Origin of the sequence: Bradyrhizobium sp. WSM2793, from assembly GCF_000379585.1 — a bacterium.
Taxonomy (GTDB): domain Bacteria; phylum Pseudomonadota; class Alphaproteobacteria; order Rhizobiales; family Xanthobacteraceae; genus Bradyrhizobium.
On the sequence record NZ_KB902775.1, the window covers coordinates 55,510 to 110,714 of the forward strand.

57 protein-coding genes (1 of these 57 running past the window's edge) are annotated in these 55,205 nt (G+C 64.9%); 33 read left to right on the forward strand and 24 right to left on the reverse strand.

The features are described from left to right. The first annotated feature begins 49 nt into the window (after positions 1-49). A complete protein-coding gene (locus tag A3AS_RS0110355; protein ID WP_018317524.1) occupies positions 50-1,090 on the forward strand; it encodes a LysR family transcriptional regulator in 1,041 nt (346 codons plus the stop codon). A gap of 9 nt (positions 1,091-1,099) precedes the next feature. Here the strand turns inward: A3AS_RS0110355 and A3AS_RS0110360 are convergent, their stop codons facing one another. After that, positions 1,100-2,242 (reverse strand): autotransporter outer membrane beta-barrel domain-containing protein, encoded by a 1,143-nt coding sequence (locus tag A3AS_RS0110360; RefSeq protein WP_026201863.1) that lies wholly within the window; start codon positions 2,240-2,242, stop codon positions 1,100-1,102. A gap of 379 nt (positions 2,243-2,621) precedes the next feature. Here A3AS_RS0110360 and A3AS_RS0110365 point away from each other — a divergent pair, with 379 nt between their 5' ends. The 4 genes from A3AS_RS0110365 to A3AS_RS49975 are packed head-to-tail and all read left to right on the forward strand — an operon-like array spanning position 2,622 to position 4,033. Beyond that, positions 2,622-2,828 carry a cold-shock protein gene (locus A3AS_RS0110365; protein ID WP_007591938.1) on the forward strand — a complete coding sequence of 69 codons (207 nt, stop codon included), beginning with the start codon at positions 2,622-2,624 and terminating at the stop codon, positions 2,826-2,828. 28 nt (positions 2,829-2,856) lie between these two features. Next, complete coding sequence (locus A3AS_RS0110370; protein ID WP_018317526.1) at positions 2,857-3,267, forward strand: hypothetical protein; 411 nt, start codon at positions 2,857-2,859, stop codon at positions 3,265-3,267. After that, a complete protein-coding gene (locus A3AS_RS0110375; RefSeq protein ID WP_018317527.1) occupies positions 3,264-3,680 on the forward strand; it encodes a type II toxin-antitoxin system VapC family toxin in 417 nt (138 codons plus the stop codon). Before A3AS_RS0110370 ends, A3AS_RS0110375 begins: the two co-directional genes overlap by 4 nt. Beyond that, positions 3,677-4,033, forward strand: coding sequence for a DUF6678 family protein (locus A3AS_RS49975; RefSeq protein WP_371260666.1), 357 nt, complete (start codon positions 3,677-3,679; stop codon positions 4,031-4,033). The genes A3AS_RS0110375 and A3AS_RS49975 overlap by 4 nt, the downstream gene beginning before the upstream one ends. An 11-nt stretch (positions 4,034-4,044) precedes the next feature. On the opposite strand, the gene purN is transcribed toward A3AS_RS49975, so the two are convergent. Together purN and purM are read right to left on the reverse strand one after the other, a co-directional pair. After that, complete coding sequence (gene purN / locus A3AS_RS0110385; RefSeq protein ID WP_026201865.1) at positions 4,045-4,698, reverse strand: phosphoribosylglycinamide formyltransferase; 654 nt, start codon at positions 4,696-4,698, stop codon at positions 4,045-4,047. A 14-nt stretch (positions 4,699-4,712) separates the two neighbouring features. Next, positions 4,713-5,786, reverse strand: coding sequence for a phosphoribosylformylglycinamidine cyclo-ligase (purM, locus tag A3AS_RS0110390; RefSeq protein WP_018317530.1), 1,074 nt, complete (start codon positions 5,784-5,786; stop codon positions 4,713-4,715). A 157-nt stretch (positions 5,787-5,943) separates the two neighbouring features. On the opposite strand from purM, the gene A3AS_RS0110395 reads away from it, so the two are divergent. From A3AS_RS0110395 to ppx, 4 genes are all read left to right on the forward strand, one after another. Further along, entirely contained in the window at positions 5,944-6,486 is a 543-nt protein-coding gene (locus A3AS_RS0110395; protein ID WP_026201866.1) for a CDP-alcohol phosphatidyltransferase family protein, read from the forward strand. 92 nt (positions 6,487-6,578) lie between these two features. Then, positions 6,579-7,256: a DnaA ATPase domain-containing protein gene (locus tag A3AS_RS0110400; protein WP_018317532.1), complete on the forward strand. Its 678-nt coding sequence runs from the start codon at positions 6,579-6,581 to the stop codon at positions 7,254-7,256. Positions 7,257-7,413: 157 nt separating this feature from the next. Then, on the forward strand, positions 7,414-9,606 hold the full coding sequence (locus A3AS_RS0110410; RefSeq protein WP_018317534.1) for an RNA degradosome polyphosphate kinase: 2,193 nt from the start codon (positions 7,414-7,416) through the stop codon (positions 9,604-9,606). Positions 9,607-9,621: 15 nt separating this feature from the next. Next, entirely contained in the window at positions 9,622-11,124 is a 1,503-nt protein-coding gene (ppx, locus tag A3AS_RS0110415) for an exopolyphosphatase (RefSeq protein WP_026201867.1), read from the forward strand. 112 nt (positions 11,125-11,236) lie between these two features. On the opposite strand, the gene A3AS_RS43380 is transcribed toward ppx, so the two are convergent. Then, positions 11,237-11,710, reverse strand: a complete 474-nt coding sequence (locus A3AS_RS43380) for a hypothetical protein (RefSeq protein WP_157644252.1) — start codon at positions 11,708-11,710, stop codon at positions 11,237-11,239. Positions 11,711-11,931: 221 nt separating this feature from the next. Here A3AS_RS43380 and A3AS_RS0110425 point away from each other — a divergent pair, with 221 nt between their 5' ends. From A3AS_RS0110425 to A3AS_RS0110435, 3 genes are read left to right on the forward strand one after another with little or no spacing between them, the layout of a single operon-like run. Then, entirely contained in the window at positions 11,932-13,065 is a 1,134-nt protein-coding gene (locus tag A3AS_RS0110425; protein ID WP_049814845.1) for an efflux RND transporter periplasmic adaptor subunit, read from the forward strand. Next, positions 13,066-16,140, forward strand: coding sequence for an efflux RND transporter permease subunit (locus tag A3AS_RS0110430; RefSeq protein WP_018317538.1), 3,075 nt, complete (start codon positions 13,066-13,068; stop codon positions 16,138-16,140). It begins immediately after the preceding gene. After that, positions 16,137-16,448, forward strand: a complete 312-nt coding sequence (locus A3AS_RS0110435; RefSeq protein ID WP_018317539.1) for a DUF3240 family protein — start codon at positions 16,137-16,139, stop codon at positions 16,446-16,448. The genes A3AS_RS0110430 and A3AS_RS0110435 overlap by 4 nt, the downstream gene beginning before the upstream one ends. A gap of 6 nt (positions 16,449-16,454) precedes the next feature. On the opposite strand, the gene A3AS_RS0110440 is transcribed toward A3AS_RS0110435, so the two are convergent. Continuing rightward, complete coding sequence (locus A3AS_RS0110440) at positions 16,455-17,315, reverse strand: TerC family protein (RefSeq protein ID WP_018317540.1); 861 nt, start codon at positions 17,313-17,315, stop codon at positions 16,455-16,457. Between the two features lie 41 nt (positions 17,316-17,356). Then, on the reverse strand, positions 17,357-17,779 hold the full coding sequence (gene ndk / locus A3AS_RS0110445; protein ID WP_018317541.1) for a nucleoside-diphosphate kinase: 423 nt from the start codon (positions 17,777-17,779) through the stop codon (positions 17,357-17,359). Between the two features lie 313 nt (positions 17,780-18,092). Here ndk and A3AS_RS0110450 point away from each other — a divergent pair, with 313 nt between their 5' ends. The 3 genes from A3AS_RS0110450 (at position 18,093) to A3AS_RS0110460 (ending at position 20,659) form a co-directional block, all read left to right on the forward strand. Then, positions 18,093-18,350 (forward strand): hypothetical protein, encoded by a 258-nt coding sequence (locus tag A3AS_RS0110450; protein ID WP_018317542.1) that lies wholly within the window; start codon positions 18,093-18,095, stop codon positions 18,348-18,350. Between the two features lie 220 nt (positions 18,351-18,570). Further along, complete coding sequence (locus A3AS_RS48250) at positions 18,571-18,744, forward strand: hypothetical protein (RefSeq protein WP_018317543.1); 174 nt, start codon at positions 18,571-18,573, stop codon at positions 18,742-18,744. Between the two features lie 52 nt (positions 18,745-18,796). Further along, positions 18,797-20,659: an ABC-F family ATP-binding cassette domain-containing protein gene (locus A3AS_RS0110460; RefSeq protein ID WP_018317544.1), complete on the forward strand. Its 1,863-nt coding sequence runs from the start codon at positions 18,797-18,799 to the stop codon at positions 20,657-20,659. A gap of 95 nt (positions 20,660-20,754) precedes the next feature. Here A3AS_RS0110460 and A3AS_RS0110465 read toward each other — a convergent pair whose 3' ends face one another. Both A3AS_RS0110465 and A3AS_RS0110470 read right to left on the reverse strand, forming a co-directional pair. Then, the gene (locus A3AS_RS0110465; protein WP_018317545.1) at positions 20,755-21,723 is read right to left on the reverse strand and encodes a tripartite tricarboxylate transporter substrate-binding protein; all 969 of its coding nucleotides are present in this window, start codon (positions 21,721-21,723) and stop codon (positions 20,755-20,757) included. Between the two features lie 160 nt (positions 21,724-21,883). After that, positions 21,884-22,354 (reverse strand): MarR family winged helix-turn-helix transcriptional regulator, encoded by a 471-nt coding sequence (locus tag A3AS_RS0110470; protein WP_018317546.1) that lies wholly within the window; start codon positions 22,352-22,354, stop codon positions 21,884-21,886. A gap of 98 nt (positions 22,355-22,452) precedes the next feature. On the opposite strand from A3AS_RS0110470, the gene A3AS_RS0110475 reads away from it, so the two are divergent. Both A3AS_RS0110475 and A3AS_RS0110480 read left to right on the forward strand, forming a co-directional pair. Further along, complete coding sequence (locus A3AS_RS0110475; protein WP_026201869.1) at positions 22,453-22,821, forward strand: antibiotic biosynthesis monooxygenase; 369 nt, start codon at positions 22,453-22,455, stop codon at positions 22,819-22,821. Between the two features lie 25 nt (positions 22,822-22,846). Continuing rightward, positions 22,847-23,311 (forward strand): hypothetical protein, encoded by a 465-nt coding sequence (locus A3AS_RS0110480; protein WP_018317548.1) that lies wholly within the window; start codon positions 22,847-22,849, stop codon positions 23,309-23,311. A 56-nt stretch (positions 23,312-23,367) separates the two neighbouring features. On the opposite strand, the gene A3AS_RS0110485 is transcribed toward A3AS_RS0110480, so the two are convergent. From A3AS_RS0110485 to A3AS_RS0110495, 3 genes are all read right to left on the reverse strand, one after another. Then, positions 23,368-23,853, reverse strand: coding sequence for a hypothetical protein (locus A3AS_RS0110485; RefSeq protein WP_018317549.1), 486 nt, complete (start codon positions 23,851-23,853; stop codon positions 23,368-23,370). A 166-nt stretch (positions 23,854-24,019) separates the two neighbouring features. Continuing rightward, positions 24,020-24,472: a DNA polymerase III subunit chi gene (locus A3AS_RS0110490; protein ID WP_018317550.1), complete on the reverse strand. Its 453-nt coding sequence runs from the start codon at positions 24,470-24,472 to the stop codon at positions 24,020-24,022. Between the two features lie 6 nt (positions 24,473-24,478). Further along, a complete protein-coding gene (locus A3AS_RS0110495; protein ID WP_018317551.1) occupies positions 24,479-25,978 on the reverse strand; it encodes a leucyl aminopeptidase in 1,500 nt (499 codons plus the stop codon). Positions 25,979-26,317: 339 nt separating this feature from the next. Between A3AS_RS0110495 and lptF the strand changes: the two genes are divergently transcribed. The 9 genes from lptF to A3AS_RS0110540 all read left to right on the forward strand — a co-directional run bounded on the left by lptF (position 26,318) and on the right by A3AS_RS0110540 (position 36,465). Further along, positions 26,318-27,487 (forward strand): LPS export ABC transporter permease LptF, encoded by a 1,170-nt coding sequence (gene lptF, locus A3AS_RS0110500; protein ID WP_018317552.1) that lies wholly within the window; start codon positions 26,318-26,320, stop codon positions 27,485-27,487. Then, positions 27,484-28,581 carry an LPS export ABC transporter permease LptG gene (gene lptG, locus A3AS_RS0110505; protein ID WP_018317553.1) on the forward strand — a complete coding sequence of 366 codons (1,098 nt, stop codon included), beginning with the start codon at positions 27,484-27,486 and terminating at the stop codon, positions 28,579-28,581. The genes lptF and lptG overlap by 4 nt, the downstream gene beginning before the upstream one ends. Beyond that, the gene (locus A3AS_RS0110510; RefSeq protein WP_026201870.1) at positions 28,581-31,070 is read left to right on the forward strand and encodes an LPS-assembly protein LptD; all 2,490 of its coding nucleotides are present in this window, start codon (positions 28,581-28,583) and stop codon (positions 31,068-31,070) included. Before lptG ends, A3AS_RS0110510 begins: the two co-directional genes overlap by 1 nt. A 69-nt stretch (positions 31,071-31,139) precedes the next feature. Then, positions 31,140-32,075: a SurA N-terminal domain-containing protein gene (locus A3AS_RS0110515; protein WP_018317555.1), complete on the forward strand. Its 936-nt coding sequence runs from the start codon at positions 31,140-31,142 to the stop codon at positions 32,073-32,075. After that, positions 32,075-33,115, forward strand: coding sequence for a 4-hydroxythreonine-4-phosphate dehydrogenase PdxA (gene pdxA, locus A3AS_RS0110520; RefSeq protein WP_018317556.1), 1,041 nt, complete (start codon positions 32,075-32,077; stop codon positions 33,113-33,115). Before A3AS_RS0110515 ends, pdxA begins: the two co-directional genes overlap by 1 nt. Continuing rightward, positions 33,112-33,969, forward strand: a complete 858-nt coding sequence (gene rsmA / locus A3AS_RS0110525) for a 16S rRNA (adenine(1518)-N(6)/adenine(1519)-N(6))-dimethyltransferase RsmA (RefSeq protein WP_018317557.1) — start codon at positions 33,112-33,114, stop codon at positions 33,967-33,969. The genes pdxA and rsmA overlap by 4 nt, the downstream gene beginning before the upstream one ends. Before the next feature lie 72 nt (positions 33,970-34,041). Beyond that, positions 34,042-35,100 carry an alcohol dehydrogenase gene (locus tag A3AS_RS0110530; RefSeq protein WP_018317558.1) on the forward strand — a complete coding sequence of 353 codons (1,059 nt, stop codon included), beginning with the start codon at positions 34,042-34,044 and terminating at the stop codon, positions 35,098-35,100. 69 nt (positions 35,101-35,169) lie between these two features. After that, positions 35,170-35,406 carry a hypothetical protein gene (locus tag A3AS_RS0110535; RefSeq protein ID WP_018317559.1) on the forward strand — a complete coding sequence of 79 codons (237 nt, stop codon included), beginning with the start codon at positions 35,170-35,172 and terminating at the stop codon, positions 35,404-35,406. Between the two features lie 339 nt (positions 35,407-35,745). Further along, positions 35,746-36,465 (forward strand): Crp/Fnr family transcriptional regulator, encoded by a 720-nt coding sequence (locus A3AS_RS0110540; protein ID WP_018317560.1) that lies wholly within the window; start codon positions 35,746-35,748, stop codon positions 36,463-36,465. Between the two features lie 114 nt (positions 36,466-36,579). On the opposite strand, the gene A3AS_RS0110545 is transcribed toward A3AS_RS0110540, so the two are convergent. After that, a complete protein-coding gene (locus A3AS_RS0110545) occupies positions 36,580-37,317 on the reverse strand; it encodes a Crp/Fnr family transcriptional regulator (protein ID WP_018317561.1) in 738 nt (245 codons plus the stop codon). Positions 37,318-37,476: 159 nt separating this feature from the next. On the opposite strand from A3AS_RS0110545, the gene A3AS_RS0110550 reads away from it, so the two are divergent. Next, positions 37,477-37,710 (forward strand): hypothetical protein, encoded by a 234-nt coding sequence (locus A3AS_RS0110550; protein ID WP_018317562.1) that lies wholly within the window; start codon positions 37,477-37,479, stop codon positions 37,708-37,710. Positions 37,711-37,727: 17 nt separating this feature from the next. After that, positions 37,728-38,429, forward strand: coding sequence for a Crp/Fnr family transcriptional regulator (locus A3AS_RS43385; protein WP_018317563.1), 702 nt, complete (start codon positions 37,728-37,730; stop codon positions 38,427-38,429). A 50-nt stretch (positions 38,430-38,479) separates the two neighbouring features. Here the strand turns inward: A3AS_RS43385 and A3AS_RS0110570 are convergent, their stop codons facing one another. Next, positions 38,480-39,094, reverse strand: coding sequence for a cupin (locus A3AS_RS0110570; protein ID WP_018317564.1), 615 nt, complete (start codon positions 39,092-39,094; stop codon positions 38,480-38,482). A 122-nt stretch (positions 39,095-39,216) separates the two neighbouring features. Then, the gene (locus A3AS_RS0110575; RefSeq protein WP_245283183.1) at positions 39,217-40,839 is read right to left on the reverse strand and encodes a hypothetical protein; all 1,623 of its coding nucleotides are present in this window, start codon (positions 40,837-40,839) and stop codon (positions 39,217-39,219) included. A 1,334-nt stretch (positions 40,840-42,173) separates the two neighbouring features. Here A3AS_RS0110575 and A3AS_RS0110580 point away from each other — a divergent pair. After that, positions 42,174-43,406: a hypothetical protein gene (locus A3AS_RS0110580; protein ID WP_018317566.1), complete on the forward strand. Its 1,233-nt coding sequence runs from the start codon at positions 42,174-42,176 to the stop codon at positions 43,404-43,406. Here the strand turns inward: A3AS_RS0110580 and gmk are convergent. From gmk to A3AS_RS0110625, 9 genes are all read right to left on the reverse strand, one after another. Further along, complete coding sequence (gene gmk / locus A3AS_RS0110585) at positions 43,339-43,998, reverse strand: guanylate kinase (RefSeq protein ID WP_018317567.1); 660 nt, start codon at positions 43,996-43,998, stop codon at positions 43,339-43,341. The two genes, A3AS_RS0110580 and gmk, sit on opposite strands and share 68 nt — an antisense overlap. Before the next feature lie 3 nt (positions 43,999-44,001). Further along, positions 44,002-44,889 carry a YicC/YloC family endoribonuclease gene (locus tag A3AS_RS0110590; RefSeq protein WP_018317568.1) on the reverse strand — a complete coding sequence of 296 codons (888 nt, stop codon included), beginning with the start codon at positions 44,887-44,889 and terminating at the stop codon, positions 44,002-44,004. A 114-nt stretch (positions 44,890-45,003) separates the two neighbouring features. Then, positions 45,004-46,278, reverse strand: a complete 1,275-nt coding sequence (gene mltG, locus A3AS_RS0110595) for an endolytic transglycosylase MltG (RefSeq protein ID WP_018317569.1) — start codon at positions 46,276-46,278, stop codon at positions 45,004-45,006. Between the two features lie 125 nt (positions 46,279-46,403). Beyond that, positions 46,404-47,669 (reverse strand): beta-ketoacyl-ACP synthase II, encoded by a 1,266-nt coding sequence (fabF, locus tag A3AS_RS0110600; RefSeq protein WP_018317570.1) that lies wholly within the window; start codon positions 47,667-47,669, stop codon positions 46,404-46,406. Positions 47,670-47,777: 108 nt separating this feature from the next. Beyond that, positions 47,778-48,017, reverse strand: a complete 240-nt coding sequence (locus A3AS_RS0110605; protein ID WP_008130699.1) for an acyl carrier protein — start codon at positions 48,015-48,017, stop codon at positions 47,778-47,780. A gap of 313 nt (positions 48,018-48,330) precedes the next feature. Beyond that, complete coding sequence (gene fabG, locus A3AS_RS0110610) at positions 48,331-49,068, reverse strand: 3-oxoacyl-[acyl-carrier-protein] reductase (protein WP_026201873.1); 738 nt, start codon at positions 49,066-49,068, stop codon at positions 48,331-48,333. 100 nt (positions 49,069-49,168) lie between these two features. Beyond that, complete coding sequence (fabD, locus tag A3AS_RS0110615; protein WP_026201874.1) at positions 49,169-50,128, reverse strand: ACP S-malonyltransferase; 960 nt, start codon at positions 50,126-50,128, stop codon at positions 49,169-49,171. A gap of 173 nt (positions 50,129-50,301) precedes the next feature. Further along, entirely contained in the window at positions 50,302-51,327 is a 1,026-nt protein-coding gene (locus tag A3AS_RS0110620) for a fatty acid desaturase family protein (protein WP_018317573.1), read from the reverse strand. Between the two features lie 3 nt (positions 51,328-51,330). After that, positions 51,331-52,035, reverse strand: a complete 705-nt coding sequence (locus A3AS_RS0110625; protein WP_026201875.1) for a TetR/AcrR family transcriptional regulator C-terminal domain-containing protein — start codon at positions 52,033-52,035, stop codon at positions 51,331-51,333. A gap of 335 nt (positions 52,036-52,370) precedes the next feature. On the opposite strand from A3AS_RS0110625, the gene rpsF reads away from it, so the two are divergent. From rpsF to rplI, 4 genes are all read left to right on the forward strand, one after another. Next, positions 52,371-52,874, forward strand: a complete 504-nt coding sequence (rpsF, locus tag A3AS_RS0110630; protein WP_026201876.1) for a 30S ribosomal protein S6 — start codon at positions 52,371-52,373, stop codon at positions 52,872-52,874. 5 nt (positions 52,875-52,879) lie between these two features. Continuing rightward, entirely contained in the window at positions 52,880-53,119 is a 240-nt protein-coding gene (gene rpsR, locus A3AS_RS0110635; protein ID WP_007592020.1) for a 30S ribosomal protein S18, read from the forward strand. Positions 53,120-53,250: 131 nt separating this feature from the next. Beyond that, a complete protein-coding gene (locus tag A3AS_RS0110640) occupies positions 53,251-54,237 on the forward strand; it encodes a hypothetical protein (protein WP_018317576.1) in 987 nt (328 codons plus the stop codon). Positions 54,238-54,287: 50 nt separating this feature from the next. Next, on the forward strand, positions 54,288-54,887 hold the full coding sequence (rplI, locus tag A3AS_RS0110645) for a 50S ribosomal protein L9 (protein WP_018317577.1): 600 nt from the start codon (positions 54,288-54,290) through the stop codon (positions 54,885-54,887). A gap of 117 nt (positions 54,888-55,004) precedes the next feature. Here the strand turns inward: rplI and A3AS_RS0110650 are convergent, their stop codons facing one another. Then, on the reverse strand, positions 55,005-55,205 hold the final stretch of the coding sequence (locus A3AS_RS0110650; protein WP_018317578.1) for a PaaI family thioesterase. The gene runs 267 nt beyond the window's last position; 201 of the gene's 468 nt are visible here — the last part of the coding sequence; its start codon lies off the right edge, out of view; the stop codon is at positions 55,005-55,007.

Genomic DNA, 55,205 nt, shown 5'->3' on the forward strand with positions numbered 1-55,205 from the left:
CTTTCGTGCCCCGCTACGCCGACGAGCTTAGCGGCTGGGGATCAGGAGTATGCAGCAGTTATTGCACCGGGGTGCTGCGATGACGCAGCACCGTGAAGAAGTCCTGGGCGCGTCCTGGGACGATTTGAAACTGTTTTTAGCGTGCGCAAAGTATAAAAGTTTTCGCAATGCCGCCGAAGAGCTCGGGCTCACCTCGACCACGCTGATGCGCCGCGTCGACCGGCTCGAAGAGAGCATCGGCTGCAAGCTGTTCCTGCGCGACCAGAGCGGGCTCACGCTCAGCGATGAAGGCATCGCAATGATCGCCGACGTTGCGCATATGGAGCGTCATGCCTTCAACGTCTTCCGGCGCGCCGCGCGGTCGTCGAACGACACATCAGGCACAGTGCGCGTCGCGGTGACGGAAGGCCCGGGCAATTTCTGGATCCTGCCGCGACTGATCGACTTCCAGAAGACCTACCGCAGGATCACCGTCGATCTGCGCTGCGCGATGGAGCAGGCCGACGTCGCACGGCTTGAATCGGACATCGCGATCCAGCTCGAACCACCGACCAATCCGGATCTGATCGTCGCCAAGCTCGGGCGTCTGCACATCTATCCCTTCGTCTCCAAGGAATACGAAAACCTCTACGGCGTGCCGGCGACCCTGGCCGACCTGAAGAACCACCGCATCATCAAGCAGAGCGCGCCGCAGGTCGACGACGGCGCCTACGCGCGCGTGCTCGGACTGAAGTCGCTCGAGGGCATCGTTGGGATCAAGACGAATTCCTCGGTCGGCGTGCTCTATGCAGTCGAGCGCGGCGCCGGCATCGGCTTCCTGCCGACGGTCTCGACCGCGCTCGGCGCGCCGCTGATCGCCGTCGATCTCGGCGTCAGCCACCACGCCGATCTCTGGCTCACCTATCACCGGGAATTCCGCACCTCCGAGCGCCACAAGATCGTGGTCGACTGGCTGAAGAAGATCTTCGATCCCAAGACCTATCCTTGCTTCCGCGACGAGTTCATCCATCCGAACGCGCTGGTGCCGATGATGACGGCGGCGCGCGAGGGTTTTGGATTGACGGGATATGTCGCGGCGACGCCGACCTAAGAGGCTGCGCTACCAGCGATATTCGAAGCCGACCGTGCCCTGGTGCGAGGTCAGCTCGTTGCGGAACTTGCCGTCGTAATTGACGTAAAGCCGCGCCACGCTGGTCAAGCTGAGCGAAGCCGAGGCACCGGCATCCACGCCGTAACGGCTCTCGCCGATGCCGGGAACGACGATGTTCTGAGCGCCGAGGCTGACCTGGACTGAGCCCAGATCCTGGTGGAAATTGTCGACGAACTTGCCGTAGCCGGACAGGTCCAGGATCTTCTGGTCGATGATGAAGTAGCGGCCGATCTCGGCCCCGATCATGATGCGTGCGCGTGAGAGCGCCGTCGAGCCGACGTTGAGCGGATCGAGGCCGCCGACCTCCTGGAACGCCGCACTGGTGGCGCGCACATATTCCAGTGCGCCTTTGGGCACGATGCGCATCTGGTCCTTGGTCCAGTAATAGCTGATCTCGGTCAGCGCGCCGTCGACCGCGGCGCGATAGCCCGCGGTCGCAAGGCCAAGGCCGGTGTCGCGGCTGGAACGGACCTTGCCGAAACCGTGCACCACGGCAAAGGCCCAGGTCCATGGCCCCTTGTCGACCGAGCCGTTGAAGCCGATTTGCGTCAGGTCGAGCGTGGCCGATTGCAGCGCCAGCGGCACGTCGATGTCGGTATGGCTCTGGTCGACGGAAAAGCCGAGATTGACGCCCGGGGCCACGCGCGCGCCGAAGCCGGCGACGCCGCCAACCGTCTTGCGCCGGTCGCCGACGAAGTCGCCTTGCGCATCGGTCCGGACCGAGAGGCCGTAGCCCTCGAACCAGGTGCGGTAGCGCGGATCTTCAGTGCTGGCGGACGCACCGCCGCCGCCGGGATTGGTGCGGAATGTCCGGTTGAAACCGTTCGACGCCTGGTTGCCGAGCCGCTCCAGGAAGTTCGAGCCGAGATCGAGCGCAGCGTTGCCGGCCGACGGGGACGGGATCGGGGTGGGTGACGGCGTGGGCGTCGGTGTCGGGGTCGGCGTAGGCGTCGGGCTTTGCGCGAAGACCGGCGACGTGGCCGACATCATCACGACGATCGCAAACGCCGCCGCGATCGCTGCCGCGACCCTGCGGACGCGGTCCAGCCCGATCGTCTGCCGTGTCCCGGACGGCTGCGATGTGCAGCACATGACGACAAATCCCGAAGCAAATGGCGGCGCGCAAAAATGCAACACGCGCGGCGCACGCATGTCGCGATTTGTGCCGAACTGCCACGGAGGGTCAACCGCTTAGCCCGCGGTCACCGAGGCTATTGCCCTCGATTGTGGTTCCGCGGCCACAGGTCGGAAATTGCAGAACGGCACAATCCGTCTGCCCTTGAAATTTAACCGCAGCTTGCTAACGGGCGATTTTCATGTTGCAATGTTGGACACAATCGGAATTGGCCGCTCTGCTGTGCGTTTCGCGACATTGAGATTCAAGACTCGAACAGACTCCCGGAAGCCCGTTTGTGGCGTGGCACGCGAAAAGCGGCCGCGTCTTTTTTATATCTAGTGGAGGAGACTGAGGATGCCGCAAAAGGGCACCGTCAAATGGTTCAACCCGACCAAGGGCTATGGGTTCATCAAGCCGAACGGCAGCGACAAGGACGTGTTCGTCCACATCTCCGCCGTCGAGCGTGCCGGACTTTCGACCCTCAACGAGAACCAGGTGGTCGAATACGACCTCGTGGAGAACCGCGGCAAGGCATCCGCGGAGAACCTCAAGGTCTCCTGAATTCTCTCAAGGCTACACGCGAGAGACCATGACGTTGCCCCCGGCTCTGCCGGGGGATTTTGTTTTGGGCTCCCTGCTTATCCATTCGACCTTCCGACAATTTCCGGTTATATTACCGGAAATTGCGGAGCATGACGTGGCAACAAAGTCCCAGCGAAAGGCAACCCGGACCCATCGGCGCCGCGCTGCGGCGCGGGGTCTGGTTAGGGTCGAAGTCCAAGCTGCTAAGAAAGACGCGGGCCTCATCCGTGCATTGGCCGAAACCCTGCGCGACGAACCGGAGCGAGCCGCAGCACTTCGATCAACGCTTGCTAGCGCCCTCCAAAATCCCGGCGTCAAGACAGCCTTCGACGTCTTCGGCTCCGAGCTTCCCGATGAAGCATTCGACGGTGTCTTCGATCGGCCAAGGCGCGACGGCTGGCGAGAGCTCGACTTGTGAGGTTTCTGGTCGATACCAACGTCATCTCCGAAATACGCAAGCGCGAGCGCGCCGACCCAAATGTCATTCGTTGGGTTAATCAGACGCCAGCGGGGGAGATCGGTACCAGTGTCTTAGTTCTGGCCGAAATTCGCCGGGGCATCGAGCTGAAAAGGCGAAATGATCCTCTCCAGGCGAAATCCCTCGACCGATGGTTCTCTCAGATGAGAACCCGACTCGCTGATCGGGTTCTACCCATCGATGAGACCATCGCCGAGACTTGGGCCCTCCTTGGAATTCCCAATCCACTGCCGCTTATTGACAGCCTGCTCGCCGCCACTGCCAAGGTCCACGGTCTGACACTGGTGACGCGCAACATTGCCGACATTGAATCGACCGGCGTAGCGACGCTCGATCCGTTCGCCGCGCCGTGAGCGATAGACCGAAGATCCAACCGTCGGAATATTACGCGGTCGCTAATGACACCAAATGGCGCGAACTGTGGGAGGCCGTGCTCGATCTTCCCCCGCCCTGTCGACCTCGATTCCGCTGCCGAAACCTGGAAACCGGAAACCTGAGCCATTGGGATGGTGAATGGTTCTATCACTGGATGAGCGCAGGATGGAATTGGATGGAATGGGCTGAACTGTCCGTCGAAACGACGCCTCAGCGCGAGCGTGTCCGCGCGATCCTGAAACGGATCCGGTTTGTCGGAGAGAAGACCACTGCGGGTTTTCGCATCTACGGATATGTCCGCAATGGCGAGGCGGCAGACTATATCGAGTAAGCCGGATCGACTCAGCTCACCACCGGCGCAACCAGAAAATTCTCCGACGCGGAACTTCCGTCCGTCTTGCACACATCGCCCTCGATCCGGACCTTGCCGGTCGCGAGCAGCCGCAGCGCTTCGGGATAGATGCGGTGCTCGACTTCGAGGATGCGCTCCGACAGCGTATCCCCCGTGTCGTGATCGCTGACGGGAACCGCGCCCTGCATCACGATCGGGCCGGCATCGGTCTCGGGGATGACGAAGTGCACCGTCGCGCCTGATAGCTTGACGCCGGCGCGCAGCGCCTGGCCGTGCGGATCGAGGCCGGGGAAGGACGGCAGCAGCGACGGATGGATGTTGAGCATCCGCCCGTACCAGGCCCTGGTGAACTCGGCCGTGAACAGGCGCATGAAGCCGCCGAGGCAAATCAGCTCGATCCCATGCTGGTCGAGCGCCGCCTGCATCACCTTTTCGAAGCCGGCGCGGTCCTTGCCGAACGGCTTGCTCTCGATCACCAGCGTGTTCACGCCGGCCGCCTTGGCCCGCTCGAGCCCGAGCGCATCGGCCTTGTTCGAAATGACGAGCGAGATCTCCGCCGGGAAATCCGCAGCAGTGGCGGCCCTGATCAGCGCGGACATGTTGGAGCCGCGGCCGGAGATCAGGATGGCGACGCGACGCTTCATCGCAGCGCCAGTCATCACGGCGCCATGTCGAGATGGCCGTTATAGACGACGCGGTGCTCGCCCTCGGCCGGAATCACGGTGCCGAGCTGCGCCACGGTCTCGCCGGCGTCGGTGAAGACCTGCACGACCTCGTCGACCTTGTCGGGCTCGACGATCGCGATCATGCCGATGCCGCAGTTGAAGGTGCGCAGCATCTCCAGCTCGGCGATGCCGGCCTGCGCCGCCAGCCATTTGAACACCGGCAGCACCGGCAGGCGGGCCAGATCGATGCCGACGCCGAGGTTGCTCGGCAGCACGCGCGGAATGTTGTCGGTGAAGCCGCCGCCGGTGATGTGGGCAAGGCCCTTCACCGCGCCGGTCTCGCGGATCGCGCGCAGGCAGGATTTGACGTAGAGCTTCGTCGGCGTCAGCAGCGCGCCGCCAAGGGTCATGACCGGAGCGAACGGCGCCGGCGCCTCGAAGCCGAGGCCCGATTGTTCCACGATCTTGCGCACCAGCGAGAAGCCGTTCGAATGCACCCCCGATGAGGCGAGGCCAATGACGGCGTCGCCGGCCGCGATGTCCTTGCGCGGCAGCAACGTCCCCCGCTCCGCGGCACCGACGGCAAAGCCGCCGAGGTCGTAATCGCCGTCCTTGTACAAGCCGGGCATCTCGGCGGTCTCGCCGCCGATCAGGGCGCAGCCGGATTCGCGGCAGCCCTCCGCGACGCCCGCGACGATCGAGGCCGTCGCCTCCGGATCGAGCTTGCCGCAAGCGAAATAATCCAGGAAGAACAGCGGCTCGGCGCCCTGCACCACGAGGTCGTTGACGCTCATGGCGACGAGGTCGATGCCGATCCCGCCATGCAGGCCGGTCTCGATCGCGATCTTGACCTTGGTGCCGACGCCGTCGGTCGCGGCCACGAGGACCGGATCTTTGAAACCGGCCGCCTTGAGGTCGAACAGGCCGCCGAAACCGCCGATCTCGGCGTCGGCGCCCGGCCGTGCGGTGGCGCGCACCATCGGCTTGATCAGGTCGACCAGGCGGTTGCCCGCATCGATATCGACGCCTGAATCGGCGTAAGTGAGGCCGTTTTTGCGGTCGGTCATGCCCGATTTCCAGTGGGTTCGCGGCTGGTTACGTCGAATTCCGGGGACGCGCAATGGCTCGCATGGCGCACCGCCGTATACTATGTAGAGATATCAACCGGTTCAGCCTCCCGAGAGGCCGGATTCGAGGTCAGACCGGGTGCCGGGAAGCGCTTTCGTGAGTATTCCGAACATCATTACCCTGGGCCGCATCATGCTGGTCCCGATCATCGTCTGGGCCATCGTGTCGAGCCAAATGGAGGTCGCGTTCGCCGTCTTCCTGATCGCCGGTATCAGCGACGCCGTGGACGGCTTCCTGGCCAAGCGCTTCAACATGACGAGCGAGCTCGGCGCCCTGCTCGACCCGCTCGCGGACAAGGCGCTGCTGGTCTCGATCTACATGGCGCTCGGCATCTGGGGCGCAATTCCGCGCTGGATCGTGATCCTGGTGGTCTCGCGCGACATCATGATCGTCGCCGCCGTGATCGTGTCCTGGCTGTTCGACCGGCCGGTCGAGATGAAGCCGTCGAAAGTGTCCAAGCTCAACACGGTTGCACAAGTGGCGTTCGCGGCGCTCGTGCTGGCGGCGCTTGCCTTCGGCTTCAAGCCGGCCCCTTATGATATCATCCTGATGGGCTTCGTCACGGTCTTCACGCTCTCCTCCGTGTCGCTCTATCTGGTCGAGTGGCTGCGGCACATGAGTACGATCGAGGCCAAATGAGAGGGGATGCGGCCCCGTAAAAGGCCAACTCCCGCTCGATACGTCCGACCTCTTCAAATGACGCCGGCGCGCCGGCATGGAGCAAAGCAAGCGTGCCAGGCCGCGTTCACCCCCGACAATTGGCGTTTTCACTTCCGCATGCGGAGAGCCTCAGCCGGGACAATTTCCTTGAGGGACCGGCCAATGCAGCCGGCCTCGGCCTGATCGACAGCTGGCCGGAATGGCCGAACCGGATCATGTGGCTGGCCGGCCCGGAAGGAAGCGGCAAGAGCCATCTCGGCGCGATCTGGGCCGAGGAGGCCGGCGCCCGCTCCACCACGGCCAATGCGCTGACCGCTGCGGGCGTTCCGGGCACGCTCGCCACAGGTGCGCTGGTGGTCGAGGATCTCAAGGCCAGGGAATTTGACGAACGCGCCCTCTTCCACCTGATGAACCTCGCCCGCGAGGATGGCGCCTACATTCTGTTCACCGGACGCGAGGTGCCGGCCTCGCTGGAGATAGAGCTTCGCGACCTGCGCTCGCGTCTGCGCGCCGTTCCGGTGGTCGCGCTGCTGCCGCCCGACGACCAGCTCTTCCGCGGCCTGATCGTCAAATTCTGCGCCGACCGCCAGCTCACCGTGGACGAGAGCGTAGTCGGCTACCTCGCCACGCGCCTGGAGCGGTCCTCGGCCGCCGCCCGCCAAGCCGTGGAATTGCTCGACAGCGAAGCCCTGCGACTTGGCCGCCCGGTCACCCGGGCGCTGGCCGCCGAGCTACTGCGGGACGCTTGATCGGTCGCGCGGCCGCGCCCAAGGCCTACGCGAGCCCGCTTGACGCGGCGAAGCGGCGGAACATCAATGTCATCGAAACGTCATCGCTCTAACACATGCTCCGGCCGGTTTTGCGCATAAGTCGCAAATTGGGGCGAACTGGATGGACCGACTTCTGATGGACTCTGCGCAAGCTGTTGAAACTAAAGAAAAAGCCCCAGAGACCGAAAGCCTGCCGGCGATCGCATCGAGTCCCGAGCGATTCATCAACCGCGAGCTTTCCTGGCTGCATTTCAACCGCCGCGTCCTGGAGGAATCGGTCAATCCCAGCCATCCCATGCTGGAGCGGGTGCGATTCCTGTCGATTTCCGCAAATAACCTCGACGAGTTCTTCATGGTTCGCGTCGCCGGAATCAAGGCGCAGGTGCGCGAGGGCATTGCCGAACGCAGCCCCGACGGCCTGACGCCATCCGAGCAGCTCGCCCTGATCAACCGCACCGTCTCCGAACTCGCCTCCGACCAGCAGGCGATCTGGCGCGATTTGCGCGGCACTCTGGCCGATGTCGGCATCGTCCTGGTCGACGGCAAGGACGTCACCAAGGCGGAACGGACCTGGATCGAGGACTATTTCCTCAGCAACGTGTTCCCGCTGCTGACGCCGCTGGCGATCGACCCGGCCCACCCCTTCCCGTTCATCCCGAGCCTCGGCTTCACCATCGCGCTCCAGCTCACGCGCGCCGCCGACGGCAAGCAGATGAACGCGTTGATCCGCATGCCCGGCAAGATCGACCGCTTCATCCGCCTGCCGGCCGACGGCAAGGTGGTCCGGCTGATCTCGCTGGAGCAGGCGACCGCCCTGTTCATCAACCGCCTGTTCCCCGGCTACAATCTGCACGGCCAGGGCGCCTTCCGCATCATCCGCGACTCCGAGCTCGAAATCGAGGAAGAGGCCGAAGACCTCGTCCGCCTGTTCGAGACCGCGCTGAAGCGCCGCCGCCGCGGGTCGGTGATCCGGCTCGAGATCGATGCCAAGATGCCGGAGGAGCTGCGCAGCTTCGTGCAGCACGCGCTGTCGGCCGCCGACGACGAGGTGTTCCTGGTCGACGGCGTGCAGGCGATGAACGAGCTCTCGCAGCTCACGCGCCTCGACCGGCCCGACCTCGAATTCACCCCTTACGTGCCGCGCCATCCCGAGCGCGTGCGCGAGCATGGCGGCGACATCTTCGCCGCGATCCGGCAGAAGGACCTCGTGGTCCATCACCCCTACGAATCCTTCGACGTGGTGGTGCAGTTCCTGCAGCAGGCGACGCGCGACCCCGATGTCGTCGCGATCAAGCAGACGCTCTACCGCACCTCCAACAACTCGCCGATCGTGCGCGCGCTGGCGGAAGCCGCCGAGGCCGGCAAATCCGTCACCGCGCTGATCGAGCTGAAGGCGCGCTTCGACGAGGAAGCCAACATCCGCTGGGCGCGCGATCTCGAACGCGCCGGCGTGCAGGTCGTCTACGGCTTCCTCGAACTGAAGACGCACGCAAAACTCTCGATGGTGGTGCGTCGCGAGGGCGGCAGCCTCACGACTTACGTCCATACCGGCACCGGCAATTATCATCCGGTCACCGCGCGCATCTACACCGACCTCTCCTACTTCACCTCCGATCCGACCATCGGCCGCGATGCCGCGCGCGTGTTCAATTTCATCACCGGCTACGCCGCGCCGAGCGATCTGGAAAAAATGGCGGTGTCGCCGCTGACCTTGCGCAAGCGCATCATCGAGCACATCCAGGGCGAGACCGCGCATGCGCGCCACGGCCGCCACGGCGCGGTCTGGATGAAGATGAATGCGCTGGTCGACCCCGACATCATCGACGCGCTCTACGAGGCCTCCCAGGCCGGCGTGCAGGTCGAGCTCGTGGTGCGCGGTATCTGTTGCCTGCGCCCCGGCATTCCCGGCCTGTCCGAGAACATCCGCGTCAAATCGATCATCGGACGCTTCCTGGAACACGGCCGAATCTACTGCTTCGGCATGGGCCAGGGTCTGCCGAGTGCCAAAGCGGCTGTGTATATCTCCTCCGCCGACATGATGCCGCGCAACCTCGACCGCCGCGTCGAGGTGCTGTGTCCGCTGCAGAATCCCACGGTGCATCAGCAGGTTCTCGAACAGATCATGGTCGCGAATCTCAAGGACAATGAGCAGAGCTGGCAATTGTTGCCGGACGGGTCCTCAACGCGTATGAAGACCGCGAAGGGCGAAGAGCCTTTCAACGTCCACAACTACTTCATGACAAATCCGAGTCTGTCTGGCCGTGGAAAGTCGCTCAAGGAATCCTCGCCGCGTCGTCTTACGCGCCGGAACGAACGCCATCAATCCTGATCGGGGATGTTCGGCGTGAAGCGGCCGCGCAAGCGCGGCTCGAGCGTCGCGGTCATCGATATCGGTTCCAACTCGGTCCGTCTCGTCGTCTACGAGGGGCTGACGCGGAGCCTCATTCCGATCTTCAACGAGAAGACGCTGTGCGGCCTCGGACGCGAGGTGCAGAGCACCGGCCTGCTCGCGCCCGACGCCGTCGACAAGGCGTTGACCTCGTTGAGGCGCTTTCGCGCGTTGTGCCGCGTGATGCAGGTCGGGCGCGTGTTCGCGATCGCGACCGCGGCCTGCCGCGACGCCTCCAACGGCCCCGACTTCATCGCGAAGGCCGAGCGCATTTGCGCGGTGAAGATCGAGATCCTATCGGGTCCGCGCGAGGCGCGGCTGTCGGCGCTCGGCGTAATCTCGGGCATCCATCATCCCGACGGCATCGTCGGCGATCTCGGCGGCGGCTCGCTCGAACTGATCGACGTGCGCAGGAACAGCGTGCGTAGCGGCGTGACGCTGCCGCTCGGCGGGCTCGCGCTCCAGGACCTCGCGCACAAATCGCTCAAGCGCGCCGACCGCATCGTGCGCGAGGCGATCGACGAGGTGCCACAGCTCACCGCGGGCCGCGGCCGCACTTTCTATGCGGTCGGCGGCACCTGGCGTGCGCTGGCGCGCATCCACATCATCCAGAGCGGCTATCCGCTCCAGGTGATGCACGGCTATTCCCTGACCGCGGCTGAAGCGCTCGACTTTTCGCGCCGTCTGCGTCGGCTTGCGGCAGCGGACATGCTCGCCGACATCGAGATCGTCGCCGATGCGCGGCGACCGCTCCTCACCTATGCGGCGTTGGTGCTCGAGCACATCATCCGGGTGGCAAAGCCGAAGACGATCGTGTTCTCGACCTTCGGCGTGCGCGAGGGCCTGCTGCACGAGAAGCTGTCGGAGCCGGAACGCAACAAGGACGGCCTGATCTGCGCCGCGGAAGAGCTGAACCAGCTGCTGTCGCGCTCGGCCAAGCACGCCCACGAGCTGATCGCCTGGACCGACCGCCTCGCGCGCGTGGTGAAGCTGCGCGAGACCGAGGAGGACCGCCGCTTGCGCCACACCGCGTGCCTGCTGTCCGATATCGGCTGGCGCGTGCATCCCGATCACCGCGGCGAGCAGACGCTGAGCCTTGTCGTCAACGGCAATTTCGGCGCGATCACCCACACCGAGCGCGCCTTCGTCGGCCTGTCGGTGTTCTATCGCTATGCGGGCCTGAGCGAGGAAAACCAGCCGCCGGTTACCATGCAGGAGCTGCTGACGCCGGCGCAGCTCGAGCGCGCGCGCCTCTTGGGCGCTGCGTTCCGCGTCGCGCATCTGATCTCGGCGGCGCGCCCTGGCGTGCTGCCGGCCACGCATTTCCGCAGCCAGGGCCGCAAGCTGATGCTGGTGTTCGAGCATCGCCTCGGCGACCTCGTCGCCGACCGCGTCGGCAGCCGCTTCCGCGCACTCGCCCGCCTGGTCAGCCGCGCCGGCTCGATCGTGCGGCGCTAACGCATGATCCGGAAAAGTGCGTAGCGGTTCTCCGAAAAGATCATGCTCTAACAATAAACTAAAGCGCAACGAGACAGGTGCAAGCGACAGGCATCTGCAGCGACATCTACTTCTACTTCGCGACGAATCGGCTGCCATTCCAGCGCAGCTTCCGGCTGGTTCCGTTGCGGTCGAGGAGCTCGACGAAGGCCTGGTTGTTGACGGATGATAGTCGGATGTCATAGGTGCGCACCGTGAGCACGCGGCGGTATCGGCCGGCCGTCGCGACATACACTTCGTGAAGGCATCCCGCGGAATTGCAAAGAACGGCTCTGCTGCGGCATTGAAAATCGTCGAAGTGAAGGGCCACGAACTCGGCGCGTGGCACGGTCAGATAGAGCGCAAAATGTTGGGCGGCCGCTATCGAGCCCCCGCACGTAGCGTTCCATTTCTGCACGTCTGCGCGGATTTCGTCCGGGAGCATGTCAATGTGCGCGGGGCTCCAAGGATCCTGCGCCGTTCCACTGTGGGAAAGCGCGGGCTGCACGAGAGCAAGCGCCGCAATAACACTGCCCAGCAGTGTGCACAAGAGTCTGCTCAATTTCACGACTTTGCTCCTGCGTAGTTCAGAACAGCCTTGGCTGTTGCGCCCCGCGATAAGCAAACCACCCGGAGCCCACCTCGGCCCACAGCCGGATCGATGCCATCTCCGGCGCGCCTCGTGCAAAAATATCCTGCGCAGGCCAAGCGCGCTTGATGCACATCAACCCACCACCGTCGCGCCGGCGTTAGCGAGATACAAATGCTGCGCTCCGGACGACTTCCGCCATGCAACTGCCCTATGGGATTTTCCGTCTGAGCCCCGCTCGGAGCGCGACTGCCCGTGCTCTCCTAGCGCTTGTATTGAGTCTTTGGCCCTCCGCGCCGAATGCACAGGACGAGGTGAAGCTCAGCGATGCGCAGGCGCGCAATCTCGGCGTCCGCGTCACCCATCCTGTCGCGAGCGGGACCGATCTGACGCTGCCCTATCCCGTCCAGATCGTCATCCCGACGCAGCAATTGTGGGTCGTCAGCGCGCCGGTGGCCGGCATGGTCGCCAATCTCCTGGTCGGGCGCGGTGACCGCGCCATGGCCGGCCAGCCGCTGGTCACACTGGAGAGTCCGAGCTTCGTCTCCCAGCAACGCGACTATCTGCACGCGATCGCGCAGGAGCACCTCGCCAGCCAGCAGCTCAATCGCAACGTGGATCTGTTCGAAGGCAAGGCCGTGCCGCAACGCGTGCTCGAAGCCAGCCAGGCCGAAGCGCGCCAGGCCGCCCTCGTCGTCGCCGAACGGCGTCAGATGCTGCATCTGAGCGGGATGTCCGACGATGCAATCTCCCGGCTGGCCCAGCAAGCGGCGATCAGCGGGACGCTCACGGTCAATGCCCCGCAAGCCGCGTCCGTGGTCGAGCTCGCGGTGTCACCAGGGCAGCGGCTCGAACAATCCGCACCGCTTGTCAAGTTGGCGCGGCTCTCGCCGCTATGGGCGGAAATCGCGGTCCCTGCCGCCAATATTCGAGCGATCCGTACCGGCGCGAAAGTCGAGATCGAGGGCTATTCCACCCCGGGCAAGGTCGTGTTGGTCTCAGAGACCATCGATCCTGCCACCCAGACCATTCTGGTTCGCGCGGAAGTCCCCAACGACGGCGAGCTGCATCCCGGCCAGACCACCGCGGCCCGCATCGGATTTCTCTCGACCGGCGAAAGCGCCTGGGAGATCCCTTACAGTGGGCTGGTCCGGCGGGGCGAGCAAACGTCGGTCTTCGTCGCCTTTGACGGCGGCTTCCGGCTGGTGCCGGTCAAGCTGCTTGCGGAAGATCAGGACCATGTGGTCGTAGCGGGCGCCGTCTCGGATCGGGATGAGATCGCGATCGGCGGCATTTCGGCGCTTCGCGGCATCCTCTCCGGACTGGGGCAGTAAATGCTCCGGCGCCTGGTTGCGTTTGCACTGTCGCAGCGACTGTTCGTCATGCTCGGCGTGCTGCTGGTGATCGGCGCCGGCGCTGTCCTCCTGCCCGGCTTACCGATGGATGCCTTTCCTGACGTTTCGCCGGTTCAGGTCAAGGTCATCATGAAGGCGGCGGGCCTCACTCCCGAAGAGGTCGAGCAGCGCATCACCGTTCCCGTCGAGCTCGAACTGCTCGGATTGCCGAACAAGAAGGTGCTTCGTTCGACCACGAAATACGCGCTGGCAGACATCACCGTCGATTTCGAGGACGGCACCGACATCTACTGGGCGCGCAACCAGGTCTCGGAGCGGCTGTCGAACATCTCGCGCGATTTCCCCGACGGGGTGAGCGACGGTCTGGCGCCGATCACGAGCCCTCTCGGCGAGATGTTCATGTTCACGATCGACAGTCCCGAGCTGTCGCTCGCGGAACGCCGCACCCTGCTTGATTGGGTGATCCGCCCGGCCTTGCGGACCGTCCCCGGCGTTGCGGACGTCAATGCGCTCGGCGGCTATGTCCGCGCCTTCGAGATCGTGCCGCGCAACGATGCGCTGGCCGCGCGCGGCATCACCTACGATGTGTTTCGCCGGGCCATCGAAGCCAACAGCCGCAACGACGGCGCCGGGCGGGTGAACCAAGGCGAGGACAGCGCCCTGGTCCGGATCGAAGGCAGCATCCGCTCGAGCGAGGACATCAAGGCGATCGTCGTCGACACCCGCGAGGGCGTGCCGATCCTGGTCAACGACGTCGCGAGCGTCAAAGTCGGGACGCTGACCCGCTATGGCGCCGTCACGGCGGACGGCCGCGGCGAAACCGTCGAGGGACTGGTCCTCGGCTTGCGCGGCGCCAACGCGGGTCAGCTCATCCGTGACGTGCGTGCTCGGCTCGCGGAACTGCAACCCTCGCTGCCGAAGAGCGTGTCGATCAACGTGTTCTATGACCGCAGCCGCCTGGTCAACCGCGCCGTCGGCACCGTGGTGCGGGCCCTCGGCGAGGCCACCGCCCTCGTCATCGTCCTTCTGCTGCTCTTCCTCGGCAACTGGCGGGCCTCGCTGGTGATCGCTCTCAGCCTGCCGCTTGCCATCGTCATCGCCTTGATCGTCATGCGCGTGGTGGGAATGTCGGCCAACCTGATGAGCCTCGGCGGACTTGCGATCGCGATCGGCATGCTGATCGACGCGCTGGTGGTCGTGGTCGAGAACATCGTCGGGAACCTCGGCAAGCACGAGCCGGGCAAGGCCACTCCGCTGATCCACCTGATCTACCGGTCGGTCTGCGAAGTTCTGGAACCGGTCGCCTCGGGCGTGCTCATCATCATCATCGTGTTCGTCCCCCTGCTGACGCTGCAGGGGTTGGAGGGGAAGCTGTTCATCCCCGTCGCGCTGGCCATCATTTTCGCGCTGGGCGGGTCGCTGCTTCTGGCGCTCACAGTGATCCCGGTCGCGACCTCCTTCGTGCTCAAATCTGCATCGCATCGCGATCCCGTGCTGGTACGCGCGGCCCAACGGGTCTACGCGCCGGCATTGACCTGGGCGCTCAACAACGAGCGCAAGGTGATGACTGTGGCACTGATCGGCCTCGTCGCGGCGGGCTTCGCCTATACCAAGCTCGGCAAGACCTTCATGCCGACCATGGACGAAGGCGACGTCATCGTCAGCGTGGAGACGCTTCCGTCCGTCAACCTCGACGAGTCGCTAGCGATGAATGCAAGGCTGCAGACCGCGCTTCTGGCCGTGCCTGATATTGCCGGCATCGTCGCGCGAACCGGGTCCGACGAGCTCGGCCTCGACCCCATGGGCCCCAACCAGACCGACACGTTCCTCGTGCTCAAGCCGGCCGCCGAGCGCGCGACCGACAATCGCGAGGCCCTGCTGCAGAAGCTTCGCGAGGTCCTCACCGGCTTCCCCGGCATTTCGCTCAGCTTCACCCAGCCCATCGACATGCGTGTGCAGGAGATGATCAGCGGCGTGCGCGGTGACGTCGCCGTCAAGATCTTCGGCCCCGACATCGCCAAGCTGAACGAAACCGCGGCAAAGCTGTCGGCGATCCTGTCCAGCATCGACGGTGCCGAGGATGTCTACACCACGCTGAACGAAGGCGCTCAATATTACACGGTTGCGGTCAACCGCATGGAGGCCGGCCGCCTCGGCCTGACGGTGGATTCCATCGTCAACTCGCTGCGGACGCAGATCGAGGGCCGGACCATCGGGACCGCGCTCGAGGACGGACGCCGCACGCCGATCCTCATCCGGGGCAGCGAGACGACGCGGGAAGCGCCGACGCTGCTGGCGAGCCTGCCGCTCACGCTCGCCTCCGGACGGCACGTCGCGCTGTCGCAGGTCGCCCGCATCCAGCGCGTGGACGGCCCGGTGAAGATCGACCGCGAGGACGGCGCCCGCATGAGTGTGGTGCGCGCCAACGTCCGCGGTCGCGACATGGTCGGCTTCGTCGAAGCGGCCCGCCAGAAGGTCGCGACCGAACTCCCGCTGCCCAGCGGTTACCGGCTGACCTGGGGCGGGCAGTTCGAGAACCAGCAACGCGCCGCCGCGCGCCTATCCGTCGTGGTCCCCGTCGCGATCGGCCTGATCTTCGTGCTGCTCTTCACAACATTCGGTGCCATCCGCCAGGCCCTGCTGGTGCTCGTCAACATTCCCTTCGCCCTGATCGGGGGCGTCTTCGCCCTGGTCGTGACGGGCGAGTACCTGTCGGTGCCGGCTTCGGTCGGATTCATCGCGCTGCTCGGCATCGCCGTGCTCAACGGCGTCGTGCTGGTCTCCTACTTCAATCAACTCCGCGCCCACGGCCTTCCCGAGGATCGCATCGTCGTCGAAGGCGCCATGCGCAGGCTTCGCCCCGTGCTGATGACCGCGAGCATCACGGCGCTCGGCTTGATCCCGCTGCTGTTCGCCACCGGCCCGGGATCCGAGGTGCAGCGACCGCTCGCAATCGTCGTAATTGGAGGACTGCTGTCCTCCACCCTGCTCACCCTGATTCTCCTGCCGATCCTGTATCGCCGCTATGGCGGATCATCGAAGGTGGCCAAATGATCGAGCAGCCGGTCTGTCTGACGCTGATTGTGCCGCATCTCCTGCGCGAGGAGGTGCTCGACTATCTCGCTGAGCAGACCGACCTGGTTTCGGGATTCACGGCATCGCACGGAGCCGGTCACGGCACTGAGATCCGTTTGCATACGGCCGCCGAACGCGTGAAAGGCCACGCCGATCAGGCCGTCGTGCAAGTGGTTCTGTCGAGCAGTGATGCCGGCCGCTTGCTCGACCGTCTGCGGGTTTCGTTCGCCGGAACCAAGCTGGTCTTCTGGACGATACCCGTGACGGAACTCGGCACGATCGACTGAGCGAGCCTACTCCGCCGACGCCCGGGCGTGGCGCTCGGACGATTCCAGCGCCGCTGCGGTCAGCTTGCGGCGGCGCCAGATGGTGCCGACCACCAGCACGACGATGACGCCGAGCGCGGCGCAGAAATATTCGCCGCCGGCTCCGCCATGGCCGAATTGCGGCGGGATGCGCAAGGCACCGAGCATGCTGTCGAGAGAGGCACCGAACGGACCGTCGAACAGCGTGTGCAGCTTCGGCGCGACACCGGGATCGGTCGCCATCACCTCGCCCGCGATCCAGCCGAGCAGCGCAGCACCGGCCCAGACCAGCACCGGCAGCTTTTCGAGCAGCGCCATGATCAGCGCCGCACCGGCGACGATCAGCGGCACGCTGATGGCAAGGCCGAGGATCAGGAGCGGCACGCTGCCATTGGCGGCGGCTGCGACCGCAATGACGTTGTCGAGCGACATGACGATGTCGGCGACCACGACGATCTGGATGGCCTGCCACAGATGCGAGGCCGCGTCGACGTCGTCGTCCTCGTCATGCTCCGGCACGAGGAGCTTGGCCGCGATCACGATCAGGGCGAGACCGCCGATCAGCTTGAGATAGGGCAACTCCATCAGTGTCGCGACGATGCCGGTGAAGATGATCCGCAGCATCACGGCTGCGCCGGCACCGAAGATCATGCCCCACAGCCGGTGTCGCGGCGAGAGGCCGCGGCACGCCAGCGCGATCACCAGCGCGTTGTCGCCGGACAGAAGGATGTTGATCCAGATGATCTTGCCGACCGCAATCCAGAAGGTCGGTTCGGCCATCTCGTTGCGAAACTGGGTGAAGAATGCCCCGATCGTCGCGGGATCGAAGATCTGCCAGAGCCAGCTCACAATAGGTCCCCTCGCCCAGTCTCTAAATTACGGCCGGCTTATCAGCCGACGATCTCGTTGCCCGAGAAGAACTGCGCGATCTCGATCGCGGCGGTCTCCGGCGCATCCGAGCCGTGTGCGGAATTCTCGCCGATCGACTTGGCGTAGAGCTTGCGGATGGTGCCGTCGGCGGCCTTGGACGGATCGGTCGCGCCCATCGCGTCGCGGTACTTGGCGATGGCGTTCTCGGCTTCCAGCACCTGGACGACGACCGGGCCCGAGGTCATGAACTCGACGAGCTCGCCGAAGAACGGCCGCGCCTTGTGGACGGCATAGAAGGTCTCGGCCTGTTCCTTGGTCATGCGGATGCGCTTCTGCGCGACGATGCGCAGGCCCGCCTTTTCGATCACGGCGTTGACGGCGCCGGTCAGGTTACGCGCGGTCGCGTCGGGCTTGATGATCGAGAAAGTGCGTTCGATGGCCATAATCTTGTCCTTGGAAGAAAAGCGGTGGTTGTCGAGTTGCGGGGCTTATATCGGCGCCTTTGCCATCCGGCAAGCGACCGCCGGTATGACGTCACAGACGCTTCGCCGCAGGACCGGACCCCTGCAGTTTCAATCTGGATTACGACAATTTCACCCAGATGAACCCAATCTGAAGCCCCTGTCAGGATTCGGTTCAGCCTCGCCGGCGTAGGGTTGGCCCCATCGAAACCGAGCCCGATCACAGGGCGGACCGTTTCGGCGGCCTTTCCATCGACGCGGATGCCCCCGCGCCGGCAGTTTTGAGGAGATCACCATGTTGAGGAAACTTTCGCTTGCCGCTGTCGCTGCGGTTGCGCTGGGTGCCGCGCTGGCGCCGACCTCGGCTTCCGCCCACTGGCACGGTGGCGGCCCGGGCTGGCACGGCGGCGGCGGAGGCTGGCACCGCGGCCACGGCTGGGGCGGACCGCGCTTCTATGCCCCCGTCTCCTACGGTTATGGCGGCTGCTATGTGCGCCGGCTGGTCCCGACCCCCTGGGGACCCCGCTGGCGGATGATCAACCGCTGCTACTGAGCCCGACAGCACCTTAAACTTAAAGGCTACCGCCCCCCACGGTTGCCTTCCAAGAGAAGCCCCGGCGATCCCCCCGCCGCGGCTTCGCATTTTGGGCGGATATTGCGGGATTCATACAATTTTGACGAGAATGCCGGCATTCCCCCAAAAACCGCGAAACCATTTTGGGGGCCAATGACTTGGTACCGTGTCCTTACTTTGAGCACACGGAACCTGCGCGATGGCTGGCCTTTTTGCCAATGACAGCGAACAGATCGATCGGCGGACCAGCCGCTCGATTTGCGATGCGGTGGGCGAACGGCTTCAGCAGAGCCTGCGTCCCGAACCTCAACTCCCGACCCACCTCGAGCAGCTCATGAACGAGCTGAGGCAGCGCGACCGCGACTCGCATTGAGCGGCTAAGAAAAACGGGTTGCGTTCGACGCGCCTTGCGGTGACAACGCCGCATGCTTGTCATCACCGACCTCTCCCTCCGCCTCGCCGGACGCCTTCTGATTGACCAGAGTTCCGTGCAGATCACGCCGGGATCGCGCGTCGGCCTGGTCGGACGCAACGGCACCGGCAAGTCGACGCTGTTCAAGGTGATCCGCGGTGAGCTCGCGGCCGAGCACGGCTCGGTGACCCTGCCGCCACGCTGGAGCGTCGGCAGCCTCGCCCAGGAAGCCCCGAACGGACCCGACAGCCTGATCTCCGTCGTGCTCAAGGCCGATCTCGAACGTGACGCGCTGCTCGCCGAAGCCGAGAGCGCGACCGACCCGCACCGGATCGCCGAGATCCAGACCCGGCTGGTCGACATCGACGCGCATTCGGCGCCGAGCCGCGCCGCCGCGATCCTCTCCGGCCTCGGCTTCTCCGCCGCCGATCAGCTCCGCCCCTGCGCCGAGTTCTCCGGCGGCTGGCGCATGCGCGTCGCGCTCGCCGCGACGCTGTTCGCAGCCCCCGATTTGTTGCTGCTCGACGAGCCCACCAACTATCTCGACCTCGAGGGAACGTTGTGGCTGGAGGATCATCTCGCGCATTATCCGCGCACGGTGATCGTGATCAGCCACGACCGCGACCTCCTCGAAAGCTCGGTCGACCAGATCCTGCATCTGGAGCGCGGCAAGCTCACGCTCTACAAAGGCACCTATTCCTCGTTCGAGGAGCAGCGCGCCGCGCGCGAGCTGCTCGATGCCAAGCAGGTCAAGCGCCAGGAAGCCGAGCGCGCCCGGCTGCAGGCTTTCGTCGATCGCTTCAAGGCCAAGGCTTCGAAAGCCCGCCAGGCACAGTCTCGCGTGAAAATGCTGGAGCGGCTGAAGCCGATCACCGCGCTGGTCACCGAGGACGTGCGCGAAATCAGCTTTCCGGCGCCGGAGAAGATCCTGTCCCCGCCGATCATCGCGGTCGACAACGCTTCCGTCGGCTACGATCCCGCGGCGCCCGTGCTCGGCCGCGTCACGCTGCGCATCGACAATGACGATCGCATCGCGCTGCTGGGCGCCAACGGCAACGGCAAGTCGACGCTGGTCAAGCTGCTCGCCGGAAGGCTCGCGCCGTTCTCCGGCAAGGTGACGCGCGCGGACAAGCTCTCGATCGCCTATTTCGCGCAGCATCAGCTCGACGAGCTGAACGAGGACGCCTCCGCCTATGACCACGTCCGCAAGCTGATGGGCGATGCGCCCGAAGCCAAGGTGCGCGCCCGCGCCGGCGCGATCGGTTTTTCGGGCAAGGCGGCCGACACCAAGGCCGGCAAATTGTCGGGCGGCGAGAAGGCGCGGCTGCTGCTGGGCCTTGCGACCTTCTTCGGCCCCAACATGATCATCCTGGACGAGCCGACCAACCATCTCGATATCGACAGCCGTGCCGCGCTGGCCGAAGCCATCAACGAATTCCCCGGCGCCGTCATCATGGTCTCGCACGACCGCTATCTGATCGAGGCCTGCGCAGACCGGCTTTGGATCGTCGCCGACCGCACCGTCACCAATTACGACGGCGACCTCGACGAATATCGCCGCCTGGTGCTGTCCACGCGCAACGCCGAGCCCGCGCCGCGCGAGCGCAGTGTCGCGAGCGAGAAACCGCAGCGCGCGCGGCCCGACAATCGCGGCTCGCTGAAGAAACGCATCACCGAAGCCGAAGCCGAGATCGCCCGCGTCAGCGACATCATCACCAAGATCGACACGGCCCTCGCCTTGCCCGACATTTTTACGCGCGATCCCAAGCAGGCCGCACAGCTGTCAAAGGCGCGCGCCAATGCCGCCGATGCGCTGGCGCGCGCGGAGGAGCAGTGGCTCGAGGCGAGCACGCAGTTCGACGAGGCTGCGGGCTGAATCCAAATCTGGGAAAACAACCCCATGCACAGTAGCGGTAATAAATCACCCTGCATCAAGTAGCTGGCCAAGCTACTCTTCATGGGATTGTCCGCTCAGTCCGCGAACTGCCCGGCCGCCTTGATGATCGGAGCCCAGCGGTCGACTTCGCTCGTCAGCATCGCGCCGAGCGCCTCGGGCGTCGCCTTGTCTTGCGGCACCGGCTCGGTGTTGATGTCGTTGAATCGGGCGATCAGCGCCGGATCCTTGAGCGCCGTCTGCAGCGCGGCCGTCAGCTTCTGCACGACCGCGGGCGGAGTGCCCTTGGGAGCATAGAGGCCGTGCCAGACGCCGAGCTCGAACCCCTTGAGGCCCGCCTCATCGGCCGTCGGCAGATCGGGCAGACTCTTCAGCCGCTCCTTGGTGGTGATCGCATAGGCCTTGACCTGCTTGGCCGTGATCGGCCCGGTGGTGTTGGTCGCCTGGTCGCAGGTGAGATCGATCTGCTTGCCGAGCAGATCGTTCATGATCGGGCCGTTGCCCTTATAGGGCACCGTGGTGAGCTGCTTCTGGATCGCGGTCATGAACAGCATGCCGCAGAGATGCGATGCCGCACCTAACCCGGCATTGGCGTAGGTCAGCTTGTCGCCCTGCTGCTGGGCGTAGGCGACCAGCTCCTTGAGCGTGTTGGCCGGAAAATCCGGACGCGCAATGATCGTCATCGGCGCGTTGGTCACGAGGCCGATCGGCGCAAACGCCGTCTTCGTGTCATAGCTGAGATTGCGGTACAGCGTCGCTGCGGTCGAGATGCCGACGTGATGGATCAGCAGCGTGTAGCCGTCGGGCTGGGCGCGCGCGGCGCGGGTCGTGCCGATGGTGCCGCCGGCGCCGGTCGCGTTCTCGACAACGATTTGCTGTCCCAGCGACTTCCCCATGCCTGCGGCCGTCAGGCGCGCGATGGTGTCGGTCGGCCCGCCCGCCGCGAATGGAACCAGCATGGTGATGGGCCTCGTCGGATAATCCTGGGCAACGGCCGCGCCAAGCGGCAGAAGCAGAGCCGATACGAGGGCAATCGAGAACCGCATAGTCTCCTCCAGATTTTTATGGCTCCATATGAGCGCATTCCTGGCCGCAAGACCATCAGGAAAGCGGCTCATCAGGAGCGTGCTGCAATTGTTCGGCCGCAGCTGCGTTCCGGGAACATGTCGCTAAGAGCTGCCGTCAATTCCGCCCGCTCGCCCTGCGCTAGGTCTGGCTCTCTGTCTCGTTCTCGAGCTTCGTCCGCAGGGCCGCGACAATGCGATGAACGGTTTGCAGATCCTTGACCAGAAGCCCCTCCGAAAGGCCGTTGACCCACGGCGCCTGCAAAGCCATGGCGGCTTCGAAAGCATGCCGTCCCTTGTCGGTCAGAACGACAAGCTGCGCTCGGCGGTGATGCGGGTTGGCCTCGAAAGCAACGAGGCCTTCCGCGTGCAGGTCATTGACGATCCGCTGCACGTTCTGGCGATTGGCCCCCAGATCGCGGGCAAGCCAAGCCACCGGCTGGGGGCGATCCGCGTGCACGATGGCGCCGAGAATCTGCCAGCGAGCGCTCGTGAGCCCGAGCCGGGCGACCAAGCGGTCCCCTGCGGTCAGGAGCAGGCTATTCAGCCGGAACAGGTCAAGCACGAGGTTCGACAGCGCATCACCGGCCGGCGTTCGCAAGGATTTCGGCATCCGTCACCATAAACTGTTATTGACATCATGATGTCAAATATCTAAGGTGTGTATAGTACCACATTGACACCATATTGCCATATCGAATGGAGCCTGCCATGGCGCACCTACGTCCTTTGGACCCTAACTTTCCCATCGAACGTCAGCTTGGCATCGACACCAGCCCTGCGGTGCTGGTGAATGTGTTCACGCTCGACAAGACCGACGAGCAGAGCTTCCTCCAGGTTTGGCAGGACGATGCAGCCTTCATGAAGCGGCAGCCGGGCTTCATTGCCACCCAGCTTCACCGCGCGATCGGCGATAGCCCGACATATCTGAACTATGCCGTCTGGGAATCGACGGCCCACTTCCGAGCTGCATTCACGCATCCTGAGTTCAGATCGAAGATCGCAGCCTATCCCTCATCTGCCGTCGCCTCTCCGCACCTGTTCGAAAAGGTCGCCGTGCCCGGCATCTGTGTGGCGTAGCGCGCTTCGAAACGGCAGGACCCCGATGACCAGGATCATCCACCCAGTCGCGGGCGCGGTCGCGCTGACGACGATTGCGACCTTCTGGCTCTCCACGGCTCTCACCGAGCTATTTGCGTCGCACGCGAGCATAGCCACGGTGAAAATGGCCATACCCTGGGGCTTCCTGTTGCTGGTTCCGGCGTTGGCGGTGACGGGAGGCTCAGGATTTTTCCTGGCAAAGGGACGACGTGGTGGCGTGATCGGCGCGAAGATCAAGCGCATGCCGTTCATCGCCGGCAACGGCATCCTGCTTCTCATTCCTGCCGCGTTGTTTCTTGCATTCAAGGCGAAGGCCGCGGAGTTCGACACCACGTTCTATGCGGTACAGACTCTCGAATTGTTGGCCGGCGCGATGAACATCGCTCTTCTCGGCCTCAATATGCGCGACGGCTTCAACATGAAGAGCCGGTTCCGCGTTCGCCAGCCCGATCGCTTGCCGGTGCTCTGACGGCGCGCGCGAACCCGGCTTTCGATCGGGTCCGCCACGCTCGCAGGCGGTCCCGCCTACGCGTGCTTCTTCTTCGGCTTCACCGCCCTCGGCGCTGGTTGCGGATCGGGATTGCCCTCGATTGACGACAGACGTCCAGCCGTGAAGGTGTAGATGCCGGCGCGCGGTCCCGTGGCCCAAGTGACGACGGCAACGCGGCGACCGGCGGCGTCATTGGAGAGATTGATGTTCGATGGCGCGCCGATGCCGCGCACCACGTCGCATTCGGTATGGCCCAGCGCGACCGTACCGCCCATCGGCGCCGGAGCCGTCGTCGATGCGTTGGCATCGGCCGGCCCGGGAGGCGGCGCCATGCCGGGACAGGCGCCGTCAGCGCTGACGAGATCCTCAGCTCCGACCGGCTTGTCGGGGGTCAACGGCGGGGATTCGATCGAGATGTTCTTGATGAACAGCCGGCTCGGCGTGTTGAACCATTGTGCGTCCTTCGACAGCAGATCGGACGCGCCCGAGCAGCCGGCGAGCAGCGGAGCCGCGGCAGCCAAAGCAACAAGAAGCGACCTGGGAAGCTTTTGATGTCGCACGATAAACCAAATTCCCCGCGTGAAGGACCAGCCCTAAGCGATTGTCCCAACATCACTTTGCGGCACGAAGGTGACAAAAGCCAGCATCGCCCGAAAAGTGCAAATTATCATTAATTGCGAAGGACCCCTAATTCCGGCGCTGCCACCGGCCCCGCTCGTCGGCCTGCCAATAGGTGACATCAAATCCCCGCTCCTTGCAATCCGTCCAGGCGCTGCGGGCAAGCGCGAGTGCATCCGGATCGTCGCCGTTGAACAGCAGCACCATGCGCGCATAACCCTGCGCGTCCTGCGGCAAGGCCGCATTGTCGACCAGGAATCGGACATGGGCGCCGTTGGGATTGCCCTCCTCGATCGCCAGCACGATCGGCTGATCGGCGGCATCGTTCACGCGCCATGTCGCATGCGGCAGGAAGGAATCGTCGCGGTAGGTCCATAAATGCGCGTCGAGCGCATCGGCGCGCTCTTCCGAGGTCGACTGCACCACGACGCGCCATCCGCGCTCGAGCGATTTCTCGAGAAGCGGCGGCAACACGTTCTCCACCGTCATGTTTTGCAGATGATAGAACAGGACTTCGGTCATCTCAGATCATTTACGCTCGTAATGGTCGGCGACGAGACGGTCGAGCAGGCGGACGCCATAGCCGCTTGCCCAGCTCTGGTTGATGTCGGTCTTCGGCGCGCCCATGGCGGTGCCGGCGATGTCGAGATGGGCCCAGGGCGTGCCATCGACGAAACGCTGCAGGAACTGCGCGGCGGTGATCGAGCCGCCGTGGCGACCGCCGGTGTTCTTCATGTCGGCGAACTGGGAATCGATCAGCTTGTCGTATTCGGGACCGAGCGGCATGCGCCAGACCTTGTCGCCGCTCTCGATGCCGGCCGCCAGCAGGCGTTCGGCGAGCTCATCATTGTTGGAGAACATGCCGGCATGCTCGGTGCCGAGCGCGACCACGATCGCGCCGGTCAGTGTCGCCAGATCCACCATGAATTTCGGCTTCACCTTCTTGGCGACGTACCAGAGCACGTCGGCCAGCACGAGGCGGCCTTCCGCGTCGGTGTTGATGATCTCGATGGTCTGGCCCGACATCGAGGTGACGATGTCGCCCGGCCGCTGCGCATTGCCGTCGGGCATGTTCTCGACGAGGCCGATGGCGCCGACCACATTGACCTTGGCCTTGCGCGCGGCAAGCGCGTGCATCAGGCCGACGACGCAGGCCGCGCCTCCCATGTCGCCCTTCATGTCCTCCATGCTGCCGGCTGGCTTGATCGAGATGCCGCCGGTGTCGAAGCAGACGCCCTTGCCGACGAAGCTCACGGGCGCCTCGCCCTTCTTGCCGCCGTCCCAGCGCATGATCACGGTGCGGCTCGGCCGCGCCGAGCCCTGGCCGACGCCGAGCAGCGCGCCCATGCCGAGCTTCTGCATCGCCCTGACGTCGAGCACCTCGACCTTGACGCCGAGCTTGCGGAGCTGACTGGCGCGGCGAGCGAATTCCTCGGGGAAGAGCACGTTCGGCGGCTCGTTGACGAGGTCGCGCGCGATGATCACGCCGTCGACGACGTGGCCGGCCGAGGCAAACGCCTTCTTCGCGGCAGCGGCATCGCCGACCGCCAGCGAGATGTCGGCGCGCGAGCCGCCCTCCTCGCCGTCCTTCCTCTTCGTCTTGTAGCGGTCGAACTTGTAGGCGCGCAGGCGCAGGCCCGAGGCGATCGCGACCGCCTGCTCGCTCGTCATCGCGCCACTGGGCAGTTCCGCCATGATCGTCATGGCGGCCGCCCCGGCGGCAAGCTTGCCCGCCGCCACACCACCGAATTTGAGGAAATCGTTCGCCTTCAGGCCGGCCGCCTTGCCGGCGCCGATCACGAGCAGACGGGTGGCCTTGACCCCTTCCGGCGCCAGGATGTCGAGCGCTGCCCCGCTCTTGCCCTTGAAGGCGGCGGCGGCGGCCGCTCGCTTCACGAGTTCGATAGCGCCGCCCAGCGCCTTGGCCGTCGCCGGACCAACCTTCAGACTATCGTCGCAGAACACGACCATGATGCCACGGGCGGCGGCAGACAACGGGACAAAGCCGACCTTGATGGCATCGGACATGGGTAACTCCTTCAAAAAACTTGGTCTTTTTGCTGCTCACGGTCCCTGGCCAGGGCCGGACATGAACGGCGATTCACTGAGCCATCTGCACTATGGGCCAGCGCCCCGGCAGATGCCAAGCACCCCCCGTGGCCTCAAGGTCACAACGAGCGAAATATTAACCATATATTGAGGGTGCCACGCGGCAGCCATTTTGTTGACGGATCAAAGGGATGGTAGTGAGAGAGTGAGCTGGCGGAAGAGGCGCTGGCCAACCTTGGGGATCCCCTGATCGGGGATTGGTTGGACAGCGGAGTTTCGGCCGACATTGGGGACTTGGTGGGATTCGTGCGGTAGCGCATGGGGTCGATCGATAGGTATATCTTCCGCACGACGCTGGCGTCGTTTGCGCTGATCCTGGTCAGCCTCACTGGCGTGATCTGGATTACGCAGGCGTTGCGCGGCATCGACCTGATGACGAGCCAGGGTCAGACCATCCTCACTTTCCTGGGCATCACCAGCCTCGTCGTGCCGGCCCTGGTCCTGATCATCTCGCCGATCGCGCTGATGATCGCGATCTCGCACACGTTGAACAAGCTCGCGACCGATTCCGAGATCATCGTGATGAATGCCGCCGGCCTGTCGCCGTTCCGGCTGTTCTATCCGTTCTTTTACGCCACCTGCGTGGTGGCGCTGCTGGTTGCGTTCATAGCGGCCTATCTCGCCCCCGACGGCATGCGGCGGATCAAGCAGTGGGATGCCGAGATCACCGCGGACGTGCTCACCAACATCCTGCAGCCCGGCCGCTTCGCCCAGCTCGACAAGAACCTCACGATCCGGATTCGCGAACGCCAGCCCGGCGGCATCCTTGCCGGCATCTTCATCGACGACCGCCGCGATCCGAACGAGCGCGTCTCGATCGTCGCCGAGCACGGCGAGGTCGTTAAGAACGAGACCGGCTCGTTCCTGGTGCTGGAGACCGGCAATCTCCAGCGCTTCGAGGCGGGCAAGCGCGATCCCGCGCTGGTGGCCTTCGGCCGCTACGGCTTCGACATGTCGAAGTTCTCCAACCAGGGCCGCGACGTCACCCTCGGCATCCGCGAGCGCTATCTCTGGGAGCTGCTTGCGCCGTCCGATAACGACCCCGTCTACAAGCAGATCCCCGGCCAGTTCCGCTCGGCCCTGCATGACAGCCTGCTCGCGCCGATCTATCCCTTCGCCTTCGCCGTGCTGACCTTCGCCTTCCTCGGTGCGCCCCGCACCACCCGCCAGAGCCGTAATTTCTCGATCGGCACTTCGGTCGTTGCGGTGTTCGGCCTGCGCATGGCCGGCTTTGCCTGCTCGGTGATGGCGGTGAAATCGCCGAGCCCGGTGCTGGTGCAATATGCGATGGTCATGGGCGCCATCGGCATCGGGCTGTGGATGATCATCCGCGGCGTTGTGGTCGAGCCGCCCCCTGGCCTCATGGAGGCCATCAACAGGTCGAACGCGCGCATCGCGCGGCTGTTCGGACGGCCGGCCACCGCATGAGCATGCTCACCAACACACTCGGACGCTATTTCGCCGGCCGCTTCGTGGTCGCGGCGCTCGGCGTGTTCTTGGGCATTTTCCTGCTGCTGGTGCTGGTCGACTACATCGAGATGGTGCGCAAGACCTCGGGGCTGGCGTCCGCCTCGGCGCTCATGGTGGCCGAGACCTCGCTGTTCCGGGTGCCACAACTGCTGGAGAAGCTGACGCCGTTCTGCATGCTGATCGGCGCCATGACCTGCTATCTCGCCCTCTCCCGCCGGCTCGAGCTCGTGGTTGCGCGCGCCGCCGGCATCTCCGCATGGCAGTTCATCTCACCGGCGCTCGGCAGCGCGCTCCTGATCGGGGTGATCGCAACCGTCGCCTACAATCCGATGTCGGCGAATCTGCGTGAGCTCTCCAAGCGCATGGAAGCCGAGCTGTTCGGCTCGGCGCCCGGCGGCGGCATCCAGGACGCCTCCGGCTTCTGGCTCAATCAGGTGACCAGCGACGGCCAGACCATCATCAACGCCGCGCGCAGCGAGCAGCAGGGCGTCCGACTCACCGGCCTGACGCTGTTCCGCTTTGACACAGACAGTCACTTCAAGGAGCGGATCGAGGCGCGCGAGGCGACACTGGAGTCCGGCCATTGGCTGTTCAAATCCGTTCGCCGCTTCTCGCTGGACTCCCCACCGATCGACCAGGCCACCTTGGAGATTCCAACGACGCTCACCGAGGCGCAGGTCCGCAACAGCTTTTCCACCCCCGAGACTGTGTCCTTTTGGCAACTACCGAGCTACATCCGCTCATCCGAAAGCTCAGGCTTCGCGACAGCCGGATACCGACTCCAGTATCAGAAGCTTCTGGCACAGCCGTTTTTGCTTGCGGCAATGGTGATGCTCGCGGCCTCCGTGTCGTTGCGCTTCTTCCGGATGGGCGGCGTGCAGAAGATGGTTTTGAGTGGCGTGGGCGCAGGCTTTCTGCTCTACGTTCTGTCGAAAGTGACTGAAGACTTGAGCAAGGCTGAGTTGATGCATCCGATCGCTGCGGCGTGGTTGCCCGTAGTGGTGGGCGGCCTCACCGGCTTTTTGGCCTTGTTGTACCAGGAGGACGGTTAGTGACTGCCGTCCATCGAGGACCCGTGTCTCGTTTGACGCGCCGCATCGTGATGCGCGCGAACGGGTCCGGCTTGTCTCTTCGCAGGCTCATGATGGCTGTCGCTGCCGTGGCATCGCTCGGCGCGCTGATCGACGTTGCCGCCGTGGCCCCCGCCTCGGCCCAGAGCTTCACCTATAATCCGCTGCCGCCACGTCCGAAGCCGCCGAAAGCAGCCAACGACAACCAGATGCTGGTTCAGGCGACCGAGGTCGACTACGACTACAACAATTCGCGCGTCTCCGCGGTCGGTAACGTCCAGCTGTTCTACAACGGCACCAGCGTCGAGGCCGACAAGGTCATCTACGACCAGAAGACCAAGCGGCTGCATGCCGAAGGCAACATCCGCATGACGGATGCCGACGGCAAGATCACCTATGCCGAGATCATGGATCTCTCCGACGATTACCGCGACGGCTTCGTCGATTCGCTGCGTGTGGACACCGCCGACCAGACCCGCATGGCCGCGAGCCGCGCCGACCGCTCCAGCGGCAACTACACGGTGTTCGAGAACGGCGTCTACACGGCCTGCGCGCCGTGTAAGGACGATCCGAAGAAGCCGCCGCTGTGGCAGGTCAAGGGTGCCCGCATCATCCACGACCAGCAGGAGAAGATGCTGTATTTCGAGACGGCGCAGATCGAATTCTTCGGTGTGCCGCTCGCCTACATGCCCTATTTCTCGACGCCCGACCCGACCGTGAAGCGCAAGAGCGGCTTCCTGATGCCGGGCTATGTTTCCGGCACGTCGAACACGGGTTATGGCGTCGAGGTTCCCTATTATTGGGCGATCGCGCCCGACATGGACGCGACCATCAACCCCCGCTTCTTGTCGCGGCAAGGCGTGCTGCTGCAGGGAGAATTCCGGCAGCGCCTGATCGACGGCGCCTACCAGATCCGCGCCTATGGCATCGACCAGCTCGATCCCGGCGCGTTTGCCGGGCAGCCCGGCGACAAGCAGTTCCGCGGCGCCGTCGACACCAAGGGTCAGTTCGCGCTGAACGACAAATGGGTCTGGGGTTGGGACGGCGTCCTGATGTCCGACTACTATTTCTTCTCGGACTACCGGCTCTACCAGTACCGCGATCCGCTCGGCTCGTTCCTGCTGCTGCCGACGGAGGCGCTGTCGCAGCTCTACCTGACCGGCGTCGGCAATCGCAGCTTCTTCGACGCGCGCACGATGTACTGGCTGAGCTATTCGGGTAACCAGAGCCAGGTGCCGATCGTCTATCCGGTGATCGACTACTCCAACGTGCTCAACTATCCGGTGTTCGGCGGCGAGTTCAGCTACAAGACCAATTTCGTGAACCTGTCGCGTGACCAGGCGGTGTTCGATCCGATCACCACGATCGCGAACACCAACAGCCTGTGCACGACGGCGTCGGCCGATCCGCTCGCCCGCACGCCGTCACAGTGCCTGCTGCGCGGCTTCCCCGGCACCTACACCCGCCTCACGGCCGAGGCGCAGTGGCGCAAATCCTTTACCGATCCGCTCGGCCAGATCTGGACGCCGTTCGCCAGCCTGCGCGCCGACGCGATCAACTCCTCGGTCTCCAACCAGCCGGGCGTGTCGAACTATCTTCCCATCGGCGACACCCAGGCGTTCCGCCTGATGCCGACCGTGGGCCTGGAATACCGCTACCCCTTCATCAACGTTCAGCCCTGGGGCTCGACCACCGTCGAGCCGATCGCGCAGATCATCATCCGGCCGAACGAGACCTATGCAGGCAAGCTCCCGAACGAGGACGCCCAGAGCATGGTGTTCGACGCCTCGAACCTGTTCAGCGTCGACAAGTTCTCCGGCTACGACCGCGTCGAGGGCGGCGGCCGCGCCAATGTCGGCGTGCAGTCCACCACGCAGTTCGACAAGGGCGGCGCCGTCAAGGCCCTGTTCGGCCAGTCCTACCAGCTGTTCGGCATGAACTCCTTCGCGGTCCAGGACCCCATCAATACCGGCCTCAATTCCGGCCTGGACAAGCCGCGTTCCGATTACGTCGCGAGCGCCAGCTACTCGCCCAACAGCACCTACACGTTCAGCGTCCGCTCCCGCATGGACGAGCAGACCTGGAACGTGCAGCGCTTCGAGGCGGAAGGCCGCGCCAACTTCAATCGCTGGGCGGTCAGCGTGCTGTACGGCAGCTACGCGGCGCAGCCGGAGCTTGGCTATCTGACCCGCCGCGAGGGCATCCTGACCTCGGGCTCCATAAAGGTCGCGACCAACTGGGTGGTGTCGGGCTCGGCGCGGTGGGACCTCGAGGCCAACAAGATCAACCAGTATGTGCTCGGTGCCGGCTATGTCGACGATTGCTTCGTGCTGGCGGCGAACTACGTAACTTCGTATAGCTATTCGGCGGGCACCGCGCCGCCCGTGCTGAGCCATGCGTTCATGTTCCAGATCGGCCTGCGCACGCTGGCGACCTCGTCGACGACCAGCAGTTCCGCCGGCCTCCAGTGAACGGTTTGAAGTGCCGGCCGCGCTTGCCCCCATCACAGGCTCGACGCGGCTGACATGCGAGCGACAATCATGACGACCCCATTGCCCGTCTTCCGCCTCCTCCTCACCATCGCTGCCGGACTGGTCCTGACCGGACTGCCCTCGCCGTCGCGCGCGCAGAACATCGTGGTCATGGTCAACGGCGACCCGATCACCGATTTCGACATCGAGCAGCGCTCCAAGCTCGACCAGCTGACGACGCAGAAGACCCCGAGCCGGCAGGAGGTCATCAACGAGCTGATCGACGACAAGGTGAAGATGAAGGAGGGTAAGAAGTACGGGGTCGACCCTGGCATCTCCGACATCAACCAGTCCTACGAAGGCATGGCGCAGCGCATGCGCATCACGCCGGACCAGCTGACCAAGTCGCTCGAATCCAAAGGCGTCCGTCCCGAGACGCTGAAGGGCCGCATGAAGGCCGAGATGGTCTGGACCAGCCTGGTGCGCGGCCGCTTCAAGGAGAAGCTGCTGGTCGGCGAGCGCGACGTCGCGCAGGCCGTGCAGGCCCAGACCGGCGACAAGCTCCAGATCGAGGGCACCGAATACAAGATGCAGCCGATCGTGCTGATCGTGCCGCGCGGCTCGTCCGCGGCGTTCCTGGAAACACGCAAGAAGGAAGCCGAGAGCTATCGCGCGCGCGTCGGAAGCTGCGAGGAGGCCAACTCGCTGTTCCGCTCGACGCCGAACGCCACCATCCGCGACAGCGTCACCAAGACCACCGCGGAGCTGCCGGAAGCGCTGCGCAAGGTGCTCGACGACACCCCGATCGGCCATTTGACCGCGCCCGAGATGACCAAGAATGGCATCGAGATGGTGGTGCTGTGCTCGCGCAAGCCGACAATGATCGACACGCCGAAGAAGCGCGAGGTCCGCGAGAAGATGTATCAGGAGAAGTACGAGAAGACCCAGAAGGCCTATCTCGACGAGCTCCGCAAGGCGGCGATGATCGAATATCGCAACCGCTGATGGCCAATCGCGCAGCCAAACCGCATAGCCTTCCCCTTGCCCTGACCCTGGGAGAGCCCGCCGGCATCGGCCCCGACATCACGATCGCAGCCTGGCTCCGGCGCCGTGAACTGAACCTGCCCGCCTTCTATCTGCTCGGCGACGAGGCGCTGATCGCCCGGCGCGCCAAGGCGCTGGCCGCCGCGATGGGGGCCGACGTCAGGACCGCGGCGGTGAGCCCCGGCGAGGCCGCTTCGGCCTTCGCTGATGCCCTCCCCGTGGTCGCCACCGGCGAGCGCGCGACCGCCGAGCCCGGCAAGCCCGACGCATCGAGCGCGCCGGCCGCGCTCGCCTCGATCCGGCAGGCGGTCACCGATGTCCGCGAGGGCCGCGCCGGCGCCGTCGTCACCAATCCGATCGCCAAGAGCGTGCTCTACCGCTCAGGCTTCCGTCATCCCGGCCACACCGAATTCCTCGCCGAGCTCGCCGCGGAAGGCGGCCGCGTGCCGCAGCCGGTGATGATGCTGTGGTCGCCCCGGCTTGCCGTGGTGCCCGTGACCATCCACGTCTCGATCCGCGATGCGCTGGCAGAGCTCACCAGCGAGCTGATCGTCTCGACCGTGCGCATCGTCGCAGCCGAGCTGAAATCGCGCTTCGGCATCGCGCAGCCGCGTATCGCGGTCTCCGGCCTCAATCCGCATGCCGGCGAGGACGGCTCGCTCGGCCACGAGGAGCAGACGATCATCGCCCCGGCGCTTAAGGTGTTGCGTGGCGACGGCATCGAGACCAGGGGGCCGCTGCCCGCCGACACCATGTTCCACGAGGCCGCGCGCAGCACCTATGACTGCGCAATCTGCATGTATCACGACCAGGCGCTGATCCCGATCAAGACCGTCGCCTTCGACGACGCCGTCAACGTCACGCTCGGCCTGCCCTTCATCCGCACCTCACCCGATCACGGCACCGCCTTCGACATCGCCGGCACCGGCAAGGCCAATCCGGCCAGCCTGATCGCGGCGCTTCAGCTGGCCAGCCGCATGGCGGCTTCGCAAAGCCGATGAGCGCGATCGACGACCTCCCGCCGCTCCGCGAGGTCATTCGCCAGCACGCGCTGTCGGCGCGCAAATCGCTCGGCCAGAATTTCCTGCTCGACCTCAATCTCACCGCCCGCATCGCGCGCGCCGCAGCGCCGCTCGACGATTCCACGATCGTCGAGATCGGCCCCGGCCCGGGCGGGCTGACACGCGCGCTGCTTGCGCTCGGCGCGAAGCGCGTCATCGCCATCGAGCATGACGAGCGGGCGATCCCGGCCTTGCAGGATATTTCCGCGCGCTATCCTGACAGGCTCGAGATCGTGCATGGCGATGCCATGACCTTCGATCCCCGCCCGCTGCTCAATGGCGAACGCGCGAAGATCGTCGCCAACCTGCCCTACAACATCGCGACCCAGCTCCTGATCGGCTGGCTCACCACCGAGCCCTGGCCGCCCTGGTACGACATGATGGTGCTGATGTTCCAGCGCGAGGTCGGTGAGCGCATCGTCGCGCGCGAGGACGAGGAGGCTTATGGCCGGCTCGGCGTGCTCGCCAATTGGCGCTGCGAGACCAAGATCCTGTTCGACATTGCGCCTTCCGCCTTCGTGCCGCCGCCGAAGGTCACCTCCTCCGTCGTGCGCCTCACGCCGCGCGCCGAGCCTCTCCCTTGCGATCGCAGGCTGCTCGAACAGGTCGCCGCCGCCGCCTTCGGTCAGCGCCGGAAAATGTTGCGGCAGAGCCTGAAATCGCTCGGCGTCGATCCCGCGCGGCTCGCCGCCGCCGCCGGCGTCGATGCGACGCGGCGCGCCGAGACCGTTCCGATATCCGGCTTTGTTGCCATGGCCCGTGAATTGGCCAATATACGAACCGAAGAAGCATGATCCGGAAAAGTGTGAAGCGGTTTTCCGAACGAGATCATGCTCAAACAATGAGATAATTTCGGAGGAAGAAATATGGCGTTGATGCGTCGGCAGTCCCTGGTCAAGTTCGATGCGCCGCTGTGCGAGACCATCGTCGACACGCCCAAGCCGCAAGGACGCGAAGTCCTGGTGCGCATCGAGCGCTGCGGCCTCTGCCATTCCGACCTGCACATCCAGGACGGCTATGCCGACCTCGGCGGCGGCAAGAAGCTCGACACCACGCGCGGCATGACGCTGCCCTTTACGCTCGGTCACGAGATCGCCGGCGTCGTCGACGAAGTCGGCCCCGACGTGCCGGCCGGCCTCATTGGCGCGAAGAAGGCCGTCTTCCCCTGGATCGGCTGCGGCCAGTGCCGCGACTGCGCCAATGGCGACGAGAATCTCTGCGTCAAGCAGCGCTTCCTCGGCGTCTCCATCGACGGCGGCTTCGCCACCCACGTGCTGGTGCCCGACGCGAAATATCTGCTCGACTACGATCCCCTGCCCGTCAACCAGGCCGCGACCTTGATGTGCTCCGGCGTCACCGCCTATGGCGCGCTCAAGCGCCTGGTCGACCGCCCGCGCCAGCGCAACCTGCTGCTGATCGGCCTCGGCGGCGTCGGCATGATGGGCCTGTCGTTCGCGCAGGCGATGTTCAAGCAGCCGATCACGGTCGCCGACCTGTCGCCAGCCGCGCGCGAGACCGCGCTGAACAACGGCGCCGCCAATGCCTATGATCCGTCCGAGCCCGACGTGATCAAGCGCATCCTGAAGGAGACCGAAGGCGGCTTCGACGAGATCGTCGATTTCGCCGGCAACGAGAAGTCGATGGCCTTTGCGGTCGCGGTCGCCGCGCGCGGCGGCAAGATCGTGGTCTCCGGCCTGATGGGCGGCCAGTTCACATTGCCGATGGTGCAATGGGTCTACAAGCGCATGACCATCGAGGGTTTCATGGTCGGAACGCTCAACGAGGCGCAGGAGCTGATGGCCCTGGCGCGCGCCGGCAAGATCAAGCCGACGCCGATGCGCGAGGAGCCGATGCGCGACGTCCAGAAATGGATCGACGAGCTTCGCGCCGGCAAGGTCGTCGGCCGCATCGTGCTGAAGAACTGAGCCGCGCGCGCGGGCCCCAAGTTGGGCCCGCGTGACGGAACGCCTGCGGCCCCGCCGCGTTGGCAGCGCATGTCCATTCGCTGCACCGTCGAAAGCGCATTCTTCATCGCCTGGAGCTGCCTGGAGCAGAGCGGCGAGCTCGGCCCGCCGGACGAGAGCGCCAACGTCATTCTCGACGCCATCGAAGGTCAGCTCAAAACCGGCGAACGCCGGCAGCTGATGCTCGCCAACAAGGCGATCGACGCCTATCGCGCGCACGCGGCGCTGCGCCGATCCTCGTGGGATCGCGAAGCACGCTTCGGCTGATGATCTTCGCCGCCCCTCGGGCCGCCGGCCCAGCGGCGTTCTGGCGGATTGAGGCCGGCGGTCCTCGGGCAAAGCGCACGGAGTACGGCGCTCCGCGCCGCACGCTACGCCAATCCACAAGCCCGCTATGTTCACTCCTGAACAGACCTCGCCAGATCAACGCTGCCGGGCAGCGCACGCATGCAGCCTCGCTCCCAACTTTCCGGAAGTCCGCAAAGCCCGCGCGCCAGCATCTCAACTATGCAACGGCGGCTTGTGTGCACTTTGGAACCGTCGGTTCCGCCACGGAAACGTAGGGTCGGGTTGGCGCCGATTCCCGGCCAGCCCAGAGACGCAACTGTGACCGGTCGGCCCCCGAACGATCTGCTCCGGCAGCTCACCCACCAGGATTTCGAACTGCTCGCGCCTCACCTTCAGCCGGTCGACCTCGCGGCGAGCCACGTTCTGCATCACGCCGGCGACGACGTGGCGGCGGTGCATTTTCCCTGCGGTCCCGCACTCGTGTCGTTCGCCGTGCCGGTCGAGGACGATCGCGAGGTCGAAAGCCTGCTGGTGGGCCGCGAGGGTGCGGTGGGCATTGCCGCAGGCCGCAACCCTTCGCTGGCTTATTCACGCATCGTCGTGAAACTGGGCGGCAGCCTCGTCCGTCTGCCGCTGCGCGCGCTCGAGCAGGCACAGCAGCGGTCAGCCACGCTCCACGAGGTCTTTTCGCGCTACGCCGACTGCCAATTCGCGCAGCTGCTGCAGACGGCGGCCTGCAACGCGGCGCATTCGATCGAGCAGCGCGCCGCCAAGTGGATCATCTCCGCGAAGGAGAGTATCGGCGGCGCCGAGATCCCCCTCACCCACGAGCAGCTCGCCGGCATGCTCGGCGTCTCCCGCAGCTATGCCAGCCGCGTCATCCAGATGTTCAAGGCAAGGCGCATCCTCGCGACCCGCCGCGGCGCCATCCTGATCCTCGACGGGACAGCGCTCGAAGCCAGAGCCTGCTGCTGCAATGATTGGGTGAGGAAGCACTTTGACGAGGTGCTGGGCGGAGCGTCACCTGCCGATGGCTAAAGCGCGATGCGATCAGGATGCATCGTCATCCCGCTTTAGCTTGTTGTTCAAGCATGATCTTTTCGGAAAACCGCTGCGCACTTTTCCGGATCATGCTTTAGCATCTTTGCGGCCTCACCCCTCCGGTGGCGACTGGCGTTTCAGATGCAGATAGGCCGGGCTGAAATCGCCGAGCCGCTGCAGCTCGCGCCATTTCAGGACGATGAGCTCCCCGTCGCGCAGATCCATGGTGCCGCCCCGCCTGAGGTCAGCGAGCGTCCGGTTCACGGTCGCGATCGCCATGCCGAGCGTCTCGCCGAGCTGCACCAGGCTGATGGGCAGGCGGAAGCGATTGCCGCGGACGAGCTGCGCGGCGCGGGCGCGGTAGAACAGCTCGCAGAACAGGTGCGCCATGCGCGCCTGCATCGGCCGGGCGCTGTTGTTGGTGATGGCCTCGCGAAAGATCGAGGCATCGAGCAACGTCTCGCGCCAGACCGAGAGCGCGAAAGTGGGACGGCGCCGGAAGGCTATGAACAATTCGCGATGCGGGATGAAGGCAACCGAGGCGTGCCCGAGCGCCGAGAGCCCATGGTCCATCTGGTCGATGAACAGGCCCTGGGAGTCCGGGAGGTCACCGGAGATATGGAACGCGAGATATTGCCGTCCCCCGCTGCCGAGCAGATGGTAACGCGCCACCATGCCGGAGACGACCAGCGCCGAATGTTCAGGCTCCTCGCCCTGGCGGATGAAATCCTCGTTGGGCGCGACATCGCGCTGCGTGAAGGTGAGCGCGCGGATCTCGTCGAGATCCTCCCCGGTGAGCGCGGTGTGCTCGCTCAGGTTCCGGATCAGCACGTCGTGGGCTTTTTCCATGAGACCACCAAAAATCGCGCCGGATCTATCAAATGATACTTCTGGCCCTGGTTCAGCGGACTAGAACGCGAGACGGACGCACTGGTTGCTAATCCGTTTGCGATCATTCGGGTCGCACCCACACCATCACCTCGACCACCAACCGAGCCCGCCCTTCTCATGAGTCCTACGACGATCCTGGAGCGCATCCGCGGCCTGTTCGCATCCGATACCAGCGAACACATCGACTGCATCAGCGATGCTTTCAAGAACGGCACGCTACGCGAGCCGGCGCATCCGATGTCGGATCAGGAACTCGCCCACGCCATCCGCGAGTTCCGCAGCACTGAGGTCTCCGACTGGACCATCGCAAAGCTTTCGCGGCGCTTCATCGACGCGCCGCGAGAGCGCTGAAGCGCGCCACGAGACTCATGCCGCATCCGAAGTTCATCGCGCGTCTCCAGGCCATCGAAGGCCTGTCAGAGGACGAACGCCAGCAGATCGCGGGCCTGCCGTCCACGCTACGCCAGGTCGCGGACGGCGAGATCGTGCTGCGTCAGGGCGAGGCCGCCTCGCGCTGCGTCTTCGTCGTCAGCGGCTTTCTCTACCAGGCCCGCATCGTCGGCGACCGCAGCCAGATCCTCGCGTTCCACGTTCCCGGCGACATGCCCTGCCTGCACACGCTCCTGGTCACGCCGATGGATGCGGATCTCGTCGGCCTCGGCCCGACCATCGTCGGCTACGTCGCACACAGCCAGCTCCGCCAGCTGCTCGACGGCTCGATCCATCTGACCCGCGCGTTCTGGCGCGAGACGCTGATCGATGCGGCGATCTCGCGGCAATGGATCGCCCGCCTCGGCGCGCAGGCGGCCCTGCCGAAGGTCGCGCATCTGATCTGCGAGCTCGCGGCGCGGCTGGAGATCGTCGGCCTTCTCAAGGACGCCTGTTTCCAGATGCCGATGACGCAGCGCCACGTCGCCGATGCCTGTGGCCTGTCGATCGTGCACGTCAACCGCACCATTCAGGAACTACGGCATCGCGGGTTGATCGCATGGGAGGGCAGCGAGATCGAGCTGCTGCAGCCTGAAGAATTGCGCAGGCTTGCCGATTTCACGCCCGACTATCTGACCTGAGCGCGGAGGGCGAGCGCAGAGGATGGGTGAGCGGACCGCTCTCCCTCGCGTCACGATCGCGGCCGCGCGGTCCGCCATGATGTGAGCAGCGGACCACCGCGGCCGAGGACGGGATCCGTTTTCGGCCTGCGGACCTTGGCGATGCGCTTGACGGCATCGGGACGCTCGCGCGTGTCGGTGCACTCGTCGTACGTCCCGTCCTGCGGATACGCTCCGACGACGCAAAAGTCCCGGCTGGACTCGATCAGCCGGTGTCCAGTGCCGGCGGGCAGCACCAGAACGTCTCCGGCTTTCACGCGGAGGACGCGTCCCTTGACGCCGCCGCACTCGAGCCTGGCCGTGCCGCGCGCCACGCCCATCACTTCGTGGACCCGCGAATGATAATGGACGAAGTCATACACGGTGTCCCGCCACGACCGGCCCCAGCCGTTTGTATCGAACAGCGTGTCGATGATGACATCAGGGGGATAGCGCCTGGACTTCAGATTGACCGCGCCGCGATAGAGCAACACCGGAAAACGCGGATTGTTCGGCACGATGCCATCGTCGCGAAAACGGATGGCTGCCGGCTTCCGGGCCCGCACCAGCGCCCGCAGCGTTGCCGCATCGGGATGCTCCTCCACGAGCTTCTTGGCGAGATTCTTGATCTGGTCCTTGATCGGCATGGCCTGTCCTCAGCCACGATTCAACGACGGCGGAGGTGAGAAGTTTCCAGGCGAACGGGCTTGATCGGCAGCAGGCCCCACTCTGATCTCTCTAGCGATGCCTCGCACCTCCTGAGATCGCGCTACGGCGTGATGATATCCAGCCTGTCCCGCGACGGGAGCGTTGCCTTGAAGGCCCGAAGCGCGGTGTCAACCGCCGCCGCATCGGCCAGCGGCGTGCGGTAGAAATCGACGTTCTGCCGCGACAAGGTTACGCTTCTCGTTTGGAGCACGGCGACCTTCGTCCAGCTCGATGGCACGCCTTTCTCGAACCAGCCCTCGTAAATCATGACGAGACCGACGTCGTGATCGTGGGCAAGGGCCGCCATCTCTGCCGGCCCATAATCTCCCGCCATTCTCGCCTTGCGCACCTGCTCCGAACCAAGGCCCCAGAGATCGAGCGTATAGTTGGTATTGCGATATGCAACCAAGCCGAGATCGTTGACCCCAACCGCATCTCTGTAAAACGATTGGGCGAAACGAGCCATCTGGTATTGCTGCTCGTAGATATCGCTTGCGCCTAGCGGCGAGACCACTGCCGCTGTCATGTAGGGAATCGCCGCGGTGCCGAGCCCGAAGACCACGCCGACCTTCACACGAGACCATTGCAGCGCAGAGAGCCGTGGCTTGAGTTGTGCGATGCCCCACAGCAACGCGGCTGCCGCGAGAGCCATGATGTATACCTCATACCGATTGAACCAACCGTATTGACCGCACACCAGATGGGCTCCGACGGCAACAAGAACAGCCAGAAGGACGATCAGTACCTTGCGATCGGCGCGTAGCAGACTGGCGCACCAGGCAACAGCGAGACCGAGTGCGATGAGCCGCAATCCATACGACGTCATCACGCTCCGCAGCATGTTTCTGACGATAGCGGGTAGCTCGCTCGCGGGCTGATCAAGAGTCGTCAGATAGCCCTTCAACAAGACGGAGCTCGGCAGCAACGGCAGGCCACGCGAGGCCATGAGAACGGCATAGCCCGATAGAGTGACGACAATGACTAGCGCTGCGCCGGCCGCGAAGCGGCGCTGGTCCAGCAGCGTGAACGCCGCGATTGCGGCACCGGCGAATGCGATCCCTTCGAAGCGGATGAGCGGAAGCAGCACCAGGGCGAGGAAATGGAGTGATGTTGGTGCGAACCCGCGCGCAGCCGCCACGAGACCAGCAAAGGTCACGATTGAGGCCCAGACGTGAATACTGTGCTCCATGCCGGTCATGGGCAGCGCGACGGCGCTGACACTGAAGATGAGGAGCAGCGCGATCACGCAAGCGAACAGAAGCTCGCCCACACCATCGAACAGGGCATTCGCCTCCAAGAGGCGTATGATAGCCAAGATTGTCGCACCTGCGGCTGCAACATTGATCAACAACGGACCAAACGCACCGAGATGAAGCGCTTCCGTCAGAGCCAGAAAATATGGCCAGATGATCGATGAGCTAGGCGATGAATATTCCCCGGCGTTGACCCCATATCCGCCGGACAGGATCTGGTCGGCGACCGCAAGGTGAATATACGCATCGTCGAGCGTGAAGAAGAGCCTGAAGTCGCACAGCGCCAGGACTGCGATGAGCTCCATCGCAAGCAATCCCAGCCAAACGAGTATGGCTGCAGTTGAGGGTTGAATCCAGGTATCGGTACCCAATTGTCCCGACGACGCCCTGCCTGTCTTGTCGGGGCAATCGCATTGATCGACGACAGCCATCACACTCCCCTGTCAGTCGCTCGATCACGATTGACGCCTTGCCGGGGTCCATTCCCACATCCTGCGGTTTATCTTAGCCTTCCTAACAGTCGGTGACTGCAAGGCTTGAAATTCAGGTTTCCCTTGGGCAGTCGCAGAGGTAAAGGTTTGGAACTAGGGAACGCTGGTCCGCTCGGCCGCTTGGGTCATTTGCGGTGATGGGGCGCGTTTCCGCGATGTACACGCGACAAACGGAGCTGACGGCGGTTCCTTGAGAGGCGTCGGGCAAAACACCCGGTCAAGCCCACCGCGCAAAAATATTCCACTTTCCCGAATTTCGGATTTGTGGCATATGCGCCTCATCCTGGCCCTGCCAAAGGGGCGCTTCGCGATCGTCACGAGATGCGGGCCGGGTGGCGGTGGACGCGGTAGCGCCGGCGCGATCAGCCTGATGACAGGGCGGGCAACCGTGAGTCTTCAGGGGACGCGATACGACCCGGCGCGGTCACAGCGGTTTCGTCGATGCCTGGGGGCGAGCACACGCAAGCCTCCGGATATTCCGGCGGGATCGTCCGCGGACGGAGAAGTCGTGTGGTCCTGACGCCCGGGGTCTGTGCGTCAAGGCTTGCGGTGATGCGGCGGTCCGACCGGGCACGTGCATCGATCATTCCCGCAAGGCGACGGGGGCAATAGTGCATCGCTCCCCGAGGAGAGCACGAAGGACACCGTTAAAACCAGCCGCGCAGGGAAGGCCGGGCGACCGGCATCACCTGTGGTCCACCCCGTGTGCATCTTCGTCGCGCACGGACTTGCGGGTGCCGCCGGCGCCCGGCCTTCCCTGCGCCCTTTGGTCTTCATGGGGCGCGACGACAGCAAGCCTCGGGCGAGATGCGCCGCGAGAACGGGAAGGCGTGTGTGCTGATGAGGAAGAGCCGTAAGATGGGTAGAGCATTTGCGAAACCCATCATGTATCGGCGCAAGCAAGAGCACGATGGGTTTCGCTTCGCTCTACCCATCCTACCGAAGTCGGCTCTCGTGCCCCTCCACCGCCCGGTCAATGCACCTTTCGCCCCGTCACTGGAACCGTCAGCCCGAGCGGCTCGCACGGTCGGGGCGACGGTGTGACTTTCACCGGCTCCGGCCGTCTCGGCGCCTGCAGCGCCTCCGGAACCTGGCGGCCCTCCGACGGTTGCGGCGGAACCTGGAGCTCGGCGAAGCAGTAACGCCCAGGAAAATGCCTGATCTCGCGGCGGAACGAATGCGCCGCGAGCCCAATTCAAGCCACATCCTCTCCGGATTTGCGGCTCATTGCCACCCAAGTCTTTGATGACAAAGGGCTGGTTGAGAGTTGCGTCATGCGTAACCGGGAGACCAGGATGGGCAACCGCACCGCAAAATTCGTATCCGCGCTAGTCGGCAGCATCATTGCCGGCGCGCCACTGGCCGCCGTGTCGCAGAATGCGCCGGCGCCATCGAGCACAGCCAACGCGGCCGCCGACTGCCTCGCCTCCCCGAAGGGTGCCGCGCCGCAGGGGCAACACTGGTACTATCGTCTCGACCGCACCACCAAGCGGCAATGCTGGTATCTGCGCGCCGCAGGCGGCAAATCCTCCCAGACCGCGCAGGCGACGGCCGACGCACCCGAGGCGGATTCAGCCGCGCCGCAAGCGATGCAGAACGCGCGCGCCGAATACATCGCTCCGCAAACGAGTGCCGCACCTGGCATGCCCAACACGAGCGCGCCCGCGCCCGCCGCAACCAATGCGCAGCCGGTCGCCCAGCAACCACCAAGCGGCGCGCCCGAGACCAACGCGCAGCAGCCAGCCGTGACCGCGCGCTGGCCCGAAACCTCCCCGGCCTCCGCCGCGCCCGCCCCGCGGCCAGCTCCCGTTGCGGCCACCGCGCCACCAAGCGCGAAGCCGACAAAGCCTCCCGCGCCGATGGCGCTGGCCGGGGCAGACGGCACCGCCGACAAGCCGGCCGGCTCGGTGCAGATGCTGCTGCTCGTGATCGGCGGCGCGCTGGCGCTCGCCGGCATCCTCGCCAGCGTCATCTACCGCTTCGCCGGCGGACGCGTACGCGTTCAGGCCGCCGCCGACCGCCGCGGGCACTGGGACGATTGGGCGCCTCAGGACCAGGACGGAAGCCGCGCACCCTGGCTCGGTGCGGAGCCCGCCGTCACGCCGCGCGCACAGCAGGGCCCCGTCGACTTCGATGAAGTTCGGCCGCCGCAGACCGCGCAAATCGCAGCCTTCACCAGGGAGATCGGCAGGATCGCGGCGCAATCCGCGTCCATTCGCAACAAGGCCGCCGAACTCGACAAGGCCGACATCTTCAACGGAAAGTTCGAGATCGAGGCATCGCCCCCGCGGCTCGCAGCCAAGGACATCGGCGACGAAAAGGCCGTCGATCACCAAGAAGATGCGCCGGTAGATGCGCAGACCGGAGATGCCGTCGACGTCGACGTGATCACCGCAATGCTGGAACGGCTGGCGAAGCAAGGGCCGCGGCTGCCGCAGCCTAGCCCTGCAGCTGCCCTTGCAAACCTCGCACGAAGCCAACGAGGCCAATCCGCCGCTCGCGCTTGAGGCGCTCGGCCTTCAGGATCGACTGCACCTCGGCAAAGGCCTCGTCGACGTCGTGGTTGATCACGATGTAGTCGTACTCGGCCCAGTGACTCATCTCGTGGCTGGCGCGGCTCATGCGCTTGCGGATCACCTCGTCGGAATCCTGCGCGCGCGAGTGCAGACGCTTTTCGAGATCCGCCGCCGAGGGCGGCAGGATGAAGACGCTGACGACGTCGGCGCGGGCTTTTTCGCGCAGCTGCTGCGTGCCCTGCCAGTCGATGTCGAACAGCACGTCCTGCCCGGACGATAGCGCGGCTTCGACGGGGCTGCGCGGTGTGCCATAACTGTTATCGAACACGGTCGCCCATTCCAACAGCTCGTCACCCTTCACCATCGCCTCGAAGCGCGGCTTGTCGACGAACAGATAATCCTTGCCGTTGACCTCGCCCGGCCGCATCGGCCGCGTAGTCGCGGACACCGACATTTTCAGGCCGGACATACGGTCGATCAAAAGACGCGACAGCGTCGTCTTGCCCGCGCCCGAGGGCGAGGACAGCACGAACATCAATCCGCGCCGCTCGACACCGTCAGTTCCCTGACCGCCGCTCGTCATCGATCACTCCAGATTCTGGACCTGCTCGCGGAACTGCTCGACCACGTTCTTCATGGCGAGGCCCGTATTGGTCAGCTCGATGTCGTTCGACTTCGAGCAGCAGGTGTTGACCTCGCGGTGAAACTCCTGCGCCAGGAAGTCGAGCTTGCGGCCGATCGGGCCGCCCTTGCCGATCAGCTCGCGCGCCTGCGCGATGTGGGAAGCAATGCGGTCGAGCTCCTCGCGGATGTCGGCCCTGGTGGCGATCAGGATCGCCTCCTGCATCAGGCGGTCGGAATCGAAACGGTCGGAGGTGTCCAGCAGGCTCGCGATCTGCTCGGCGAGCCTCGCCTTGATCGCCTCCGGCTTGCGCCCCGGTGCGACTTCGGCTTTCTTCGCGAGTTGCTCGACCTCGTCGACCCGCTGGGTCAGGATCTGCCCGAGCGAAGTGCCCTCGCGCTTGCGCATCTCGACGAGATCGGCGAGCGCCTTGTCGAAGGCTTCGGCTGCGGCAGCGCGCGCGGCCTTGTCCTCCTCCTCGTCGCCCTCGGGCTCGGCGACCTCGACGACGCCCTTGATGGCGAGCAGGCCGTCGATGCTCGGCGCAACCGCGTCGACCTTGCCGGCGATGACCGCGGCGGCCTTGAGCACGGCGTTGAGCACGTCCTCGTTGACGCGAACGGTGGCCGCGGCGTTGGCGCGCTTGACGGTGAGATTGGCATAGACGGTGCCGCGCGACAGCAGCTCGCCGGCGCGTTTCTTGGCGTGGGCCTCGAGCTCGTCAAACCCCTGCGGCAGCCGCACCCTGAGGTCAAAGCCCTTGGCGTTGACCGATTTCAATTCCCATTCGAACGTATACGGCCCGCTTGCGCCGTGGCATCTCGCAAAGCCGGTCATGGACGACAGCGCCATCAGGTCAAATTCTCCAGAAACACGGGATTCGCGAGGCATCAAGCCACGCGAATCTTAAGACTATTTTGCAGGAAAGTGGAATCCGCAAAGCCGGCAAGCAGGTCTGCAACGCGCCTAGCGCTGGACCACCGGCGGCGAGGGTTGCACCGCGCCCTGCCGCGCCGGTGCTGGAGCTGCGGGGCGTGCCGCCGGCGGCTTTTTCTGTTGGTTGGGCCGGGCCGGCGTGGTCGCCGTCGGCGTATCGGCGGCTCCGGGCGCGACGGCGGCGGGCGGCGGCGCATCCTCGGCCGGCTCCACCGTGTCGTTCTGGATCTGCTTTTCCATGGCGCGGAGCTTGGCGACGTTCTTCTGATGCGCGTCGTAAGTCTCGGTGAAGGCGTGCCCGCCGGTGCCGTCGGCGACGAAATAGAGGTCGCGGGTGCGGGCCGGGTTGGCGGCGGCCTCCAGCGAGGCGCGGCCGGGGTTGGAGATCGGGCCCGGCGGCAGGCCCTCGATCACATAGGTGTTGTAGGGCGATGGCTGCGTGATCTCGCTGCGCTTGATCGGCCGGCCCAGCGTGCCCTTGCCGCCGACGAGGCCGTAGATGATGGTCGGATCGGACTGCAGCTTGATCCGCTGCTTCAGGCGGTTGACGAACACGGCGGCGACGCGGCTGCGCTCGTCGGGCTTGCCGGTTTCTTTCTCGACAATGGAAGCGAGCGTCACCAGCTGCTCCGGCGACTTGACCGGAATGTCCTGATTGCGGCGTTCCCAGATCTCGGCGAGCACGCGCTTGTGCGCCTGCTGCATGCGCTGGACCACCTGCTCGCGCGGGGTGCCGCGCGGGAATTTGTAGGTCTCGGGCAGCAACGTGCCCTCGCGCGGCAGCTCGCGCACGCTGCCGGTGAAGATGTCGTTGTCGGACAGGCGCGCCACGATCTGCTCGGAGGTGAGCCCTTCCGGAATCGTGACGGCGTGCTGCACCACCTTGCCCTCGACGATGGTGGCGATGACGTCGCGGAGCGAGGCGTTCTTCTGGAACGAATATTCACCCGGCTTGAGGTCCGAGCTCGCCTTCAACGCGGCAACGCTGGCGATGAACACCCATGGGTTGATGTCGGTCACGCCTTCCCGGTTCAGCGTCTCGGCGATGTCGCGCTTGCCCGCACGCTGGGGGATGTTGACGATCTTGTCATCCTTGAGCGGCCCGGGCGCCTCGAGCACCTGCCGGCCGTAATAATAGACGCCGCCGGCGCCGAGCATGGCGATCAGCAGGAGGGTGATGATGGCGTTGCCGACGATCACGAAGGGATTGCGCGCACGGTCCGATCGCTTCGGCGGCGGCGGGACCTGCTCGGGCTCCAGCGCTGCCCGCGGACTCCGGGGCGAAATGGGCGGCCTTTCACTCATCGAAACAACCTGAATCCTGCCGGTTCAATCGCGGCCCGACAATCGCTTGCCCTGCCAAATGCACGCGCCCACTTCCATGACTATCGCCGAATACGGCAAAACGGTGGATTCGTCTCAAACTTAAACTAACTGGCGAGGCGCCGCACGATCACCGACGCATTGGTACCGCCGAAACCAAACGAGTTCGACAAGGCGACGTTGACCTCTCGCTTCTTCGCCGTATGCGGCACGAGATCGATCGCAGTCTCCACCGACGGATTGTCGAGGTTGATCGTCGGCGGCACGACATTATCGCGAATCGCGAGAATGGCGAAAATCGCCTCGATCGCACCCGCCGCACCCAGGAGATGGCCCGTCGACGATTTGGTCGAGGACATCGCAACCTTGGAGGCAGCATTGCCGAGCAGACGTTCGACGGCACCGAGCTCGATCTCGTCGCCGAGCGGCGTCGAGGTGCCGTGCGCGTTGATGTAGTCGAGATCGGAGGCGGTGAGGCCAGCGCGCTTGAGCGCGGCCGACATGCTGCGGAAGCCGCCATCGCCATCGGGCGACGGCGAGGTAATGTGATAGGCATCACCCGAAAGACCGTAACCGATCACCTCGGCGTAGATCCTGGCGCCACGGCGCCGGGCGTGCTCGAGCTCTTCCAGCACGAGGACGCCGGCGCCCTCGCCCATCACGAAACCGTCGCGGTCCTTGTCGTAGGGACGCGAGGCCTTTTCGGGTGTGTCGTTGAAACCGGTCGATAGCGCGCGCGCGGCGTTGAAGCCGGCAATGCCGATGCGGCTGATCGGCGATTCGGCGCCGCCGGCGACCATCACGTCGGCGTCGCCCAGCGCGATCAGGCGGGCGGCATCGCCGACGGCATGCGCACCGGTCGAGCAGGCCGTGACCACCGAATGGTTCGGTCCCTTCAGCCCGTGCGCGATCGAGACGTAGCCGGAAGCCAGGTTGATCAGGCGGCCCGGAATGAAGAACGGCGACACCCGGCGCGGTCCGCGCTCCTTGAGCAGGATCGCGGTCTCGGCAATGCCGTTGAGGCCGCCGATGCCCGATCCGATCATGGTGCCGGTCGCGCATTTGTCCTCTTCGGTCTCGGGATGCCAGTTGGCATCGTCGAGCGCCTGGCCGGCGGCGGCCATGCCGAAGATGATGAAGTCGTCGACCTTGCGCTGGTCCTTCGGCTCCATCCACTTGTCGGGATTGAAGGTATCGTTGCTGCCGTCGCCGCGCACGACCGTGCAGGCGTATTTGGTCTGAAGATCGGAGACATCGAAGCTCTCGATCCTGCGCGCACCGCTCTCGCCGTTGAGGATGCGCTTCCAGGTTGGCTCGACGCCGCAGCCGAGTGGCGACACCATGCCGAGACCAGTGACGACAACCCGCCTCATATCCGAAAACTCCGCATCGAAAGATTCACGGCCAATAACAAGAAACCGGCTGACCGCTGGGAAGCGGCCCGTCCGGTTTCAATGTTGTCCCCGCGAAAATGAAGAGCCTTAGCTCTTCGCGTTCTTCTCGAGAAACTTCGTGGCGTCGCCGACGGTGAGAATCGTTTCCGCAGCGTCGTCCGGAATCTCGCAACCGAATTCTTCTTCGAACGCCATCACCAGCTCGACGGTGTCCAGACTGTCGGCGCCGAGGTCGTCGATGAAGCTCGCGGCGTCGACAACCTTCTCGGGTTCAACACCAAGGTGTTCGACCACGATCTTCTTAACCCGTTCGCCAATGTCACTCATTGCATAACCTCGTGTTGTTCCCTGTAGACCCGACCCCCCGGGACGATACGAGCCGTCGTGGTCGTGTTACTTGCCTTCGCTTACGAACTTTGATTTGGCCCCATCCTAACCGATACAGGGCCCGGCGAACGACGGCCAAGGCTCCGCATCGCCAATATACAGGGTTTCAAAAACCTGCAATGGCGTTCTTTGCCCATCCGTTGAGCGTCCGGTTATCATACTTCAACTGCCTTGACTACAAGCCTCATTTCCCTCCGGAAACGGCCGTTTGCCGCATCCGCACAGCCCATGTGGGCAGTGCGGAACGAGCGCTTCAGATCATGGCCATGCCGCCGTTGACGTGAATGGTCTGGCCGGTGACGTAGGCTGCTTCGTTCGAACTCAGGTAGACGGCGGCCGCCGCGATATCCTCGGGCGTCCCCAGGCGGGCGGCCGGAACCTTGGTTAGAATCGTTTCGCGCTGCTTGTCGTTGAGCGCATCGGTCATCGGCGTCTTGATGAAGCCCGGTGCGATGCAGTTGGCAGTGACGCCGCGCTTGGCGTATTCGGCCCCCAGCGTCTTGATCATGCCGATCAGGCCCGCTTTCGACGCCGTGTAATTGCCCTGCCCGGGATTGCCGGTGACGCCGACCACCGACGTGATGGCGATGATGCGGCCGAAGCGCTTGCGCATCATCAATTTGGTGGCGGCGCGAGCCAGGCGGAAGGTCGCGGTCAGATTGACGTTGATGACCTCCTCCCAATCCTCGTCGCGGAGCTGCACGAAGAGATTGTCGCGGGTGATGCCGGCATTGGCGATGAGGATGTCGACCTGGCCCATTGCCGCTTCCGCAGCGGGCACCAGCGCCTCGACCTCATCGGACTTGGAGAGATTGCAGGGCAGCACATGGGTGCGCTCGCCGAGCTTGCCGGCAAGCTCGTCCAGCACCTCCTTGCGCGTTCCTGATATCGCAACGGTCGCGCCCTGCGCATGCAGCGCCTGCGCGATCGCGCCGCCGATACCGCCGGTCGCGCCGGTGACGAGCGCCTTTTTGCCAGTCAGATCGAACATCGAAAACTCCTCCAAAGCACGATCCGGAAAAGTGCGCAGCGGTTTTCCGAAGATCGTGCGTAAACTGAAAAACTCAAGCGCGACGAGAAATCATCGCGCTTCAGCCCTGCTTGGCAGCGGCCAATGCATCCTTGGCGGCGGCAATGTCGTTCGGGCCACCGACCGAAACGCCGACGGCGCCGTCCGCGATGCGCTTGACGAGACCGGATAGCACCTTGCCGGCGCCGATCTCGAAGAACCGGGTGACGCCCTGTCCCGCCATATAGGCAACCGACTCGCGCCAGCGCACGGTGCCGGTGACCTGCTCGACCAGGCGGCGACGGATCTCGTCGGGATCGGTGATGGCGCTCGCCAGCACGTTCGACACCAGCGGCGAAGCCGGGGCCTTGATCGTGACCTTCGACAGCGCTTCGGCCATGGCGTCGGCAGCGGGCTGCATCAGCTTGCAATGGAACGGGGCGGACACCGGCAGCAGCATCGCGCGCTTGGCGCCCTTGGTCTTGGCGATCTCGACGGCGCGATCGACCGCGGCCTTGTCGCCCGAGACGACAACCTGCCCGCCGCCATTGTCGTTGGCGGCCTGGCAGACCTGCCCCTGCGCCGCCTCCTTGGCGACCTCCATGGCGGCCTCGTAGTCGAGACCGAGCAGTGCGGCCATCGCGCCGGCGCCGACCGGGACGGCCTTTTGCATTGCGAGACCGCGGGTGCGAAGCAGGCGGGCGGTATCCGAGACCGTCAGGCTGCCGGCCGCGGCCAGCGCCGAATATTCACCGAGCGAGTGGCCGGCGACGAAGGCCGCATCTCGTCCCACGGAAAATCCAGCCTCAGCCTCCAGCACGCGCAGGGTGGCGACGGACACCGCCATCAGCGCCGGCTGGGCGTTTTCGGTGAGCTGGAGGGTTTCGGCCGGACCATCCCAGATGATCGCCGTCAGCTTCTCCCCGAGCGCGGCATCGACCTCGTCGAACACGGCGCGCGCCACCGGAAAGGCATCGGCCAGGGCCTTGCCCATGCCGACCGCCTGGGAACCCTGCCCAGGAAATGTGAATGCAGCCGTCATCGGCGCTCCCTGCTTGTCGGACACGATCCCCGCGAGAACCGGCAGCCGATTACGCACGGCGTTAGGCCATGGTTCCGGATCGTGCTCCAAAGGGGGCCGTAGACACCGTCCGGGGCCGGACTGTCAAGCCGAGATGGGAACTTCGAGCAGCACTCAACTGGGGATGCGCCCCCTCAAAACCCACCGGCGGTCTGGTTGGCGTCGACCTCCGCTCCGGCCTGCGCACGGCGCGCGCTGCTCGCCAACTGCCCCGGCCGATCCTCCCTGTCAGGCTTTGCCGTCGCCAGCCGCAGCACCGCCGCGTAGTTCGGCTGCACCTCCATGCGGCCGGCGTGCCGGCTCTCGCTCAGCAGGCGATGGACCTTCGGCAGATTGTAGCAGGGCACGTAGAACAGCAGATGATGCTCGAGATGATAGTTCACGTAGTACGGCGCGATGAACAGGCGCTCGAGAACATTGGCATGCGTGGTGCGGGTGTTGCGCAGGGGATCGCTGCTGTCGGGGACGACGGCATGCTCTGCAATGTTGCGGATGCGGGTGATGACCATCATCCAGGTCAGGAGCGGCACCAGCCAGAGCAGCGGATAGGCCCACCATATGCCGGCCGCCGCGAGCGCGGCGAACATCGCGGCGTTGAGGAGGCATTGCGGGCCTAGCTTGTCCCAGAAATGCGCCAGACGCTGCCGCCACGGCCAGTCCTTCGGACCGAGCGCATTGAGCAGCTGCGCCTTGCGCTGCTGGTAGCCAGTCTGTCCGGTGATGTCGCGAATGAACTTGCGGCGATAGCTCAGCTTCGTAATCGGAAACGGTGCCGACAGCACGAGATCGGGATCATCCTCCTGCTGCGTGCGCGCATGGTGCTGCAGGTGGTAACGCCGGTAGCTGCGCATCTCCGCAAATAGCGGATAGGCACAGAGCCACTGGCTCAGGGCCAGATTGGTTTTCTCGTCGGCGGACAGGCAGCCATGTGCGCCATCATGCATCAGGATCGCGAGGCCCAGCTGGCGCGAGCCGATGATTGCAACGGCAAGGACATAGGTGACCGGATTGGGCCACCACGCGACCAGGGCGATCGCGCCAATGATCAGCGCCCAGGCATGCACGATCAGCGCAACACCTTTCCAGGTCACACGCTCTCGCACGTCGGCAAGCTGGTCGTCGGTCAGGAAATCGCGGGCACGCATGCGAAGAGCGGTCATGGCCTAGCCTTCCTCGTTCGAATTGCTTGGTGCCTCGCGGCCCTCGACAAGACGCAGGCGCGCTGCGTCATCAGATTTCGCTTGCTCGCCCAGCACGCGCAGCATCTCGGCACAGAGCGCCTCGGGCGAACGGCCCATGGCGTAGCCTTCGAGAATGACGCCGATAGCGACGGCCCAGAACCGCCGCGAGCTTTCGTCGGGCGCGCGCAGGGAGCGCCAGCCGTGCCGCGCCACCTGGCTCGCATAGGCGCGCGCGCCTTCGCCGTGCAGGCGCTCGATCGTGCGCTCGACCAGCGGTGCAAGATCCTGGCGGCGCCGCGTCAATGTCAGCGCCTCGGCGAAGAAAGCCACTGAATCGCTCGCCGTCACGGTCTCCGCCAGCGCATGCGTGTATTCCCGTGGCGTGCGCGCCTTCAGCGCCGCCTGCTCGGTCGCACGCGCCAGATACAAGAGGTCGCGGCAGGCGCATTCGACGAACAGCGCCTCCTTGGTGCGGAAGTAGTAGGTGATCTGGCTTGGGAAGGCGTCCGCGGCGGCCGCGATGTCGGTGATCGCCGTGCCCGACAGCCCGCGCTCCCGGAACAGCGGACTTGCTGCATCCAGCAGCAGCGAGCGCATCTTGCGGCCGGCCGACCGTGTGGCCCGCGCAGCGTGCTTCGGATCACCCGCCGACACCTCAAGCGGAGCCTGGACCGATTCACCCGCCATCAGCACCTCCCGATCCATTATTTGTATGACATACAACAAATAGGTCAAGCTGGTACGAGAGGGTGGTTTGGACGCGCCTGTCAGCACCGTCTGGCCGAAAACGAGGCGCTCCAACCTTGCCAAGTCAGCCAAAATCCGTATAAGGCGCGCATCCGCAGACCCCGGCCGGGAGCTGAACGGACGGTCTCAGCAAGTCATTCGTGATTTTGGTGTGGCAGGGCCAGTCGGCCCGTCGTCCCGTGTTTCCGCCTTCTGAGCTTAATCCCAGAGTCCTTTCCGAAGGCCTCTTAAGGGCTTGACGCCGGGCGATGCGCCAACATGAGGAAAGGACCACCATGGCTCTTTATGAGCATGTCTTTCTCGCGCGTCAGGACGCGAGCACGCAGCAGGTCGAAGAGCTGACTGCGCAGATGACCGGTATCGTCGAGGGTCTCGGCGGCAAGGTCACCAAGACCGAGAATTGGGGCGTACGCTCCCTCACCTACCGCATGAACAAGAACCGCAAGGCGCACTTCGTGCTGCTCAACATCGACGCGCCGTCCGCGGCGATCGCCGAGATCGAGCGCCAGGAGCGCATCAGCGAAGACGTCATCCGCTATCTCAGCGTCCGCGTCGAGGAGCTCGAGGAAGGCCCGTCCGCGATGATGCGCAAGGCCGACCGTGACCGCGAGCGTGACGATCGTGGCGGCGGCTTCCGCGGCGAGCGTGAAGGCGGCTTCCGCGGTGACCGCGAGGGTGGTTTCCGTGGTGGCGATCGTGAAGGCGGTGGCTTCCGCGGCGACCGCGGCCCGCGCCGTCCACGCGAAGAAGCTGAAACCACCACGACGGATGGGGAGTAAGAACAATGGCCGAAGCTGGTGCACGCCGCCCGTTTTTCCGTCGTCGCAAGAGCTGCCCGTTCACGGGCGCCAATGCTCCCAAGATCGACTACAAGGACTCCAAGCTCTTGATGCGTTACGTCTCCGAGCGCGGCAAGATCGTGCCGAGCCGCATCACCGCGGTGTCCGCGAAGAAGCAGCGTGAGCTCGCCCGCGCCATCAAGCGCGCGCGGTTCCTGGGCCTGTTGCCCTACGTCATTCGCTGATACGACCAATTCGACCGGCGGCGCCAAGCCGCCGGTCGCGACTTTTCTGAACTCATAAGGCTTCCGGATCGTCCGGTCGCCGATGGTTGGGGCGAGATGCCTCTAACCGCTCGAAGGGAGCGGGACAGCTGATGATGGCCTTTGTGCTGATAGCCTTGATCGCCGGCGCTGCGTCGGCCCTGATGTTCGCCTCGATCATTTCGGGCGCGCTGATCTCGCTCGTCCTGTTCTATCTCGCACCGCTGCCGCTGATGGTCGCCGCGATCGGCTGGGGACCGCTTTGCGCAAGCCTCGGTGGCATCGCTGCTGCGATCGGCCTCGGTGCCCTGTTCGGCCTGCCCTATTGCATCGCATTCGCCCTCACCGTCGCGCTGCCGGCGTGGTGGCTCGGCCATCTCGTGCTGCTCAGCCGTCCTGTGGGAAAGGTTGCCGTGGGACATGTCGCGCCTGACGCCACCGCGCCCGCCGAGCCCGAGCTCGAATGGTATCCGGTCGGCCGCATCCTGCTGTGGCTCGCGGGCTTCGCCACGCTGACCACGATCGCCGCCCTGCTCACGCTCGGGACCGACGCCGAGACCATCATCGGTACGCTCAGGCGCGGCCTGATGCGCCTGCTCCGGGCCACCGACCCGCAAACCTCCGGCGAAGCCGGACAGTTCGTCGACGCGCTGGTGCGGATCGCACCAGCCGGGGCTACCATCATCGCGATGATGACGCTGACCCTCAACCTCTGGCTCAGCGCCAAGGTCACGGCGACGTCGGGCCGGTTGCGACGCCCGTGGCCGGATATGAGGACGGCCGAGCTGCCGCCGATGACGTTGGTGGCGCTGTGCATCGCGCTCGCCTTCTGCTTCACCGGCGGGCTGCTCGCGATCGTCGCCCAGATCACCGCGGCCGCGCTCATGATGGGCTATGCGGTAACCGGCTTTGCCGTGCTGCATACGCTCACGCTGGCACTGAAGAGCCGCACCTTCTGGCTCGGCTCGGCCTATGCCGCCGTGGTCGTGTTCGGATGGCCCGTGATCGCGATGGTGATCCTCGGCCTTGCGGATGCCGTGTTCGGCTTCCGCGAACGCTTCCTGCGCAGCCGGCAACCGCCGCCGCTGCCGACCCCTTGAGTTCAACCCGAAACCGAAACCTTACAGAGCACTTCAAAAGGAGAACGAATATGGAAGTCATTTTGCTGGAACGCGTCAACAAGCTCGGCCAGATGGGCGAAGTCGTGAAGGTTCGCGACGGCTATGCCCGCAATTTCCTGCTCAAGCGCGGCAAGGCGTTGCGCGCCACCGCCGACAACCGTGCCAAGTATGACGGCATGAAGGCCGAGCTCGAGGCCCGCAACCTCGCCTCGAAGGGCGAAGCTGCCAAGGTCGCCGAGAAGATCGAAGGCAAGAACATCATCGTGATCCGTCAGGCCTCGGAAGCCGGCCAGCTGTTCGGCTCGGTCAACGTGCGTGACATCGTCATCGCGTTCGAGGCCGATGGCGTATCGCTCGCCCGCCCGCAGATCCAGCTCGACGCGCCGATCAAGACCATCGGCAAGCACGCGATCACCGTCGCCGTCCACCCCGAGGTCGAGGTCGAGATCACCGTGACGGTCGCGCGCAGCCAGGACGAGGCCGAGCGCATCAACCGCGGCGAGGACATCTCGACCCGCAACGAGGACCGCGACGCAGCCGCCGAGGCGATCGCCGCCGCCGGCGAGTTCTTCGATCCGGAAGCCGAGCACGACGACGTCGCGCCGGCGCCGGCCGCGGAAGAGAAGTAAAAGGCTCAACTCGTCATTCCGGGATGGTCCGAAGGACCAGACCCGGAATCTCGAGATTCCGGGTCTGGCGCTTGCGCCCCATCCCGGAATGACGGGCACGATTAAGGCCCGGTCGCCTCAGGCGGCCGGGCTTTTCGTTTTGGCGGCGACGTCCTCGCTCAACATCGCGATCGAGGCCAGCGCCGTTGCCGTGTGCTTCTCGACGCCGCCGCTGACACAGAACACGTCGGCCGCAACCACCGACACCTGGCGGCCCGGCTTGATCACCCGGGCACGGCAGATCAGCTTCTCGCCGACCGCGGGCGACAGCAGGTTGAG

Excerpts from the sequence above, each read along its gene's own strand:
- A3AS_RS0110435 (WP_018317539.1), top strand. The coding sequence starts at position 16,137 with ATGATCGAGCAGCCGGTCTGTCTGACGCTGATTGTGCCGCATCTCCTG.
- A3AS_RS0110620 (WP_018317573.1), bottom strand. The coding sequence starts at position 51,327 with ATGACCGCTCTTCGCATGCGTGCCCGCGATTTCCTGACCGACGACCAG.
- A3AS_RS0110625 (WP_026201875.1), bottom strand. The coding sequence starts at position 52,035 with ATGGCGGGTGAATCGGTCCAGGCTCCGCTTGAGGTGTCGGCGGGTGAT.
- A3AS_RS0110550 (WP_018317562.1), top strand. The coding sequence starts at position 37,477 with ATGAGTCCTACGACGATCCTGGAGCGCATCCGCGGCCTGTTCGCATCC.
- A3AS_RS0110590 (WP_018317568.1), bottom strand. The coding sequence starts at position 44,889 with ATGGCGCTGTCGTCCATGACCGGCTTTGCGAGATGCCACGGCGCAAGC.
- A3AS_RS0110530 (WP_018317558.1), top strand. The coding sequence starts at position 34,042 with ATGGCGTTGATGCGTCGGCAGTCCCTGGTCAAGTTCGATGCGCCGCTG.
- A3AS_RS0110480 (WP_018317548.1), top strand. The coding sequence starts at position 22,847 with ATGACCAGGATCATCCACCCAGTCGCGGGCGCGGTCGCGCTGACGACG.
- A3AS_RS0110370 (WP_018317526.1), top strand. The coding sequence starts at position 2,857 with ATGACGTTGCCCCCGGCTCTGCCGGGGGATTTTGTTTTGGGCTCCCTG.
- fabD (WP_026201874.1), bottom strand. The coding sequence starts at position 50,128 with ATGACGGCTGCATTCACATTTCCTGGGCAGGGTTCCCAGGCGGTCGGC.
- A3AS_RS48250 (WP_018317543.1), top strand. The coding sequence starts at position 18,571 with ATGGCTGGCCTTTTTGCCAATGACAGCGAACAGATCGATCGGCGGACC.
- A3AS_RS0110605 (WP_008130699.1), bottom strand. The coding sequence starts at position 48,017 with ATGAGTGACATTGGCGAACGGGTTAAGAAGATCGTGGTCGAACACCTT.
- A3AS_RS0110450 (WP_018317542.1), top strand. The coding sequence starts at position 18,093 with ATGTTGAGGAAACTTTCGCTTGCCGCTGTCGCTGCGGTTGCGCTGGGT.
- A3AS_RS43385 (WP_018317563.1), top strand. The coding sequence starts at position 37,728 with ATGCCGCATCCGAAGTTCATCGCGCGTCTCCAGGCCATCGAAGGCCTG.
- A3AS_RS0110545 (WP_018317561.1), bottom strand. The coding sequence starts at position 37,317 with ATGGAAAAAGCCCACGACGTGCTGATCCGGAACCTGAGCGAGCACACC.
- A3AS_RS0110465 (WP_018317545.1), bottom strand. The coding sequence starts at position 21,723 with ATGCGGTTCTCGATTGCCCTCGTATCGGCTCTGCTTCTGCCGCTTGGC.
- ndk (WP_018317541.1), bottom strand. The coding sequence starts at position 17,779 with ATGGCCATCGAACGCACTTTCTCGATCATCAAGCCCGACGCGACCGCG.
- A3AS_RS0110460 (WP_018317544.1), top strand. The coding sequence starts at position 18,797 with ATGCTTGTCATCACCGACCTCTCCCTCCGCCTCGCCGGACGCCTTCTG.
- A3AS_RS0110475 (WP_026201869.1), top strand. The coding sequence starts at position 22,453 with ATGGCGCACCTACGTCCTTTGGACCCTAACTTTCCCATCGAACGTCAG.
- A3AS_RS0110425 (WP_049814845.1), top strand. The coding sequence starts at position 11,932 with ATGCAACTGCCCTATGGGATTTTCCGTCTGAGCCCCGCTCGGAGCGCG.
- mltG (WP_018317569.1), bottom strand. The coding sequence starts at position 46,278 with ATGAGTGAAAGGCCGCCCATTTCGCCCCGGAGTCCGCGGGCAGCGCTG.
- A3AS_RS0110470 (WP_018317546.1), bottom strand. The coding sequence starts at position 22,354 with ATGCCGAAATCCTTGCGAACGCCGGCCGGTGATGCGCTGTCGAACCTC.
- rplI (WP_018317577.1), top strand. The coding sequence starts at position 54,288 with ATGGAAGTCATTTTGCTGGAACGCGTCAACAAGCTCGGCCAGATGGGC.
- A3AS_RS0110515 (WP_018317555.1), top strand. The coding sequence starts at position 31,140 with ATGACGACCCCATTGCCCGTCTTCCGCCTCCTCCTCACCATCGCTGCC.
- pdxA (WP_018317556.1), top strand. The coding sequence starts at position 32,075 with ATGGCCAATCGCGCAGCCAAACCGCATAGCCTTCCCCTTGCCCTGACC.
- A3AS_RS0110430 (WP_018317538.1), top strand. The coding sequence starts at position 13,066 with ATGCTCCGGCGCCTGGTTGCGTTTGCACTGTCGCAGCGACTGTTCGTC.
- A3AS_RS0110575 (WP_245283183.1), bottom strand. The coding sequence starts at position 40,839 with ATGGCTGTCGTCGATCAATGCGATTGCCCCGACAAGACAGGCAGGGCG.
- gmk (WP_018317567.1), bottom strand. The coding sequence starts at position 43,998 with ATGACGAGCGGCGGTCAGGGAACTGACGGTGTCGAGCGGCGCGGATTG.
- A3AS_RS0110580 (WP_018317566.1), top strand. The coding sequence starts at position 42,174 with ATGCGTAACCGGGAGACCAGGATGGGCAACCGCACCGCAAAATTCGTA.
- A3AS_RS0110360 (WP_026201863.1), bottom strand. The coding sequence starts at position 2,242 with ATGTGCTGCACATCGCAGCCGTCCGGGACACGGCAGACGATCGGGCTG.
- rsmA (WP_018317557.1), top strand. The coding sequence starts at position 33,112 with ATGAGCGCGATCGACGACCTCCCGCCGCTCCGCGAGGTCATTCGCCAG.
- rpsF (WP_026201876.1), top strand. The coding sequence starts at position 52,371 with ATGGCTCTTTATGAGCATGTCTTTCTCGCGCGTCAGGACGCGAGCACG.
- A3AS_RS0110495 (WP_018317551.1), bottom strand. The coding sequence starts at position 25,978 with ATGTCCGATGCCATCAAGGTCGGCTTTGTCCCGTTGTCTGCCGCCGCC.
- purN (WP_026201865.1), bottom strand. The coding sequence starts at position 4,698 with ATGAAGCGTCGCGTCGCCATCCTGATCTCCGGCCGCGGCTCCAACATG.
- A3AS_RS0110640 (WP_018317576.1), top strand. The coding sequence starts at position 53,251 with ATGATGGCCTTTGTGCTGATAGCCTTGATCGCCGGCGCTGCGTCGGCC.
- A3AS_RS0110365 (WP_007591938.1), top strand. The coding sequence starts at position 2,622 with ATGCCGCAAAAGGGCACCGTCAAATGGTTCAACCCGACCAAGGGCTAT.
- rpsR (WP_007592020.1), top strand. The coding sequence starts at position 52,880 with ATGGCCGAAGCTGGTGCACGCCGCCCGTTTTTCCGTCGTCGCAAGAGC.
- lptF (WP_018317552.1), top strand. The coding sequence starts at position 26,318 with ATGGGGTCGATCGATAGGTATATCTTCCGCACGACGCTGGCGTCGTTT.
- purM (WP_018317530.1), bottom strand. The coding sequence starts at position 5,786 with ATGACCGACCGCAAAAACGGCCTCACTTACGCCGATTCAGGCGTCGAT.
- lptG (WP_018317553.1), top strand. The coding sequence starts at position 27,484 with ATGAGCATGCTCACCAACACACTCGGACGCTATTTCGCCGGCCGCTTC.
- A3AS_RS0110535 (WP_018317559.1), top strand. The coding sequence starts at position 35,170 with ATGTCCATTCGCTGCACCGTCGAAAGCGCATTCTTCATCGCCTGGAGC.
- A3AS_RS0110570 (WP_018317564.1), bottom strand. The coding sequence starts at position 39,094 with ATGCCGATCAAGGACCAGATCAAGAATCTCGCCAAGAAGCTCGTGGAG.
- A3AS_RS0110490 (WP_018317550.1), bottom strand. The coding sequence starts at position 24,472 with ATGACCGAAGTCCTGTTCTATCATCTGCAAAACATGACGGTGGAGAAC.
- fabG (WP_026201873.1), bottom strand. The coding sequence starts at position 49,068 with ATGTTCGATCTGACTGGCAAAAAGGCGCTCGTCACCGGCGCGACCGGC.
- fabF (WP_018317570.1), bottom strand. The coding sequence starts at position 47,669 with ATGAGGCGGGTTGTCGTCACTGGTCTCGGCATGGTGTCGCCACTCGGC.
- A3AS_RS0110355 (WP_018317524.1), top strand. The coding sequence starts at position 50 with ATGCAGCAGTTATTGCACCGGGGTGCTGCGATGACGCAGCACCGTGAA.
- A3AS_RS0110410 (WP_018317534.1), top strand. The coding sequence starts at position 7,414 with ATGGACTCTGCGCAAGCTGTTGAAACTAAAGAAAAAGCCCCAGAGACC.